Source organism: Pectobacterium hainanensis (assembly GCF_046237015.1).
GTDB lineage: Bacteria > Pseudomonadota > Gammaproteobacteria > Enterobacterales > Enterobacteriaceae > JBJYIN01.
This window is the reverse complement of the sequence record NZ_JBJYIN010000002.1, coordinates 1-57,671: the sequence shown is the minus strand read 5'-3', so window position 1 is coordinate 57,671 and position 57,671 is coordinate 1. Positions and strand designations below refer to the sequence as shown.

The following is a 57,671-nucleotide window of genomic DNA, read 5'->3' as shown; positions in this document are numbered from 1 at the left end:
AATACGGATCGGCGTTCCCATCACCTTCAGCGAACGACGATAGTAGTTCATCAGATAACGCTTATAGGCATCAGGTAAATCTTTCACCTGATTACCGTGGATTACCACTATCGGCGGATTATATCCCCCCGCATGCGCGTATTTCAGCTTCACACGGCGACCACGCACCATCGGTGGTTGATGGTCATCGACAGCCATTTGCATAATACGAGTCAACATCGACGTTCCTACGCGTCGCGTCGCACAGGAATACGCTTCCGTCACCGACTCAAATAAATTCCCCACGCCGCTACCGTGCAGTGCCGAAATAAAGTGAATACGAGCAAAATCAATAAAACCGAGACGCAGATCTAACGTTTCTTTCACTTCGTCGCGTACTTCCTGCGACAATCCATCCCACTTGTTGACCACAATCACAAGTGAACGCCCACTATTGAGGATAAAGCCCAACAGCGAGAGATCCTGATCGGAAATACCTTCACGTGCATCGATCACCAACAGCACAACGTTAGCATCCTCAATCGCTTGCAGCGTCTTGATCACCGAGAACTTTTCAACGGTATCTGTCACTTTCCCGCGTTTACGCACACCGGCGGTATCAATCAGAATATATTCACGTTCGTCACGAACCATTGGAATGTAAATGCTGTCGCGCGTCGTGCCCGGCATATCGTAAACCACCACGCGATCTTCACCCAAAATTCGGTTAGTCAGTGTGGACTTACCTACGTTAGGTCGTCCGACTATCGCCAGTTTTATCGGCAAATCTTCCGGGTTGAAATCATCATCCTCGGCATTTTCATCTTCGTTATACTGTTCATTACCCAGTTGTTCTGCCCAGTAAGCGGCATTCTCTTCTTCTTCGGTTAACTCAACAGGTTCAACCACTTCATCCTGCACAAACGGCAGCAAAACCTTTTCCAATAAAGAGGTCACGCCACGTCCATGAGATGCAGCGATAGGATAGACATCCCCCATGCCAAGCGAATAAAAATCCGCCGTTACCGTATCAGGATCGAGACCATCGGTTTTATTAGCGACCAGAACGGTGGTTTTTTGGCGACTGCGCAAATGCCGGGCAATCCCTTCATCCGCGGGCATTAATCCAGCGCGGGCATCAACCATAAACAGAACAATATCCGCTTCCTCAATTGCTACCAGCGACTGCCCCGCCATGCGTGTCTCAACGCCATCCTCAGTACCATCAATACCGCCAGTATCAACGATAATAAACTCATGCCCTTCCACTTCCGCACGACCATACTTGCGGTCACGAGTCAGCCCAGGGAAATCCGCCACTAACGCATCACGGGTGCGCGTTAAACGATTAAATAGTGTGGATTTTCCCACATTCGGACGTCCGACCAGCGCGACGACAGGTATCATTGTTACAACCTCATTACTTATATTTCAATACGTTACAACGAGATCACTCGCCAACGATAAAAAGACGAAACGGCCCCTGATACTACCAGGAGCCGTTATGAGATCGCCTTTATTCAAAAAAGCGATCCAAATAGCGTGATGTGTTAACTAACGGGTAAAGGCGTATACCTCGCCATTTTTTGCCTGAATAAGCAATTTGTCACTGGCAACCACGGGTTTACTCAGGAAACCGGAACTGTCCACTTTCTGCTGAACAACGAAGCGACCATCCGACGTATTTAACCAATGCAAATACCCTTCCGTATCGCCCACGACCAAATAGCCATTGAACAATACAGGTGCCGTCAGACCACGGTGCAGCAGATCGCTCTGACGCCATAAGTTGACACCACCGTTAGTATTCAACGCCACAATACGATCATCCTGGTCGACCAGATAAATACGATCGCCATCAACGATGAAATCATGTACTGACCCAAGCTCACGTTTCCACAGGATTTGGCCTGAACGCAGATCCAACGCGGTCATGTTGCCATTATAACCCAAGGCATAGACCACCTCACCCGCGACTACCGGCGTGGTATCAACATCATTCAGGCGATCAATTTCCGTTGCACCACTAGGCTGAGAAATACGCTGTTGCCAAATTAATTGGCCCTGATTAATCAGTACCGCATTCACTCGGCCATTATCCCCACCAACAATCGCTGCCCCAAACGCAGCGACAGGTGCCGACTCACCACGCAAGGAAAGCGTTGGCATATCCAAGTTAACGCTCCATTTAATCGCGCCGTCAGCCTCGTTTAATGCCTGTAACATACCGTTGCTGGTGTGAATCAGGACAACGCCATCGCTGATTACTGGACGAGAAAGCGCTTCCCCTGCGACGTTGGTTTGCCATACTGGCGTCCCATCTTCGGCATTAAGGGCAAAAACCTGAGCGCGTTCACTGCCCACATAAACATGATTACCAGAAACAGAAACACCACCGGACAGTAAGGCGGGATTATTACGTGAAAGGAACCCGGCTTTCTCTGACAAATCAGCCTGCCAGATTTCTTTACCATCGTTCAGATCCAGCGCTTTAACGGTGCCTCGACGATCGGCCGCGAATACACGGCTATCCTGCCACGCAGGATGCAAATTAGAATAAAACTCACCAATTCCGCCACCGACAGAACGGCTCCACACTTTAGTGGGGGTGAACTGATTCTCCACCTTCGGCAGTGGAGACATCGTGACTACATCTTCTTCGCTGTTAAACAACGAACATCCGCTCAGCAGGGCAACAGAAACCAGTCCTACTAAAAGTGTTTTACGCAATTGCATGGAATTCCTCTTAGCTGGACAGGTTATTTAATTTCATCGTCAGCAATGCTTTCAATGCCTGCGGAGGGTTAGCAGACAAACCTTTGTTATAAGCGTCACGTGCTGCCTGATGATCTCCTTTACTGACCAACGCATCGCCACGAACATCAGCAGCCAGCGCGACCCAACCATCAAGCTTAATCGCATCCAGCGTCTTCAGTGCATCATCTGTTTTATTCTCTTGTAGTTGTACCCGCGCCAAACGCAGATTCACCAGAGAAAGCAGATCATCGTCTTTGGTATGGGACTGAGCCAGAACAAGCTGCTGCTCAGCTTTCGCAAACGCTTTTTGATCGACGTAATAACGGGACAGCTCCAACGCAGTTAGCACACCATAATTATTCTGATTGGCTGCGCTAAAGGTCTCCGCAGCCGCAATGCCTTCCGCTTTACCATCGGCCAATTGTTCCGTCACTTTCTGATATGACGTAGAAGCCGACATGGCGCTGGTACTCTGGTGATTCTGCCAGAAACGCCAGCCAACCAGCGCCCCCACGCCAAGCACCACGCCCACGACTAACGCCTTCCCATTTTCCGCGAGGAAACGACGCAGTGCATCAACCTGTTCATTCTCTGTGGTATAGACTTCCACGGTGTCTCTCTCCTCAATCCAGTAACGCAGCCAGACGTTCGGCAACGTCAGACTGTGCTAACGTATCTTGCTCGCCATCACGCAGATTCTTGACGACAACCTGACCTGCCGCCACTTCGTTCTCACCTAAAACCAACGCAACACGTGCGCCCCATTTGTCAGCTCTGGTAAATTGCTTCTTGAAATTACCACCGCCATAGTTGGTCATTAATTTCAACTGCGGCAGCGTATCACGTAAAGCTTCAGCCAGTTGCATCGCGGCAACCTGCGTTCCTTCACCCGACGAAATCAGATAAACATCAACGCTTGGGTGCGCTTTAAACTCAGGGTTGACCGACTGAACCAGCAAAACCAGACGTTCCAATCCCATCGCAAAGCCTACTGCTGGCGTGGCATGGCCACCCAATTGCTCAACCATGCCGTCGTATCGTCCACCGGCACAGACCGTACCCTGAGCGCCCAGACTGGTCGTCACCCATTCAAATACAGTGCGGTTATAGTAATCCAACCCACGAACCAGACGCGGATTAACGGTATATGGGATGCCAGACTGCGTTAAAAGTTCACCCAATGCTTCAAAGTGTGCACGCGATTCGTCATCCAGATAATCGGTGAGCACTGGCGCATCGTTCAACAGCACCTGAATCTGCGGATTTTTCGTATCCAGAACGCGCAGCGGGTTGGTGTACATCCGGCGCAGACAATCTTCATCTAGCTGATCTTTATGTTGCTCGAGGAACGCGACCAGCGCTTCACGATAACGGGCACGTGCATCCAATGAACCAATCGAGTTCAGTTCCAATTTCACATGATCGGCAATACCCAGTACCCGCCACCAGCGAGCGGTCATGAGGATCAATTCGGCATCAATATCCGGCCCTTGCAGACCAAAAACTTCACAGCCCAACTGATGAAACTGGCGATAACGCCCTTTCTGCGGACGTTCATAGCGGAACATAGGACCGACATACCACAGCCGTTGTTCCTGATTATAGAGAATACCGTGCTCAATACCGGCGCGGACGCAGCCTGCCGTCCCCTCTGGGCGCAGAGTCAGGCTATCGCCGTTGCGATCATCAAAGGTATACATCTCTTTTTCAACGACATCGGTCACTTCACCGATAGCGCGCTTAAACAGCGGGGTTTGCTCGACAATCGGCAAACGAATTTCATTGTAGCCGTAGCCGCTGAGTACCTGTTTCAGGCTGTTTTCAATACGTTGCCACAATGCCGTTTCGGCTGGCAGGTAATCATTCATACCGCGAATGGCTTGAATATTTTTTGCCACGTCAATTCTCTATGCGTTTTTCAAAAAATAAACCCGATTATAGAGGGATCGACGGCGCATCTTCAATGCGAGGTATCCCCATCGGGTTCTGGAATCATTAATTATGCGGTCGACAACACTTTATGGATGTCACGCCGCCTGCGTTTATTTATCAACCAGATTAACACTAATACGTTGGTTCTCATCCATCATGGATGCTTTTGCCCGAATTTTAGCTTCTAGTTGATCGATCATCTGCTCATTATCGAAGCGTTCTCGTTGACGGATACCGTCTTCATAAAAACCACTTTTATTATGTCCGCCCGTGACGCCAATCGTGGAAACCAGCGCTTCTCCTGGGCCATTGACCACACAACCAATAATCGAAACATCCATCGGCGTAATAATATCTTCCAGACGTTGTTCCAGCGCATTCACGGTTCCTATCACATCAAATTCCTGACGGGAACAGGTCGGACAAGCGATAAAGTTGATGCCACGAGAGCGAATACGCAGTGATTTCAAAATATCGAAACCAACCTTCACCTCTTCGACCGGATCGGCCGCCAGCGAGATCCGCAGCGTATCGCCAATCCCTTCGGATAATAACAAACCCAGGCCGATAGCTGATTTGACCGCACCGCTACGTGCACCGCCAGCTTCCGTGATCCCCAGATGCAACGGTTGATCAATGCGGGCAGCCAACAAACGATAAGATTGTACGGCAAGAAAGACATCTGACGCCTTAACGCTGACTTTAAACTGATCGAAATTGAGACGATCGAGAATATCAACGTGTCGCATTGCGGATTCAAGCAGAGCCTCTGGCGTCGGTTCGCCATATTTTTCCTGCAAGTCCTTTTCCAGCGATCCTCCGTTTACCCCAATACGAATCGGAATATTATTATCGCGGGCACAATCAACCACTGAACGTATACGTTCTTCATTACCAATATTCCCAGGGTTGATTCGCAGACAATCCACCCCGTATTCCGCCACTTTCAGCGCGATACGATAGTCAAAATGAATATCAGCGACAAGCGGGACATTGACACGTTGTTTGATCAGTTTGAAGGCTTCTGCCGCGTCCATAGTAGGCACGGATACTCGCACGATATCAACGCCGACACGCTCCAATGATTTGATTTGATTAACAGTGGCATCAACATCGGTTGTTCGGGTGTTGGTCATGGACTGAACCGCAATCGGCGCACCATCACCAATAGGCACCTTACCGACGTAAATCCGTTTTGATTTTCGACGGGTTATGGGTGCAGCGTTATGCATGACTTCTTCTCCAACATGACAGCATCATCGTCTAAACGTGACGTTATTCCGCAGACAGCGTAAGACGAGCAACCTGATTACTTCTCACAAACCGACTCAGATCGACAGGTTTACCCTGAAATTGGATCTGTACTGCGGCAGGTGCGCCAATCTTAAGTTTATACGGTGCCTGCCCATTCAAGTTTAATGAGCCGCCATTACGTTGCGTACCACTGAACAATTTCTTTCCACTGGCATCGACGACTTCCAACCAGCAATCCGCGCTGAAATTCATAACCAGCGCATGCTCCACCGCTACCGGCGTAGTAGAACGATCGGCAGAAGTTGAATTGGTTACAGGTGCTATAGCATCAACACCGGATGACTCGCTACCGACAGCATGCGGTTGAGAAACGGTAGATTGTGATGCGGAAGGCGACGGTAAAGCTGATGGGGAAGGCGTTGCAGGAGGCGTCGTTGGACTGGCGGCTATCTGAGACGACGAGTCTATCGGTAACTCGACCGACGTCGATGTGGACGGTGCTGAAACCGCAGAGTCCTGCGGTTCACTGCTATCCACCAGCGGTACAGACTGGCCTTCGGTTTGCGCCTGCATTGAGCTGGCGTGGTCAACCATGCTACTAATTTCCTGCTGCTGTGCCTGATGATTCTGCCACCACCATGCACCGGTCAACCCCAAGACCACCAGCACGACCAACCAGGTAAAGGTCATCAACCAGCCATCGCGTTTCTTGCGGCTTTTTCCCAGAGAAAAACTTTGCATGGGGGCAACATTCGACGCTTTCGGTACGACATGCTTATCCAGCATCGGCAACAGTTCATCTTCGGGTAAATGAACCAGCTTTGCATAGGAACGAATGTAACCACGTAAAAACGTCGGGGCTAAATTCGCAGAAGTACTTCCTTCCTCGATTTCACGAACGGTAGAAAGCTTAAGGCATAAACGTTCAGCAACAGCTTGCTGAGTCAAGCCAAGACGCTCACGCGCCTGACGTAAACGTTCGCCGGGAATTTTGAGTTCTGTATTATCTTGAGTGGCTTCAGTATTCATTAGCTAAGAACTGCTGGTACTGTTTAGATTGTGGAAAACTTCGCGCCAGCGATTTGCCATAACGCTCTATATCGCCATCATGACCCGCCAACGCGGCGAAACGAACCTGTAACCATAGACTCTCGGCACTGGCCGGAAGAATATGCTGATAAACATCCAGAAGCAATCTTGCCTGCTCGTGCTTCCCGGAGGAAAATTGCCTATCAGCCTCGACCATTAGCATGACACCTTTGGCCGGATCATACTTGAGTGCCCGACTTAACAAACGGCGCGCATCATCGTTTTGCCCCGCTTTGAAAAAACAATATCCTGCATTTTCCAATGCATCGGCAACCTGACTGTAATCAGGGAGTTGGGCAGCCGCACTAAACTGTCGCTGTGCCGCTACATACTGCCCTAAACTACACAGAAACGCACCGTAATTATTCATTACGCTACCGTTTTCTGGTGCCAGCGTTAACGCGCGCTGATAACGCCATTCGGCAGACTGATTCTCGCCGATTCGTTGCTCGTAAAGCGCCATTCCCAACTGCGTTCGATAGTCCTGAGGAGCGATATCCAACGCTTTTTCTAGATTCTGGCGCGCCGCATCCAAATTATTGCGAGCCAGATACTCCAGCCCCAGTTGCAAACGCGTCTGCGCAACAGCCGGATTCACCGTATCGCGGGGGCTGCTACAGCCTGACAGCCACACCACAACAACAAGCAACAACCAACCTTTTCCTTGTCTTAATCCTTGTGTCATTGTTGACTTCCTTTTCTTGCCGTTCCACTCCACAGACTAAAGAACACGTTATATGGACTTACAAGCGAAAGCGGTAACCATCCGAACAAACTAATCATCCGAACAAATTATCCATCCTGGATCGGTATGATTAGCAACGTGAAAGTATTATCGCTCTCATTAATTGCCGGGACAATCAGGCATTAGACCGTTTTCACGGCAATTGGTTCACCCGCCATCTTTTTCTTCAGCGTACGTTTCGTTCTATCTACGACTTCGCCCGCCAACTGACCACAAGCGGCATCGATGTCATCACCACGCGTTTTACGGACAATCGTGGTGAATCCATATTCCATAAGCACTTTTGAGAAACGGTCAACACGGCTGTTCGAACTGCGACCATAAGGCGCTCCGGGGAACGGGTTCCACGGGATCAGGTTAATCTTGCACGGAGTATTTTTCAGACACGCCGCAAGCTGATGAGCATGCTCAGTACCATCATTGATATGATCCAACATCACATATTCAACCGTGACGCGTCCCTGATTGGCGTTGGATTTCTCCAGATAACGACGAACAGCGCTCAGGAACATTTCGATATCATACTTCTTGTTGATCGGCATGATTTCGTTGCGGATTTCATCATTTGGCGCATGTAGGGAAATGGCGAGAGCAACATCAATCATGTCACCCAGCTTATCCAATGCAGGGACAACGCCTGACGTCGATAACGTGACACGACGTTTTGACAGGCCAAACCCGAAATCGTCCAGCATAATTTCCATCGCGGGCACGACATTGGTCAGATTGAGCAATGGCTCGCCCATTCCCATCATCACTACGTTGGTAATCGGCCGCTGACCGGTAACCTTAAAGGCACCAATAATTTTTGCCGCTCGCCATACCTGACCAATGATTTCAGAGACTCGCAGGTTACGATTAAACCCTTGCTGTGCGGTTGAGCAAAATTTACATTCGAGCGCACAGCCTACCTGTGAAGAAACGCACAGCGTCGCCCGATCTTCCTCTGGAATATAAACCGTCTCGACGCGCTGCCCTCCCACCAAGATCGCCCACTTGATGGTGCCATCGGACGAGCGCTGTTCATCCACTACATCAGGCGCACGAATTTCGGCGACTTCTTGCAATTTATTACGAAAGGCTTTGTTGATATCCGTCATTTGCGTGAAATCATCACAGCAATAGTGATAAATCCACTTCATCACTTGATCGGCACGGAACGGTTTTTCTCCCAAAGAAGCAAAAAACTCCCGCATTTGCTGACGGTTCAGATCCAGCAAATTGATTTTTTCCGCATTAATTTTAGTCGGCTGGGAGATAACACCAGATACTGGTGAGCATTCAGACACGCTTTGTTCAGACTCGTTTTGTACAGACATAGGAACGCTTGGCCTCGTTATTACACGTTATGGCTCGAAAAGGGAAAATGATACGCCCCGAATGAGCGCAGACTCATTCGGGGCGCGGCATTGTACAAAGTTTAAAACAGGTAAGCTACCATCACCGCATTTTTTCTATGCCATCACATCGCAACTCTGGGGCACGATCGCAAAAAGCAGCGATATTTATCATTTACCTGTCATGCTGCACGGGATCAAGCGCGTGGGCAGATCTCATCATCACTGAAAAAATAAGCAATTTCACGCTGTGCCGACTCGATAGAATCAGAGCCATGAACCGCATTCTCGGTGAAACTGTCGGCATAATCGGCACGTAATGTTCCGGCCAGTGCGTTTGCCGGGTTAGTCGCGCCCATGATGTCACGATTACGCTGAACTGCATTTTCACCTTCCAGCACTTGCACCATGATAGGACCAGACATCATGAACTCGACCAGGCCATCAAAGAACGGCTTGCCCTTATGTTCCGCGTAAAAACCTTCCGCTTGCTCACGGCTCAGACGCAGCATTTTTGCCGCAACAATCTTAAAACCGGCACTTTCAAAACGTGCATAAATGGCACCGATGGCATTCTTGGCAACGGCGTTCGGTTTTACGATGGAGAAGGTACGTTCTATCGTCATATTGACCTCATTAACTAACTGTCAGATAACAGCCGGATTATAAGAATTATCTATACCTATATCATTCGAGTTGCAGGCAGACGGCAACCGCTGGAGGAAGCTCAGCTAAGAGCCTGAGCATTGCCAACACACATGCAGCTTGAAGTATGACGGGTACACCCGGCCGGTGAAAGTGGCGCAGATTATAAGAGTAGCGGCCTTCTCTGCCTACCGGTGAAATAACATTTTTTTAAAAAAATGTTATCTTTTATCCTACCTTATTCTCGATTTCCCTCATGCCAGAGCGCTCTCAGAAAATCCAGGTTGCAACAAGCATGCCCTTGTCGGAGCGGAAAAAATCACTGACAATGCTTGAAATATGACGGTTATATATCGGGGCTGAATCCCTTGGCCTCAACGCGGAGGAATTATGACAGTATCTTCTTCTGAGCTACCTGTTTCCAATGAATGGTTCGTCTCTCCAAGCTGGCTTGCGGAACATCTGAACGACATCGTGCTTCTTGACGCCCGTATGCTACCGCCAGGCGAGAAAACCCGCGATATAAATGCAGAATACCGCGCGGAACATTTACCCGGCGCAATCTTTTTTGATATTGAAGCACTATCCGATCACAGTACAGACCTGCCACACATGTTTCCCTCCAGTGAGGTATTTTCCCTCGCCATGGGCAAACTTGGTGTCAGCCATCAGCAACACATTGTTATCTATGATGAAGGGAATCTTTTTTCTGCGCCACGTGCCTGGTGGATGCTACATACGTTTGGCGTTGAAAAGATTTCTATTCTTGCTGGCGGGCTCGCTGGTTGGAAAGCTCAAAATCTTCCGTTGGAACAAGGTATGACTGAACATGCGTCAACCATTTTCAACGCGAAATGGAATCCCACAGCTATTCGTCATCGTGACGACGTATTCGCAATCAGCCGCGATCAATCGGCGCAAATTATTGATGCCCGACCAGCAGCGCGTTTCAATGGTGAAGTTGACGAACCCCGCCCCGGATTGCACCGTGGACATATTCCCGGCAGTTTGAATGTTCCCTGGAATGATTTGGTCAGCCATGGCGCTCTGAAACCCAATGCCGAACTCGCCACTATTTTGCATAAACATGGCGTGGATTTCAGTCGACCTATCGTTGCCAGTTGCGGCTCCGGCGTCACCGCTTGCGTCGTCATTCTGGCACTACATGCGCTAAATGTACCAAACGTCACGCTGTATGATGGGGCATGGAGTGACTGGGGAAGCCGTAATGACGTCCCCATTGCGCTTGATTAGTTTTTCTGCACGATCGTCACGGTGGATTCACACGCCACCGTGACAACCATCTCACCTATCAGGCTCTACCGGTGCTCTTGAAATCCCGTAGGAAACTTCCCCACTTCCGTTCATAAAACGGTGTGGTGTGTTTAATCATGTAGTGGCTGATCCCCGATTCGCCTTCCTTCACCAGACACAGATCGACAGGGCGATCGTTCGGCAAGGTATCACTGGCGACGCTACCCGCTTCACGGATGATCGTTTCTTCGTCCTGATCGACATCAACGCCGATCAGCAAATGCGGTTGATCTTCGCCCGGCTCCTGAATCTGAGCCAGAAATGCCCGTTTCACATGGCGATGCTTGGCAAACAGTTGCGTCAGAGAATCAATCATCTGTGCAGGCATTTCGGCGGGTTGGCTCAGCAAAACCTGCATATCTTCTTCAACGACACGCTGCTGAACAAACCCATGACCTTCACCCGACAACATATGTTCCACTTCCTGCGGCAGAAACTCTTTCCCATACGGCAGTTTCGGATTCAGGAACAGCGTTGCCCCCAATGTCAGCTCGAACAGTGAGCGGGCGGGTAATGACAGGAAGGATTGCTCCTCAGTAATCGCCTGCTGTAATGCTTCCAACGAGGTGAAAAAAGGAATGGCGGAAGAGCCGTCTGCTTTTTCCCAATGCATAATTTGCACATTACTACCGGCATGCAGGATTTTTTCGCCTGGCACGCTATCTTCATCACTACGGCCTAATACAAAGACTGTCGCTTCCATTAACTCACTGAAAAATTCAGGACGATGCGCCGGCTCGGTTGCCGCCAGCACCAGAACCTCTTCCAGCTTATTTTGTGGTGCAAAATCCATACTGCTCTCCAACCATCGTCGTGTTAAAAACCATCGTCATGTTAAAAACTGGATCCCGCCTTGCTCAACAGCAAATTCGCCAGCGTTCTCACGCCCAGCCCCGTCGCGCCCGTTGACCATTGATCCACCGCGCCTTTACGGTAAGTGGCAGAACAGTCAATGTGCAACCAACCTTGCTGGTAATGCTTCACAAAGTGCGACAAAAATGCAGCCGCCGTGCTCGCCCCTGCACTGTGAGCCGCGCTCGCAATATTATTTAAATCCGCAAAGCTGGAAGGCAAGTGGCTGCGGTGAAACTCTTCCAGCGGCAGACGCCAGAACGGCTCGCCTTCCTGCTTCGCACTCGCCTGTAATGCTGCGACCAGTTCATCATCGAAACTGAATAAGGCATGGTAGTCATTACCCAGAGCCATTTTTGCTGCGCCGGTCAGCGTCGCACAATCAATGATTAATTGAGGATGTTGTTCAGACGCATCGATCAGGCCATCGGCCAGCACCAGACGGCCTTCCGCATCCGTATTCATCACCTCAACGCTTTTACCGTTGCGGTAGCGGATGATATCGCCCAGCTTGAACGCATTGCCGCTCACCATGTTGTCGGCACAACACAGGTACATTTTTACACGCTGTTGTAATCCCCGGGATGCCGCCAGAGCAAGGGCCCCGACGACCGTTGCCGCGCCGCCCATATCGGATTTCATCGAATCCATAAAGCCGCTGGTTTTCAAACTATAGCCACCAGTATCAAACGTAATACCTTTGCCAACCAGACAAGCCATCACTGGGGCATCAGGGTTCCCCGTTGGATTATAATCCAGCGCCAGTAATACCGGAGCACGTTCAGAACCACGGCCTACCGTGTAAATTCCGGCGTAGTTTTGTGTCCGTAGATCTTCACCTTTCGTAATCCGATAGCTAACAGCATCGCAGGCAACATCACACAGCAGATCAATAGCCCGAGTAGCAAGCTGCTCTGGTCCTAATTCTTCCGCAGGCAGATTGATCGTATCCCGCACCCAATCGACAATCTTCAGACGATCGTCCAGCTCTTTCTGATCTTTCTCATTCAATTCTGCCCATTCAACCGTACGCTCCCCTTTTGGAGCTCGGTATCCTTGCCAGAATGCCCAGCTGTTTTCCAGATCCCAGCCATCGCCCGACAGTTTGACGTGCCTAATACCCTGAGCATCAATTTTTCGTGCAGCACGTTGGATCGTCGGCAGGGAAGATTTCCCGTTCAGATGATTTCCGTTCAGATGAATAGTAAAACCGTGTTCGTTTACGCTTAATGACGCTTTCTCTCCCCAGCGCGCATCAGCAGGTTGGTTGGAGAGTGAAATCAGCATCGCTTCGCTTGTCATAATTCTGCTCCCTATTCTTTTCATATTTGCCGCTGTACTTATTTGCTTCTGTAGCTACGCACCACGGCACTGAAACAGTATGGGCTGCCAATGGCAGCCCATACTGTTAACGTTTATTCCGCTTCATCTAACCAAACCAGTAGGATCGCTTCCAGAATTTTTTCATTGGAAGCCTCTGGCACATCATCGAACTCATCCAGTTCGCAGATCCACTGATGCATATCAGTAAAACGTACCGTTTTTGGATCAACATCGGGATATTGATCGTAAAGCGCTTCGCCGATCTCACGGCTATCCGTCCATTTCAATCCCATAACAAGGCTCCTGATCGTTGCACCAAACTATTATCGTTGCATCAAGCTATTAATGTTCACGAGCATGATTAATCGTGTAGCGAGGGATCTCTACCACCAAATCTTCATTGGCTATACGTGCCTGACACCCTAGTCGGCTCTCAGGTTCCAGCCCCCAAGCCTTATCCAACATGTCATCCTCATCCTCCGTGCTCTCGGCAAGAGAGTCGAACCCCTCACGAACGATGCAATGACACGTCGTACAAGCGCAGGATTTTTCACAAGCATGTTCAATCTCAATACCGTTACGTAAAGCAACATTCAATATGCTTTCACCGCGTTCTGCTTCCAAAACTGCACCTTCAGGACAAAGATCCTGGTGGGGCAGAAAGACAATTTTAGGCATTATTTACACCTCATCCACAGAATGGCCCGCCAGCGCGCGACGAACAGACGCATCCATACGGCGGGCAGCAAATTCCTGAGTTTGTTGATCTAATATTTTAATTGCAGCTTCAATCGCTGACGCAACCTCTCCCTGAACAGCTTGATTCAGGCGATCGGACGCTACGCCAATGGCAGCTTTTTCATTATCGGTCAGTAAGTCAGCATCTGCTGCTAGCGCGCTCTGCAAACTTTCCAGCACTCTCGCCGCTTCCACTCTCTGCTCAGCCAACATTCTGGCGCTCACATCCTCCTTGGCATTCAGCATAGAGTCCTTAATCATGGTCGCAATTTCCGTGTCGCTTAAGCCATAAGAAGGTTTGACCTGTATAGAGGCTTCTACCCCCGTAGATTTCTCCATTGCGGTCACACTCAATAACCCATCCGCATCCACCTGAAAGGTAACACGAATATGAGCACCACCAGCGGGTAATGGAGGAAGGCCACGTAGAGAAAACCGCCCAAGCGAACGGCAATCCTGAACCATTTCACGCTCACCTTGCAGAACATGAATCATCATGCCGCTCTGGCCATCTTTGAACGTCGTAAATTCCTGCGCTCTGGCAACGGGGATCGTGGTATTGCGCGGGATGATTTTTTCAACCAATCCCCCCATGGTTTCTAGCCCTAATGAAAGCGGGATCACATCTAAGAGCAGCATTTCACTATCAGGCTTATTACCGACCAGAATATCCGCCTGGATCGCCGCACCAACCGCCACGACTTTATCGGGATCGATCGACGTGAGTGGTATTCGATCAAAAAAGTTGCCCACTTGTTCACGTACAAGCGGTACGCGCGTCGATCCCCCCACCATGACAACTTCCTGTACTTCATCTGGCGTGACGCCTGCATCTTTCAACGCACGACGGCAGGCAAGCAACGTGCGCTTGACTAACGGTGCGATGAGCGCATTGAAACACGCACGGGTCAGCGTTCCCTGCCAACCAGCAACATCGATCTCCACCGAATCAGCCGAACTCAATGCGATCTTGGCTTGAATGGCTGCTACGCGTAACGCATGTTGCAATTGATGATCGTCACCGGTTGTGATCCCTGACTGCTCCTGCAACCACTCAACCAGAAGGTGATCGAAATCATCCCCACCCAGCGCAGAATCACCACCGGTAGCCAACACCTCAAAAACGCCACGGCTTAAACGCAGAACGGAGATATCAAACGTTCCACCGCCCAAATCGTAAACCGCGATAATCCCTTCCTGGCCGGAATCAAGGCCATAGGCAATCGCAGCCGCTGTTGGTTCATTCAGCAAACGCAGCACATGCAAACCAGATAACCGAGCGGCATCCTTGGTGCCCTGACGTTGGGCATCATCAAAATAAGCAGGTACCGTAATCACAACACCATCTGGCATACCGCCTAATGCATCCTGTGCACGCTGGGACAGCTCAGATAAAATATCGGCCGAAACCTGTACGGGATTTAACTCGCCAGCATGAGTTTGGATGAGCGGCAGGCCGTTATCGCTCGTGCGATATTGATAAGGTAAATGCGGGTAACGCTGTTGAATATCTGCCAATGAACGTCCCATCATACGCTTAACGGAACTGACGGTATTCATGGGATCAGAGGCTGCGAGTTCCCGAGCCTCCCAACCGACAACGTGTCCTTTAGCATGATAGTGAACGACAGAAGGCAACAGATCGCGCCCCGCTGAATCCGCGAGAGTTTGCGCTTCACCGCTACGTACGGTAGCAACCAGAGAATGGGTGGTGCCTAAATCAATGCCTACAGCCAAACGCCGCTGATGCGGCGCGGCACTCAGGCCGGGTTCGCTAATTTGTAATAAGGCCATATTGAGCTTCCATCAATTGGCCGGCGGGAAACGCCCCGTGTCTGACACATTGTGATTCCCAACCGAATTAAACAGTTATCTATCCAGCAATCGTTCTTCGAGTTGTTCAACCTGCTGCTGGAGTTTGTCTAAAAAGCGCAGCTTGCGCACGGTATCCGCAGCATCGATCCACGACTCGTGATCCAATTCGCTACGCATTTTTGTACTACGTTTAACCAGCATGACCTGCAATCGCTCAGCAAATTCAGCCAGTGCCGTTTCGGCATCAGAACGATGCTCAATCGCATCCAGCTCTTCACGCAGCTCAAGCTGTTCCATCAGAAAAGCCGTATCTTGTAGCGTATGCTGCTCGTTGCTTAAATCAAAACCGTGCAAAGATAACATATACTCCGCACGTTTCAGCGGATGTTTCAATGCCTGATAAGCACTATTGATAGTAGCGGCCTGCTGCATCGCCAACAGGCGCTCCCTTTCCGGCTGAGTGGCATAACGATCCGGATGGAACTGACGTTGCAGTTCCTGGAAACGGGAAGCAAGCAGGCTGCCATCCACATCATAGCGAATAGGCAGCCCGAATAACGTAAAGTAATCCATAGCGTACTCTGGTGGTTTTGGGTCATTGCGATTATTTGCCGCTGCTACTTCCGCTTACTCAGCGAAAGTAGCAGGGAAAGCATGGTCACATCAGACGTTAAAACTTTCGCCACAACCGCATTCACTTGAAACGTTAGGGTTATTAAATTTAAAACCTTCGTTCAACCCTTCTTTGACGAAATCCAATTCTGTGCCATCCAGATAAACCAGGCTTTTACCGTCAATAATGACTTTGACGCCTTTGTCTTCGAATATCACATCATCTTCATTTACGTCGTCGACGAACTCCAGCACATACGCCATACCAGAACAGCCAGATGTCCTTACACCAAGGCGAAGGCCAAGTCCTTTACCCCGGTTGGTCATAAACGCGCTAACTCGTTGTGCTGCGCTGTCGCTTAGGGAAATCGACATAATAACCTCGGCATTCGTTACTTAGCTTCACGCTTGCTTTTATAGTCCGCAATCGCCGCTTTGATGGCGTCTTCTGCCAGAATGGAGCAGTGAATTTTCACCGGTGGCAGTTCAAGCTCTTCAGCAATCTGCGTATTTTTAATCGCTTCTGCTTCGTTGAGCGATTTGCCTTTTACCCACTCGGTAACCAGCGAGCTAGACGCGATGGCAGAACCACAGCCATAGGTCTTGAAGCGCGCATCTTCGATAATGCCGTCATTATTCACTTTGATCTGTAGCTTCATCACATCGCCACAGGCAGGTGCACCCACCATGCCGCTACCAATGCTAGGATCGGCGTTATCAAATGAACCCACGTTGCGTGGATTTTCGTAGTGATCAATTACTTTTTCGCTGTAAGCCATAATAGTCGTCCCCGATCTGATGAATTAATGATGTGCCCATTCGATGCTACTGATATCCACGCCCTGCTTGAACATTTCCCACAGAGGAGAAAGATCGCGCAAGCGGCCAATGGATTTACGCACCAATTCGATGGTGTAGTCGATCTCTTCTTCCGTGGTAAAACGCCCCAACGAGAAACGGATCGAACTATGCGCCAGCTCATCATTCATTCCCAACGCACGCAGCACGTAAGAGGGTTCAAGACTGGCAGACGTACAGGCAGAACCCGACGAAACCGCCAGATCTTTCAACGCCATAATCAGCGATTCACCTTCAACATAGTTAAAGCTGACATTCAGGATATTTGGCGCGCCCTGAGCAATATCACCATTCAGGTAGACTTCTTCGATATCATTAATGCCATTCCAGAGACGATCGCGTAATGCACGCAGGCGTACAACTTCTGCATCCATCTCTTCTTTAGCAATACGATAAGCTTCACCCATACCGACAATCTGATGAACCGGTAACGTGCCAGAACGCATACCCCGTTCGTGCCCCCCACCGTGCATCTGCGCTTCAATACGGATACGGGGTTTACGGCGAACGTAGAGCGCACCGATCCCTTTCGGACCATAAATTTTATGGCCGGAGAAAGACATCAGATCGACTTTCAATTGACTCAGGTCAATCGGTAATTTTCCCACGCTCTGAGTGGCATCGACATGGAAAACAATTCCGCGACTACGGCACATTTCGCCGATGGTCGCGATATCCTGAACCACACCGATCTCATTATTCACATGCATGATGGAAACGAGAATGGTGTCATCACGCATCGCGGATTCAAGTTCTTTAAGATCAATAATGCCGTTACGCTGAGGCGCGAGATAAGTGACGTCAAACCCTTCACGCTCAAGCTGGCGGCAAGTGTCCAAAACGGCCTTGTGTTCAGTTTTGCTGGTGATAATGTGCTTGCCTTTCTTCTGATAGAAATTAGCGGCACCTTTGATTGCGAGGTTATCGGCTTCGGTTGCACCCGAGGTGAATACAATTTCACGCGGATCGGCGCCAACGAGCTCAGCGATTTGATTACGGGCGATATCAACAGCCTCTTCTGCCTGCCAGCCAAAACGGTGGGAACGGGAAGCAGGGTTGCCAAACGTACCGTCCAGGGTCAGAAACTGCATCATTTTTTCAGCCACGCGCGGATCAACCGGCGTCGTCGCTGAATAATCAAGATAAATCGGTAACTTCATTGCTCATAAACTCCGTACATCACTTCGAAACGTGCAAAGCGCCTTGTTTTATCTATGGGCTATATTGCCCTTACCCCGTGGGGCAGACGCTATACGTTGTTAATATTGACGTTGAAAAAACCATGTGGGTGCTTGCCATCGCAAACACCCTCTATACCCGTCATACTTCAAGTTGCCTGTGCGTTGACTGCGCTCACTCACCCGAATCACTTACTCAAGTAAGCTCATCGGGATTCCCTCACTTGCCGCCTTCATGCAACTCGAATTATTTAGTGTATATACCCGCAAAACGACTTCAGGCACGTAGATTAACGTTGATAGTATCTTGAATACGACCATTGGCGGTTGTGCGGCGAGCATCTGCATCCTGCCGGTCTGCCACATCCAGCACTTCTTTATTATTGACAAGTTCATCCAACGTAATGTTGTTCAGAAAGTCAGTAATACGATCGCTCAGGTCGCGCCATAACGTATGGGTCAGGCAGCGATCGCCACCCTGACACCCTTCACGTCCTTGGCAACGCGTTGCGTCAACCGATTCGTCTACGGCAGAAATCACCATGCCAACCGCAATTTCATTCGCACCTTTACCCAAAAGATAACCACCACCCGGGCCGCGCACGCTGGCAACCAGACCATTTTTACGAAGGCGTGAAAACAACTGCTCCAGATAGGAAAGGGAAATACCCTGACGTTCAGAAATGTCGGCCAACGGAACGGGGCCTTCCTGAGAATGCAGAGCCACATCGAGCATGGCGGTAACGGCATAGCGGCCTTTAGATGTCAGTCTCATGATAGTGGTACCTGTAGATAAAACATGTATTATGAAAACATGTATTGGCAAAACGTAGACCGAGTCTGACATTCCCGAGTAATTTAGTCAACTATTTAACCAAGTAATTTACTCAAGTATTATTCATCTATTACGCATCGGTATTTTTCTGAATTGAACTTAATATGCCGCGTAGAATATTCAGTTCCTGACTTTCCGGTCGAGCACGCGTAAACAGACGACGCAACTTATTCATCACCTGCCCCTGATGGGCCTGGCGAATAAAGCCGGTTTCCTGCAAAGTCTGCTCAAGATGCTGATAAAAACGTTCCAGATCATCCACCAGCGGATAAGGCGTTTCGCCGTGAATGTCTTTACCCGACTGAAGATAATCCAAGTGGGCAACGCGCACTTCATAAGCCAAAATCTGTACCGCCATCGCCAGATTTAACGAGCTATATTCAGGATTGGCTGGGATAGCGACATGATAGTGACATTTCTGCAACTCATCATTGGTTAAACCAACACGCTCACGGCCAAAAACCAGCGCAACAGGCGCGTGCTCAGCTTCCTGCACCGCACGTACCCCACATTCTCGCGGTTCAAGCATCGGCCAGGGTAACGTGCGTGAACGAGCGCTGGTTCCTACCACCAGACTACAACCTTCAAGCGCCTGATCTAATGACGTCACCAGGGTAGCATGACCAATCACATCACTTGCGCCAGCGGCCAGCGCAATAGCCTGAGAGTCAGGTTTAACTAACGGATTGACCAGATATAACTGACTCAATCCCATTGTTTTCATTGCTCTGGCAACAGAACCCATATTACCCGTGTGAGACGTTTCAACCAGCACAATGCGAATATTATGTAACATGCAAACTCTATCATGCGAAAAGGAAATCGGGATATCTTAACACAAACTTAGGTATTTTCATTTTCCCCTGCTATAATGCGCCCCGCTTTCCTGTTCTTTAACATTCTAGTGGACGATACCATGCACCCGATGCTCAATATCGCGATACGCGCTGCGCGTAAAGGCGGTAATTTAATTGCTAAAAATTATGAAACGCCTGACGCTGTAGAAGCCAGTCAAAAAGGCAGTAATGATTTTGTTACCAATGTCGATCGGGATGCTGAGCGTCTGATCATTGAAGTCATCCGTAAATCTTATCCGCAGCACACCATCATTGGTGAAGAGTGCGGTGAATTGGTTGGCGAAGATCATGATGTACAATGGGTTATCGATCCACTGGATGGCACCACCAACTTTATCAAGCGTTTCCCCCACTTTGCTGTTTCTATCGCGGTACGTATCAAAGGCCGCACCGAAGTCGCCGTTGTTTACGATCCAATGCGCAATGAACTTTTCACGGCTACCCGCGGTCAGGGTGCGCAGTTGAATGGTTATCGTCTGCGCAGCAGCAGCGCTCGCGATCTGGATGGAACCGTTCTGGCAACAGGTTTCCCGTTCAAATTGAAACAGCACACTAAAAGCTATATGAAAATGGTTGAAGCGTTATTTGCGCAATGTGCCGATTTTCGTCGTACAGGCTCCGCAGCACTTGATCTGGCTTATGTGGCGGCGGGTCGGGTCGATGGCTTTTTTGAGATAGGTCTGAAACCTTGGGACTTCGCGGGTGGTGAGTTGTTGGTACGTGAAGCTGGCGGCATTGTAACCGACTTTGTTGGCGGACATAACTATCTTGCTTCTGGTAATCTGGTCGCGGGTAATCCGCGCGTAGTGAAATCCATTCTGGGTACCATCCGTGACGAACTGAGTGATGCGCTAAAGCGTTAATCGATCGCACTTTCTTTCTGGTCGTGTGCTCTATCGGGTGCACGACTGCCTCAGATGCCCTTCTTTTTGGTTTGATCGTTGCGTTCTGCTATAACCTCAGAACAAAATCACCCTACAGTGGGACACCGTTACTTCAGAAAATATTGATACCGCGACAAGATCAACCAGAAAACGGACGAATGCCGCCCATCATGCTTGGTTCCGCACTCAGGTAAAACAAGACGCCAGTGCCGAATAGCATCACCCCACCAGCCAGCGACAATAGAGGCCAAACCACACGCTGCCAGGTTGAAGAAGTACCACTACGGCTTAAACGCTCAATCAAGCGGCGGCAGTAAAACACTAGCATTGCCAGCATAGAAATAGTTAATGCCGTCCCTAACGCCATCACCAACGCCGATGCAATCCCCCAAAAATAGACGCCAATCACTTTAGAGAACAGCAAGACTAATATCGCACCAGAGCAAGGTCTCATCCCCATAGCGAATACAATCATCAGGCGGGTGCGCCAGTGTGTATCCCGGTTGAGTTCTTCGTTACTGGGAAGATGACGATGACCACATCCGCAATGTTCATCATGCTGGTGATCAGAGACAAATGTTTTGCTTACGCGAGGGATGTTATTAAAACCTGACGGACTAATGGAACGCACACTCAGAATCGTGATAGGTTTTGGTTTATCCAGCCAAACGCGGGAACACAACTGTTTTATCGCCCGATAACAAAGTAAGCCCCCCACACCGGCAACTAAAATAAAGCTCCCTTTTTCCAGCCAGAAACTACTGATATGCAGTGTCTTGCTGGAAAGCTGCAACATTCCCAAGACCACAGAAACCAGCAGCACCGCCATCAACCCTTGCACCAACGACGCAGAGAATGTCAGGCGAAGGCTACTTTTCAACCGGGAAGGATGGGTAGCCAGATAGGTCATAATCACGACCTTACCATGCCCCGGCCCGACGGCATGCAGCACACCATAGGCCAGACTAAATGCCATCAGGCTCAGGCCTGCCTGATGAGGCTGCGCTTCTACCATTTGTAACAGCGATGACATCTGCTGATGCAATGATTTTTGCCAGATAGTGCTCTGTAGTAATATCTGCGGCCAATAGACCACGGCCCATCGGATCCCCAGCCCTAGCAGAAAGAGAAACGACCACAGCGGCCACAACCTGAATATTCGCGTTAACACTGACACACGGTGCCGTGCGACATTCAGATTCATCGACACTGTAACGTTACTCGCTGGGCAAATTGTTTACCCAGTTCCATATCTTCCCCTGGCGAATCATCTTTATCCAGCGAGAGCGCGTATGACTGCAAGTCTTGACTAGGTTTGGGAGTGACCAGCGTAGTTTTGCAACGAGATGCGACTACCGTCGCCAACTTGATCGCATTTTCGCTCTGATAGGACATATCGACATAGTAGCTGGGATCATAAGTCAAGATTTGCAATGGCTCGCCAATCAGCGATTGAGGATGCGCCAACGGCAAAACAAACTCCAATACAGCCTGGTTTCCACTGCGGGAAAGATGATATTCCGTGGGCATTGATGCGTATTTTATTGGCTGCTTATCACGGTATATTTCGGTGAAGTAATGCTGCCCAATGACGTTAGCCATCACTTCGGCCGCCAGTTTTTTCCATACTTCAGAACCTTTGGCAGCATCACCAGCGTCATAAAGCAGATCGGCAGAAGTGAGCGGATCCATCGTCCACTGCATACGTAAACCAGTAATCTGCTCGTCGTGACTTTCAACAGTTGTTTGCATATCAATAAAACTATGTGGATGGGCAAAAACAGGCAAACTCAATAACATACCGAATGCTGTTAATGCTATCTGCCTGTGCCAATATTTTAAAGCGTTATAATGTAACATAACTTTCTCATAGTCCTACATTCTGCTCACACCCACGACAAAACGCCATCTATCAGGTTGCTTTATGATCCACGGCAGGACGGATAAATAATACGGGGACAGCCAACAATGCCATGACCAAAAACGTACCCTGTTGAAAATATTCAAACAGAAAACCAGAAACCATCGTCATTATCGCGATACCGCCCCCCATCGCCAACGCCGAGTATACCGCTTGCAGGCGTAACACTTCCCCTCCAGTATGCGCCGCAATAAAACGCATCCCCGCAAGGTGGCAAACGGCAAACGTACCACAATGCAGTATCTGTATCACAACCAGCCAGGGCAAGGCCACTGTTGACCCCATCAACGTCCAGCGCACTATGCCACACACGGCAGAAAGCAACAGAAGTTGACGGGCGCTCCAGCGCTTAAACAAGGATTGACTAAAGGTAAAAATGATAATTTCAGCAACCACGCCTAATGACCAAAGGTAACCAATAACCGATGCGGAATAGCCTTCGCTTTGCCAATAAATAACGCTAAAACCGTAGTAGGCTGCATGAGCGCCCTGCAACAGAGAAACACAAAGTAGAAAGCGCCACACCGTTGGTGTCTTTAACAATGTTGCCCATGGAGTAACCGCGTCAGGACGAGCCGAAGAGGCAACAGCCATCGGCATGATGCTTGGCTGAAACAACATCCCCAATAGCATAGTCACTAACCCAACACTCAAGATAGCCAGAATAGCGGAATGTCCCCAAACAGCGACCAATTCCCCCGTGACAGCTGAGCCAATCACAAATGCAATCGATCCCCACACTCGCACCTTACCGTAATCCATGACAATTTGACGTTGCCAGGTGGCCGCAAGTGCATCCGTCAACGGGACAAGCGGGGCAAAAAACAAATTGAAGCCAATCATCACAAACATCAGCCAAAGCCAGGCATTTCCAAACCAGAACCCCACCGACAAAAGTAACGCCAATAACGCCAGCACACGGAGTACACTAATCAGTCTGGAAGGATCTTTAATACTCGGCGTAATAATCAGACTCCCAACAAATCGGGCAACCAAGCCGGCACCAAGCAACATCCCGATCGATTCAGCGGAGAGCCCTTCTCCTTTCAACCACCCGCCCCAAAACGGCAGGAAAATGCCGTAACAAAAAAAGTATGTGAAATAGCTTAACGCCAGCCAACGCATTGATTGTAAAACCATAACCTCTCCCTTTGATAGCGAAGTTCGCTACCGACGAACCACCGAAAATGCGCCAACTTTTTTTGCTGGTGACTCTTTTTTGCCAATTACTGTGTCAGAGAGCATCCAACGGCGCAACGCGTTATTCGCCATTAAACAGGGATGAATGTATCAGCCATGATCGACAAGTCTAAAAAATGTCTGGGAGAAATTTTTAACGTTGTGTCGGCAACGGCCCGCTGGGTAGTGGCCAAAGATGGTACGCCATAAAAAAACGTGGGGAACGTTTTTCAACGTCGCTTGCGACGGCCCGCAGGGTGGCGGCCAGGGATGGCCGCCATAAAAAACGCCAGCACACAGGCTGGCGTTGAGGATATGTTCCGACAGTGATGTCAGAAAAATGCTGAATTATGCGTAAACAGGGAAGCGAACGCAGATATCCAGAACTTTCTGTTTCACGCGTTCAATCGTCGCTTCGTCGTTGATATTGTCCAACACATCGCAGATCCAGCCAGCCAGCTCACGAACTTCTGCTTCTTTGAAGCCACGACGCGTTGCCGCAGGCGTACCGATACGCACACCAGAAGTCACGAACGGGCTCTTAGGATCGTTCGGCACGCTGTTCTTGTTAACAGTGATATTCGCACGACCCAGCGCAGCATCCGCGTCTTTACCAGTAATATTCTTACTCACCAGATCCAGGAGGAACAAGTGGTTGCTGGTGCCGCCGGAAACCACGTTATAGCCACGAGACAAGAAGACTTCTACCATCGCTTTGGCATTTTTCGCGACCTGCTGCTGGTAAACCTTGAATTCGGGTTCCATCGCTTCTTTCAGCGCAACCGCTTTACCTGCGATAACGTGCATCAATGGGCCACCCTGACCACCAGGGAATACTGCAGAATTCAGTTTCTTATACAGATCTTCGTCGCCGCCTTTCGCCAGGATCAAACCACCACGCGGACCCGCCAGCGTTTTGTGGGTCGTCGTCGTCACGATGTGAGCATGAGGAACCGGGCTCGGATAGACATCCGCTGCAACCAGACCCGCAACGTGCGCCATATCGACAAACAGATAAGCACCGATGCTGTCAGCAATTTCACGCATTTTCGCCCAGTCAACCACGCCAGAATAGGCAGAGAAGCCGCCAACGATCATCTTAGGTTTATGGGTACGCGCCAATTCGGCCATTTCGTCATAGTCGATTTTACCGCTTTCGTCGATGCCATAAGGAATGACGTTATACAGTTTACCAGACAGGTTAACCGGAGAACCGTGTGTCAAGTGACCACCGTGCGCCAAGTTCATCCCCAGGATGGTGTCACCCGGTTGCAGCAGCGCGGTATAAACTGCAAAGTTCGCCTGCGAGCCGGAGTGTGGTTGCACGTTGGCATAATCTGCGCCAAACAGCGCTTTCGCACGATCGATAGCCAGTTGCTCGACGACATCGACATGCTCACAGCCGCCGTAGTAACGTTTGCCCGGATAACCTTCAGCATACTTGTTTGTCAGTTGAGAGCCCTGAGCCTGCATAACACGTGGGCTGGTATAGTTTTCTGACGCAATCAGTTCAATGTGCTCTTCCTGACGCACCACTTCCTGCTCCATTGCTTGCCACAGTTCTGCATCATAATCGGCAATGTTCATTTCACGCTTTAACATCCGGCATCTCCTGACTCAGCTAACGTAAATATACTGGAAAAAATCACCCACTCGGGCACTGGCCTATAGTGTAAACCGTTTATCCCTAATGAAGATAGGTCTTGACAGAGGTTTTTACGCAAACGATTAGCTCCAGACAGCACAAGGCCTGTAAGGATTTAAGATAAACAATGCAAAGCAGAGTTTTCTTCATTTTCAACCTGTTCTTTCTTCATGTTGATAACGCTAGCATCAAAAAACGCAGGCGCATTTTTCAACGCTGTATAACAAACGTTGTGTAGCAGGAGCCCGAAACATGAGGATTAAAACAACCCCTACCACTAACGGGGTAATTTACAGCGATCGGCAACATCTATAAGATGCATTTAAAATACAACTTATAAGCACCTAATACGTAAGGAGCCACCATGCTGGATCACCAAACTATCGCAACGATTAAATCCACTATCCCGTTATTATCTGAGACAGGTCCAAAGCTGACTGCGCATTTTTATGAACGCATGTTTACTCATAACCCAGAATTGAAAGATATTTTCAATATGAGCAATCAGCGCAACGGCGATCAGCGTGAAGCGTTATTCAATGCGATTTGCGCTTATGCGGCCAATATCGACAACCTCTCAGCATTACTGCCCGCTGTAGAGCGTATCGCACAAAAGCATGCCAGTTTTAATATTCACCCGGACCAATATCAGATTGTCGGCGGGCATTTACTGGCAACGCTGGATGAGCTCTTTAACCCCGGTCAGGACGTTTTGGATGCCTGGGGTAAAGCCTATGGCGTACTGGCAAATGTTTTTATCCAACGAGAAAGCGATATCTACAAGGATGCCGAAACCAAAATCGGTGGCTGGTCTGGCGTACGGCCTTTCCGCATTATTGCTAAACAGCCACAAAGCACCGTCATCACCAGCTTCATGCTGGCTCCAACTGATGAACAACCCATAGCAGATTTCCAGCCGGGACAATATCTGGCGGTCTATATCAGGCATGACGGCTTTGAGAATCAAGAGATCAGACAATATTCCCTGACCCACGAACCCAACGGAAAATATTATCGTATCGCGGTAAAACGTGAAGAAAGAGGTGCAGTATCGAGTTACCTTCATAACGTTGCACGCGAAGGCGATGTTATCCATCTGGCCGCACCACACGGCGATTTCTTCCTCGACCAACCGACCTCGACGCCTATTGCGTTAATCTCTGCTGGTGTCGGCCAAACACCAATGTTAAGCATGTTGCATTTCCTGAAGCAACGACAACATCAGGCCAATGTCCTGTGGCTACACGCCGCAGAAAATGGCACGACGCATGCTTTTGCCAATGAAATCGCTCAAATTGGCGCAGAGTTACCGATGTTTCAGCAGCAAATTTGGTACCGGGAACCACAACCTGAAGATCGTGCCAATAAGGATTTTCACTCTCAGGGTCTGATGCAACTCAATGTGCTTTCTGATGAGTTAACCATTCCTAATATGCACTATTACCTATGCGGCCCCGTCTTATTCATGCAGTTTGCCGCCCAACAATTGCTGGAGATGGGGATTTCACCCGATCGCCTGCATTACGAATGTTTTGGTCCACACAAAGTCGTCTAACCCTCATTGGTGACGGATCAAACTCCCCGGGCCGCTTTTGCGGCCTTTTTTATTGACAACACATGCCGATAAGCTGGATAAGGAGATGCGACACCTTAACGATATCGATCACAATTTGCTAAGTTCGCCGACCTACTGCATCGATAAAAAGATCTTGGTCACACAATGAATAACGCTCATTAAAATAATATTTCATTTTTCATGAATGGTCATTTCACACACTTCCACTACAGATTAGGTAAAAATAAAAAAACAGCATTTTCCAATCCATTGAATTATAAAATTACGCTCTGTCTCACGACATGCAAATTCCGATCAATACGCTCTTTGACTCATGCAACAAGGAATATGTCCAACCATGCCAAAATGTTTTTCCAAGAGTGTGGCCTGCGCCATTCTGTTTTCTGTTCCCTCAATGATGGCGTATGCCGTGACATCCAATACTGCGCACCATACAAAACAACAAAGCATTATTGAGATAATGACTGGCACTAAACTGGCCGAACACACAACGCTGACAGGCCAGCTAACCCACAGGGAAATACATCTTCCTGCCACCATTATTATCAAAGATCAGCAAGGTCAACGCAGGCAGGCTCAAACGGATGAACAAGGTAAATATCATATTGATGTTGCAGAATTGACCACACCGTTGCGTCTCTCGGCGATTGAATCCGGCGGTAATAATTGCCTGATCAATAATATTCCCAGGGCTATCTGCCTGACGGCACTGGCACCTACGTTACAATCGGGCAAAGATAATATCGTTAATATCAATCCGCTCACTGACCGTATCGTTTCTGACGTCGCCGTAGCAGCAGGCTATATCGGGCCGCAACAATTAGCGGACGATGCTACCTCGCCAAAGCTTGATATCCATGCGTGGAAAAAGGCTAATGCTGCTTTTCATGCGGGTTTTAACGCCGCATTAAGACAAGTGGGGGTTTCAGCCCCAACACATTTCGATCCGCTGACATACCCAGATTCGCAGCAGGAAGCTGTCACAAATATTGTTAACGTTATTAACCATAATCGAAACTACTACAATGATACCGGTTACTCGGGGCACACCGTGCTAACCGACAGTAATTTTCGACCTATTGTCGGCCTGAATAACCAAGGGGACTATGAACCACTGGATTACCATTACGCTCGCCAACACCTGGATGAGATCAAAAAAGCAAACGTCCGTATTTTTCTGGTTGGCGACTCCACTGCCGCAACCTATGAAAAAGCACGCTTTCCTCGCATGGGATGGGGGCAGGTTTTTGAGCAACAGTTTACAAAAGAAAGCGGCATAAAAGTGGTCAATGGCGCTCGCGCCGGTCGAAGTTCACGTGATTACTTTTACGAGGGGTGGTTCCGTCAGATGCAACCACTAATGAGAGAGGGAGATTACCTGTTCATTCAAATGGGTCATAACGACCAAAACTGCAACAACGCCAGACCCGTTCGAGGCGTTGCCGATGTAGCCAACCTATGTACATATCCTAACGATACCTCGGGTAAACGTCAGGCCCCTCAAGGCAAGGCTGATATGTCATTTCAAACAACGTTGGAACGTTATATCAGTTTTGCCCGTCTGCATAAAATGACGCCTGTGTTACTGACCCCCACTACGCGTGTCCGCACTGCCGAAGGGAAAGAAGGGACGCCGACCGTGCACCGCCACTTTACCCAACAGAATCAGGAAGGCGGGTATGCCTTTGTCGGTGATTACAGCCAGACGATCAAAGACACCGCCAAAGTGAACAAAACGATCCTACTGGATATTGAGCCTGCGACCATTGCGCTCGCTAATCAGGGAAATAGTCACCACTGGAAACAATACTGGCTGGCCGTTGATCCGGCAAAATACCCCTTCTACCGTAATCAGGCAGGAAGCCTGACCAACCCGGATACCACACATTTCCAGAAGAAAGGCGCTATCGCCGTCTCGGAAATTGTCGCCGAGGCCATAAAGCAGACGCCAGAATTAAAAACATTAACGGATAAAATAGTGAAGACGGGTCATCGCTCATAATGACATGTGGAAGCCAACCTCATCGGGTTGGCTTCCACAAGAAAACCGATGATCAATGCTGCTCAGTGATTAAATCGCTTCTTCGTCTTCTTCGCCAGTACGGATACGCACGACACGCGCGACATCAAAAACAAAGATTTTCCCATCACCAATTTTTCCGGTCTGCGCCGTCTGCATGATGGTTTCCACACAAGTATCAACAATATCGTCCGAAACAACGATTTCGATTTTTACTTTAGGTAAAAAATCGACCATGTATTCAGCACCACGGTACAGTTCTGTATGCCCCTTCTGGCGACCAAAACCCTTAACTTCCGTTACCGTCATCCCGGTGATACCCACTTCAGCTAACGCCTCACGAACATCGTCCAGTTTGAACGGCTTAATAATCGCATCAATTTTTTTCATTGAAGAACCTTAGTATTACCTATGTTGCGGCCGAAGCCGGGCATCAGTAAACAATAAGATTGCCAGCATCCAAGCCCACAATCTATCGACATTATTCTTTAAAATCGTTGGCGTCCAACCCATGGCGACCCAACAGTTTATAAAACTCGGTTCGGTTACGCCCCGCCATGCGAGCAGCTTGCGTCACATTGCCTTTGGCTATCTGCAACAATTTACGCAAATAGTTCAGCTCAAACTGATGGCGAGCTTCAACGAATGTCGGCAATGCTGTGCTTTCCCCTTCCAGAGCCTGTTCCACCAGCGCTTCACTAATGACAGGCGCGCTGGTCAAAGCCACGCACTGCTCAATGACGTTAACCAATTGCCGCACATTACCCGGCCAACTCGCCGTCATCAACCGTTTCATCGCATCGGTTGAGAAGGTGCGCACAAACGGTTTATGCCGGGCCGCCGACTCACGCAGTAAATGGTTAGCCAACAGAGGGATGTCTTCCGACCGTTCATTCAACGTCGGCAGTTTCATATTGACCACATTCAGGCGGTAATACAGATCTTCACGAAACTCGCCTTTTTCCATCGCTTTTGGCAAATCGCGGTGAGTCGCGGAAATAATCCTGACATCTATCTCTAAATCTCGGTTGCTGCCCAGCGGACGAACTTTGCGCTCTTGTAAAACACGCAACAATTTTACCTGTAACGATAGCGGCATATCCCCGATTTCATCCAGGAATAACGTCCCGCCTTCTGCCGCCTGAAATAGCCCCTCACGGCTGCTGACGGCACCGGTAAAAGCGCCTTTTGCATGACCAAACAGCTCTGATTCCAACAGAGGTTCAGGCAATGCGCCGCAGTTAATCGCGATAAACGCTTTCTTAGCTCGTGGGCTGGCCGCGTGAATAGCTTGTGCCAGCACTTCTTTTCCTGTTCCGCTCTGGCCATTGATTAATACGCTAACGTCCGACTGCGCCACCATTTTGACCTGATCCAACAGACGTAACATCAACGGACTGCGTGTAACTATGCTCTCACGCCAGTGTTCATCCCCTACAGGGGCAGACAGAGCCAATGCTTCATCAATGGCCTTATACAGCGCATCACGATCGACAGGCTTGGTGAGAAAGCTGAAAACACCTTGCTGAGTTGCCGCCACCGCATCAGGAATCGAGCCGTGGGCCGTCAGGATAATCACCGGCATGCCGGGTTGATGACGCTGAATTTCCGAAAACAGCGCCATACCATCCATTTCATCCATACGCAGATCGCTGATAACCAGATCAATCTGATCTCTGCTTAATAATTTCAGCGCATCCTGACCGCTTTCCGCCGTCGTGACGCTAAAACCCTCACTCGTCAGGCGCATTCCCAACAACTTTAATAAACTGGGATCGTCATCCACCAGAAGTAAGTTTGCCGATTTACGCGCAGTCATTGATTTTTGAGATCCTTGTTTGTCGCCGTTTTACTTGTACCTGACGTCATAGGCGGAGTGTAGGTGTCTTCTGCTTTGATCGCATCTGACGCCGCTTTTGGTGACTCACTGATACGGGTGCTCTCACGGCTTCCTCCCGTATTCGCACGATGTTCGGTATCGTTCTCTGGCAACTCACCCGATAGTTGTTTACGGGAGGATAGCTGGCGTTCGATATCCGTCAGATTTTCCAGTTTCCGAGTCGTGGTTTCGAGTTGATATTGCAGGTGATTTTGTTGAATACGCAGCGTATCGAGCTGCTTATCGCTCGCATCTTGCAAACGTTTATAGCGTAAACGTTCATCAGATAACGCTAAAAACAGCGTCTGTCGATCGCGCCAGGTTTGTACCAATGGTCTCAGCGCCGCCGGAAAAGCCAACCGGTATCGTTTGAGCTGCTCCAACACCTGGTGCCGCTCAGCTTGGGTAATACCTGCGTTATCTAACAGGATTCCCTGCTTAAAAGCATTCTCCCAACTCTCGTCCTCCAGACGTAACGCTTCTTCACGCGCCTGAAATTGAGTTAAACGCCCAGCACAATCCATCGCACGCAACCAATAGAGCGCATTATTCATCGCGTCACGATCGTCCACCTGCCACAGGTGCTCACATTGCGCGATACGATAATCGGTAACCTGTTCTTTTGGCGTAGGGTTTTCTGTATCCGGCGATAAGATGCTGTTGTTCACCGGATGATGACAAGCAGACAATAACAAAGGGGATAATATCACCACAGCCTTAAGCACTCGGCGCAAAGAGGCATGAGATAGCGTGCGCTGTGGGCAAGAATGGGCAAGCCAAGCATTCATTATTTATTCATTCTCAGAGGTTAAAGGCAGTTCAATACGAAAACAAACATCAGCATAATCAACCGTTATCAGGAACATCTCACCTCGCATGCGGCGAATACAATCCCGGGCGATGCTCAACCCCAGACCGCTGCCTTTTACCGCGCCTTTACGCTGATGGCTCCCTTGATAAAAAGGCTCAAAAATCATACTGCGTTCCGCATCAGGAATGGGCGTCCCATTATTTGCTACATCAATTTGTACCCGATTGCCAATCTGACGGCTATAGATCCAAATGTTACCGGATTCCTTACCGTAGTGCACCGCATTGGAATAGAGATTATCAATGACGCGCATCAGGAGCGTGGTCTCTGCCCAGCACGATTTAACATCCAGTTCGATATCGGTATGCAGCATCTTTGTCCGGGCCGGTAAGCTGTGGGATGACACCACAATATCGACAATTTCCTCAATCTCGACTCGTTCCATCTCAGTCGGCGTATCGGCCAGCTTACGATTATAGTCCAACAGTTGATCGATTAACTGGAGTAAGTGTCGGCTGCTGCTATCCAGAATATCCACAACCTCTTTTTGATCGGCGGTCAATGGCCCTACGACTTCATCAGCTAATAATTCCGTCCCTTCGCGTAAACTTGCCAGCGGTGTTTTTAGCTCATGAGAGATGTGCCGCAAAAATTCATGCCGTTGAGATTCCAGCCAGGACAGTCGCTCGCTTAACCAGATAATACGTTGTGCCAGAGAACGAATCTCACGGGGGCCTTTAAAAGTGCTGGTATTACCCAGTGAACGCCCCTCGCCTAATCGATTGATCATACGTTCGACACCGTTGACCGGCCCGATGATCATCCGAGTAAACAAAGCCACCAGCAATACGCTGACGAGAAAAAGTAACAACGCCTGCCAGCCAAAAAACTGGCCGCGCTCGGCAATAGCCTGCTGTAACTGTTGTCCACGTGAAAAGACAACATCGCGCGTCATTTGTACCATTTGCTCATTTGCGCGGGAAAAATTCTCCAACAGACTGGCTGCGTCGCGATCGGGGCCGCTCTGATGACAACGTAATTCTGCAAGCTGAGTTAAATACTGACGCAACGTTTGATAGTAACGTTGATCGGGCAAAATAGGCGCATGCGCATCAAGCATTTGAGAATACTGTTTACGTTGATTTTGATACAACGTGGAGAGAGTCTGATCGTCCAGAACGCAATACTGGCGGTAGCTACGCTCCATTGCTAATGCCACACTGGTCATCGCCTCACTGCGACGAGCATCGGTTAATGTGGTTCTATTAATATCAGCCGCTTGTTCGCTCAGCGTATTCAAGCTTTGATAAGCCTGATAAGCCAATACCAATAAAGGCAGCAATACCAGCAAGAAAGCCATGATTACCAGTTGCCGCAGAGAACGCGGAAACAAACGCCATCGTTTCAAAGAAATCATCCTGTTACCTATCAACCCGCACTGATGCTAACCGAATTTAATCAAAACGTCAGGCGCGTTTTTGATCGTCGAAAACAACCAAAAAGAAAGCACCAGGGAACAAACCGCTAATTTATCGACAAGAAAGGAGAGTAAAACGAATTAATGATGACGTTACGTGGTCAACATACACTTGCTGACCACGTAACTGAATAGGCGGTGCCTCACTCAACGTGTCGCCCGATGCTTGATAACGTTGCTTTCACAAACGGTTATCGGTCTGGTGGACGATAGGCACCCTTTCTTTTGGCGTCATTCAGGGTGTTATGAGCAAAAATACCTGCTAACCAGCAGCGCAATCATAACCAGTCGAATGAGCAACGCTGCATATTATGCACACACTATGCCAACATTCAAATAAAAACATAACCAATTAATTTATAATCATTTATTATTTTCAGCTTACCGTTGAATCAGTTTATTTGCGATCCATATCAACAAAACCAATGTTTCATGTCGTCAAAAACAGACAGCTTTACTGAAATATCACTCTGACTATATAAATCATCATGTTAAATGTCTCCATATGGAGACATCGAAAACCAACATTGTCGTAAAAACACGACATCAAGAAAAAAGGAGCCGAAGCTCCTTTCCTTTGATGACGATAATTAACGCACTATCATCCCAGTTGCCTACGCGCATTGCGGAACATACGCATCCACGGGCTATCTTCGCCCCATTCTTCCGGATGCCAGGAATGACTGACCGTACGGAATACACGTTCAGGGTGAGGCATCATGACGGTAGCACGGCCATTGGTACTGGTTACCGCCGTAATCCCATTCGGCGAACCATTCGGGTTGGCCGGATAGTTCTCAGTCATCTGGCCGTAGTTATTCACGTAGCGTAAAGCCGTCAGGTGATGCTGTTCCAACGCACTCAGATGGGCATCATCACGTACTTCAACCCGTCCTTCGCCGTGAGAAACCACGATAGGCATTCGTGAGCCAGCCATATCATTCATAAATAAAGATGGGCTTTTCACTACTTCAACCAGACTGAAACGTGCTTCAAAACGATCGGATTTATTGCGAACAAAGCGCGGCCATAAATCAGCTCCGGGGATGAGCTCACGCAGATTTGACATCATCTGGCAGCCGTTACATACCCCTAGCGCCAACGTTTGTGGCCGTTGGAAAAATTCCGCAAACTCATCACGAACACGGGAATTAAACAGAATCGATTTCGCCCAGCCTTCCCCCGCGCCTAAAACATCACCGTAAGAGAATCCGCCACAGGCGACCAACGCCTGGAAGTCTTGCAGATCACGACGTCCCGCCAGCAGATCGCTCATATGAATATCGATCGCGTCAAAACCAGCACGATGGAATGCTGCCGCCATTTCGATATGAGAATTGACGCCTTGCTCACGCAACACCGCGACTTTAGGCCGAATCTGCTTAGCAATATAAGGTGCGGCAATATCTTCCTGCGGTTCAAAGGTCAACACCACGTTCAAACCGGGATCGTTGTCATCTTGCTTGGCGGTATGTTCCTGATCGGCACACTGTGGATTATCACGCAGTCGCTGCATCTGCCACGTTGTTTCTGCCCACCAGTTGCGCAGAGTGATACGGTTTTCGTGATACACCACCGCATCGCCACGATGAATAATAAAGCGTGAACCGTCTTCTGCCTGACCCAAATGGTGAACACATTCAGCCAGACCGTGTAATGCTAATACGCTTTCAACCTCTGCACGACGTGATGCCGCAATCTGAATCACCGCCCCCAGTTCTTCATTAAACAGCGTTGCCAGTACATCATCACCTTGCGAGGCAATATCAATATTCACACCGCAATGACCGGCAAAGGCCATCTCAGCCAGTGTAACCAATAAACCACCATCGGAACGATCGTGGTACGCCAACAACGCCTTATCAGCCACCAACTGCTGCATGGCATTAAAGAACCCGGCGAGCTGCGTCGCATTATGCACATCCGCCGTGTCGCTCCCCAACTGACGGTAAACCTGCGCCAGCGCGGTTGCCCCCAATGCTTTACGCCCAGCCCCCAGATCAATGAGCAACAGCACATTATCCTGATCGGTACGTAACTGTGGCGTCACCGTATGACGGACATCCTCTACACGGGCAAAAGCGGAAATCACCAACGACATCGGCGATGTCATGGTGCGTTCTTCCTCGCCTTCCTGCCAGCGCGTTTTCATTGACATAGAGTCTTTGCCTACGGGAATCGTCAGGCCCAGTGTCGGGCACAGCTCTTCCCCGATGGCCTTCACTGCTTCATACAGCCCCGCATCTTCCCCCGGATGTCCTGCTGCCGCCATCCAGTTTGCCGAAAGTTTGACTCGGTTCAGGGAACCAATATGGGTAGCCGCGATATTGGTTAGCGCTTCGCCCACGGCCAGACGGGCAGACGCGGCAAAGTTGCGCAGCGCGACAGGCGCTCGCTCACCAATCGACATGGCTTCGCCGTAGTAGCTATCCAAACTGGCGGTGGTCACCGCACAATCCGCCACCGGAACCTGCCACGGCCCAACCATTTGATCTCGCGCCACCATGCCGGTAACAGAACGATCGCCAATCGTAATCAGAAACGTTTTTTCCGCCACGACCGGTAAATGCAGCACACGTTCCACGGCTTCAGCCAGATAAATACCATCACGCTGTAAAGGTGCCCCTTCTACCCGCTTACGTTCAACATCACGCAGCATTTTTGGCGTTTTCCCTAACAGCACATCCAACGGCAAATCAATCGGTTGATTATTGAAATGACGATCGTTAAGCGTCAGGTGCAATTCTTCGGTGGCCTCACCGATTACCGCATAGGGTGCGCGTTCACGGCGGCAAATCTCATCGAATTGGGTCAGTTGCTCGGGTGCCACCGCTAACACATAGCGCTCTTGTGATTCATTACACCAAACTTCCAACGGGCTCATGCCCGGTTCGTCGTTGAGAATATCACGCAGCTCGAAACGCCCACCACGACCACCGTCACTCACCAGCTCAGGCATCGCGTTAGATAACCCACCCGCCCCCACATCGTGAATAAACAGGATTGGATTGGCTTCACCTAACTGCCAGCAGCGATCGATCACTTCCTGACAGCGGCGCTCCATTTCCGGGTTATCACGCTGAACGGAGGCAAAATCCAGATCAGCATCAGATTGACCCGATGCCATTGACGACGCCGCCCCACCGCCCAGACCGATATTCATGGAGGGTCCACCCAAGACAATCAGCTTGGCACCGACGCTAATTTCACCTTTTTTGACATGATCGGCCCGAATATTACCAATGCCGCCTGCCAGCATGATCGGCTTATGATAACCACGCAGTTCCATACCGTTATGGCTATCAACACGTTCTTCATAAGTACGAAAATAGCCGGTTAACGCAGGACGACCAAACTCATTATTGAACGCCGCACCACCCAATGGGCCTTCCGTCATGATATCCAGTGCACTGACAATGCGGTCAGGCTTGCCGAATGATTCCTTTTCCCACGGCTGAATAAATCCGGGAATGCGCAAGTTGGAAACCGAAAAACCCACCAATCCGGCTTTAGGTTTAGAACCACGTCCCGTTGCACCTTCATCACGGATCTCACCGCCCGATCCTGTCGCCGCACCCGGCCATGGAGAAATTGCAGTAGGATGGTTATGCGTTTCAACTTTCATCAGGATATGCGCCTCTTCCTGATGATAATCGTATTTTCCGTGAGTATCGGTATAGAAACGCCCGACGGCAGACCCTTCCATCACCGCCGCATTATCTTTATAAGCCGACAGCACGAAGTCAGGCGTATGCTCAAAGGTGTTTTTGATCATCTTGAACAGTGATTTAGGTTGTTCAACACCATCAATTACCCAGTCTGCGTTAAAAATTTTGTGGCGACAGTGCTCAGAATTAGCCTGCGCGAACATATAAAGTTCAATATCCGTCGGGTTGCGGCCCAGCTTACTGAACGCATCCAGCAGATAATCAATTTCATCTTCCGCCAGCGCGAGCCCTAGGCGAATATTTGCGTCTTCCAGTGCCTGACGCCCCTGTAGCAAAATTTCAACACGCTTTAACGGCGCAGGCTGGTGATGAGAAAATAACTTTTCAGCCTGTTGCATATCATCAAATACGCTTTCCATCATACGGTCATGCAACAGCGCCCCCAGTTGCTGCCACTGTTCGTCAGTCAACGTTGGCGCATGAATATAGAATGCCAGACCGCGTTCAAGACGCAGTACCTTGTCTAAACCACAGTTGCGTGCAATATCCGTTGCTTTGGAAGACCAGGGGGAAATGGTGCCGGGACGCGGCGTTACCAGCAACAGACGACCTTGCGGCTCATGTTCAGCGAGGGAAGGACCGTACTTCAATAACCGAGTCAGTTTAGCCTGCTCGTCGTCATTCAGCGGTGCGCTAACATCGGCAAAGTGTACGTATTCAGCATAGATATCACTCACCGGCAAAACGTGCTCTTTGCAGCGAACCAGTAATTTATTAATACGAAAAGCCGACAAAGCAGGTGAACCACGCAGTATTTCCATAATCTAAAGTTCTCTCGTCTTCGATGCACTGACTGTGATGCAGCCATTGGGCGCAGCAGGGGGGAAACGCGCGTATTATAGAGAATCCTTCCCCCAGACGAAACCGTTTGCGTAGCTATTATTAAACATCTTATTCAGATAGTGGTTACACATTAACCAAATCAATAAAAGTTGCACACTGGCGGTTTGTTAAGCAAAATGCCCCCACTCTGGGAAATGACGTATAAAAAAGCTGCTGTTACCGACAGACAGGTCCCCCGGTCACCGAGAGATAACTATTTGAAGCCTTTAAAATTAAATTATTTTTTCATCGGGATTATCACGTTACTGCTGGCGCTGGCCTTGTGGCCTTCTATCCCTTGGCGAAGTAGCCAGGATGCGCAGATCCGGCAGATTCTTTCAAGCGGAGAGTTACGTATCAGCACGGTCAACTCGCCGCTGACTTACTATACCAGTAACGGTAACCCCGCAGGTCTGGACTATGAACTGGCAAAACGATTCGCCGATTATCTCGGCGTCAAGCTAGTGGTATCGTCACGTAAAAATCTCGATGACCTGTTTGACGATCTGGATGACAACAATGCCGATTTACTGGCAGCGGGTCTGATATATAACCATGAGCGGCTGGGTCGTTTCCGCGCAGGGCCGACCTATTACTCCGTGTCACAACAACTGGTTTATCGGCTGGGCACCTCTCGCCCACAAAAGCTGGACAAACTCTCAGGACGTTTGGGTGTTACCTCGGGTTCAGCTCACGTCGCAACATTGCGCGATTTGAAGGCCGAAAAATACCCCCAACTTAACTGGGAATCCGCCTCTGATCTGACGACACAAGATCTGTTGAAACACGTTGCAGAAGGCAAATTGGACTATACCATTGCGGATTCTGTCACCATTGGGCTCATGCAGCGTATCCATCCTCAGTTAGCCGTCGCCTTTGATCTGAGCGATGAGGAACCCGTAACCTGGTATATGCGGCGTTCGACTGATGACAGCCTTTCAGCGGCGCTGCTAGATTTTTTCAGTCAAATGGTTGAAGACGGTACGCTCGCACGCCTGGAAGAAAAGTATCTCGGTCACGTAGGGGAATTTGATTACGTCGATACCACGACGTTCCTGAGTGCGATTGATGGCACACTGCCCGACCTTCGCCCCTTATTTGAAAAATACGCCACTGATATCGACTGGAAGTTGCTCGCCGCGATTTCCTATCAGGAATCCCATTGGAATCCATTGGCGACCTCACCAACCGGTGTTCGAGGTCTGATGATGCTGACAAGGAATACGGCGGAAAGCCTCGATGTGACCGATCGCCTCGATCCCGAACAAAGTATCCGAGGCGGCGCACAATATATGTCCCATATGATGCAAAAAATGCCGGATACCATTCCCGAGGATGAAAAAATTTGGTTCGCGCTGGCATCCTACAATATGGGATACGCACATTTATTGGATGCCAGAAAATTAACCGAAAAACAAAAGGGGAATCCCGATAGTTGGGTTGATGTGAAGATGCGATTGCCGATGCTAAGCCAGAAACGCTACTACACACAAACCACTTATGGCTACGCACGAGGACATGAAGCATATAACTATGTCGAGAACATTCGCCGCTATATGGTAAGTCTGGAAGGCTACCTAACGGAGAAAGAAAACAAAGCGAAGCAACAACAGCTATCCGCTCAGGCTTACCCCGTGGTACCGCCGGGTAAAGTGCTGGAGTCAATTCATTAAGGCGTATGAAGGAAAACGACGTTTATCCCGCCGCCTTTTTTTCAGCATCACGACGAGCCTTATGCTGTTCTCGACGCATACGAAAAAAAGCGCTGAGAGCGGCAGAACACGCCTCTGATAATATGCCTGAATCAACCGTAATCTGATGATTCATTCCCGGATGATGCAGAATATCCACCAGCGATCCGGCAGCGCCGGTCTTCTCATCAGTCGCGCCGTAGACCAACCGACCAATACGACTGTGGATCATGGCACCAGCGCACATAATACAGGGCTCAAGCGTCACATAGAGCGTCGTATTCAACAGACGATAGTTTTGCAACACCAGCCCCCCTTGCCGTAAGGCCATAATCTCAGCATGAGCCGTGGGATCGTGATGACCAATCGGACGATTCCACCCTTCACCAATCACGAGATTATCCAAAACCAATACGGCACCGACAGGCACTTCACCTTCATCCTGAGCACGCTGAGCGAGCGTCAGGGCATGGCGCATCCAATATTCATCATCTGATTCCTGACTCACAGTGCCTCTTTATTTTCCCGGTAACATTTTGCGGCGGTATTATAGCGATGGGTTGCGCCAGTACAAATTATACCGGGTTCGTATCATTCCAACTGCTGTAAGCCACCGTCGGATGTCACTCGCCAGCGGTGCTCACAAAAATAGAGTAACGGATTGTCCTGTTTGCTATCGCTGTACCCACTGTAAAGTTTCAGCGGCACACCAAGCTTCTGCTCCATCTGGATCACTTTTTCCCGCCCCAGACAACGTAAAGTCAGCACCCAGCCCCCATAGCGTCGGCTCATTTGGCTTCCCACCAGACGAACCGCTGGCAAGAAAGGCGAATCATGGTAGACCTGTTCAACCAGACGCTGCGGCGATCCCGTGACCAGCCAGACCTGAGCCTGTTCATCGTGTAAATACGTTTTAAGCCGTTCCTGTACCTGCGGAAAAGGCGTCACACGACGTCGAAAATCACGAACAAATTGTTTTTCCAACCGAATCAATTTGGACTCACAACGACCAAAAGTCATCGCCCATAGCAACCAACTAACAGGCCAACGCGCCGCTCGCCCTTGTAACAGCAACCCGATGGCAATAACCGGTAATAATGGGCTAACTAAAACAAGGTTGAGTGGCAGTCGCCGGATCAAAAACCGCAGGAAGCTGCCGAACAGATCCTCCTGGTGCAACGTACCGTCCAAATCAAAGAAAACGACGCGCGAACGTTGCTTATCACTCAAAATATGTCCCCCACATCACCATTAGAAAAAGACGCACCCCGTATGACCAATAGACCTCTCCCATCAGAACGATACCTTACCGACCTATATCCTAAATAATTCGAAGCAAAGGAAGGCAGCCAACACCTGATAACTTGGAGTATGACGAATATATCAGCCGATTAATGCCTCACGCAGATAACCATCATGCTGTCTCAATCGTTCCTGAGCATGTTCCGCGTCCAGCCCACTCAAAATCATTAAAATCGCCGGCTTCACTTCATTTTTCGTTTGTTGTAATGCCAGCCGGGCAACATCCGGTTGTGCCCCGGTAGCTTCAATAACAATGCTGCAAGCGCGATCCAACAATTTGACGTTAGTCGCCCTGACATCCACCATCAGATTCTGATACACCTTGCCCAACTTCACCATCACGCCAGTAGAAATCATATTCAGCACCAGCTTTTGCGCCGTTCCCGATTTCAACCGGGTCGATCCCGTTAATGCTTCCGGGCCGACAACCGGTGAGATAGCAACCTGCGCTTCCTGCGCGATAGGCGAGTGAGGATTACAGGATATCGCTGCCGTTCGACAACCAAGACGGTGAGCATAGCGTAGCGCACCAATAACATAGGGCGTTCGGCCTGAAGCCGCCAACCCCACCACCATATCATCAGATGTCAGGTTTAAGGCCACCAGATCCGCTTCACCCAGTTGCGGATCATCCTCTGCACCTTCAACCGCTTTAAGTAACGCCCCCGGCCCACCGGCGATCAGACCAATCACAAGCCCATGCGGTACACCAAATGTCGGCGGACACTCAGATGCATCCAATACGCCAAGACGCCCGCTCGTCCCAGCCCCCAGATAGATCAATCGACCGCCAGACTTCAATGCCTCCGTCGCCAGATCGACGGCATCAGCAATTTCCGGCAACACCCGTCGAATCGCCTCCGGCACCTTTTGATCTTCCTGATTAAAGACTTTCATCATGTCCAGTGTAGACAACGTATCTAAATCCATGGTGGCAGGGTTACGTGTTTCCGATACTAATGTGCCTAAATTCATCTTGTTACCTCATTCTTCTGGCCCGCGCCGATCCGGGATTATCTGGCTGTCATAGTAATCGCTTTTTGCCACTATAAAAGTACGATATTCTGCAACGGCCTGTACCACTTAATTTATTCAGCCAGTAGGCAAACAGAGAAACGTTAGTGCGATATCGCGGGTTTAAAACATCCCATTACAACCTGTTTTTTATTTGCTGTCTGTTGTTTCTGCTGGCGGGTTCCCTACGTGCCGACTGGGACTTTGTTAACATCCTTAAACGGACCGAACAACTTTATGGTCCGGCGGCTCCAGAGGCTCGCCGTCGCATTGAGGAATGGCAGTCATTATTGGTTTCTCAGCGTCAAACGGAAGAAAAAAAACAGCTAGATACCGTAAACCGTTTTTTTAACGATCGTCTGCAATTCCGGGATGATATTGTCATCTGGAATCAGGAAGATTATTGGGCCAGCCCGATCGAAGCGCTACGTAAAGGCGCGGCTGATTGTGAAGACTACGCTATCGCTAAATACTTCACGCTTCGCCATTTAGGCGTATCGAGTGAAAAATTACGTATTACTTACGTTAAAGCGTTACGCTTAAATAAAGCCCACATGGTGCTGACCTATTATCCAACACCAACATCTATTCCGCTGGTTCTGGATAACCTGACAGATAAGATTCAACCTGCGACCCAACGCAATGATTTGCTGCCGGTTTATTCTTTTAACGGCGAAGGATTATGGTTACCCGGTGCAAACGGCAATAAACGAGTGGGTGACAGTAAACGACTTTCACGCTGGCAGGATCTATTAACCAAAATGCGTGCTGAAGGATTTTCAATTGAGGATTAGGCTATGTCTTTATATAAACAATTATTGATAGCCATCTGCCTGTTCGTGCTGATTATTTTCAGCGGGAGTTTTTTTGTCAGTCTGGAAAACTCGCGTGAACAATATAATAACCAGCTTCACTCACACGCACAGGATGCGGCAACGGCGCTTGGCCTGTCCTTGACGCCGAATATTGACGACCCGGCGATGGTCGAACTCATGGTCAGTTCAATTTTTGACAGCGGTTATTTCTCCAGCATTCGTATCCAGGATTTAAAAACCAACAACATCACGCTGGAACGCACCGCCTCACCGGAAGTCCCTAATGTGCCAGCCTGGTTTGTTCGTCTGGTGAATCTTCAGCCGGGTGCTGGCGAAGCCATCATCATGCGTGGATGGGAACAGGCCGCCAAGGTTGAGGTTATCAGCCATCCTATGTTCTCCATTACCCGGCTGTGGAAGAGTAGCTTAGCGACATTACTCTGGTTGCTCGGCTGTGCAACGTTGGGCGTACTCATTAGTGCTTTACTGCTGCGTCGTCAATTACGACCACTGGATTACATTGTTGAGCAATCGCTGGCAATTACGCGCCGGGAATTTCTCAGCCAGCCTGATTTACCGAACACCCCTGAATTCCGCCGTGTCGCACAAGCAATGAATCTGATGGTCAGCAAGCTCAAAACCTTATTTGGCGAGGAAGCGGAACGAAGCGAACGCTTACGTCAGGAGGCCTATCAGGACCCGCTGACTGGGCTGGCAAATCGTCGCTCATTCGACATGCAGCTCAATAATAAACTCGCAGATGAAGAAACTGCGCCGGGTTTCCTGCTTTTACTTCGTGTACAAGATCTTTCCGGGATGAACCAACGTCTGGGTGGCCAACGAACAGATGCCTTGTTGACCTCAATTAGCGATATGATGCGTAAAACCCAAAAACAGCATACGAAAGCCGAAAGTATTCTCGCCCGCATTCGCGGAGGTGAATTTGCCATGCTGTGTCCTGGTTTGGTGGATAAAGAGGCTTATGCCCTCATCGATGAACTGACACGCAGCATCGAAACGCTACATTTAACGGGCGAAACGGACGTATCGCCCGTCGCCAAATTCGGTATGGTTCCCTTCCGTCCGGGTGATTCCGCCCAGTCATTATTAGTCCAGGGCGATCAGGCACTCACTAAGGCCGAAAGCCATTCCGATACCACAATCATTTCTCATGAATCACCCGTTAATGGCTCTCAGGTTGAGAGCGATCGACACAGGTGGTTTAACCGGTTGGATCACATATTGGAACAAGGGCATCTGCAACTGTTCCTACAGCCCGTTGTGGACTGTCTTGAGCCTGAGCGAGTTCTGCACCACAAAGTGTTGGCAAGGATCGAAGATGAACAGGGGAACAGCATTGCTGCTGGACGTTTCCTGCCCTGGATTCAACGCTTTGACTGGAGCACTCGGTTAGATCAAGCCATGATGAAGCAGGTGCTGGATTATTTACGTCTCCACCCCGGTAACCTTGCTTTCAGTTTATCCGGTAGCACGGTGCTTGATCTGAAACTCGTCGCGCGATTGCTAGCACCACTCAAACAGCAACCTGCATTAGCAAAACGTCTAATTTTAGAACTGGACGAAAACCAGTTACCGGACACCGCGCAAATAGAGGCATTAATCAAGCTACTCAATGAACATGGTTGTACGTTGGGGCTTCAGCATTTTGGCGGTCGATTCAGTATGATTGGCAATCTATCCCAATGGGGATTGGCCTACCTGAAAGTTGATGGCAGCTATATTCGCAATATCGATCAGGAAGAAGATAAAAAAATGTTTATCGAAGCTCTGTATCGCGCGACCAACAGTATCGCACTACCGCTTATCGCTGAACGTGTTGAAACAACGGGTGAGTTTGCCGTTCTTCAGGAAATGGGATTATATGGCGCAATGGGCCGCTTATTGGGCGAACCCGCTCCTGCAGTTCAATAGGATAAAGCGCGGCCTGTTATTGGCAGGCCGTTTCACCGCGATTTGTGCCACATCAAAACATCTTATCTTCATCGTCACCAATGAGTTTGTTTAAACTGCCATTCAATGCTTCACGTGCTTGCGCACGACCAATCAGTTTGAGTTGTGCTGCTTGCGGAAAATCGGTGATATTAATTAAGCCTTTCTGCATTAACACCTGGATTAAATCCTCAAGCACACGAACCATCTCCAGATCGCTTTGACGCAGCTGTTGTAAACTTTTTTGCCATGCGATGACTTCAGGAGCATCTCGAGACAACTCCTCAGTCATCTCAGGAAAAGGCGCGTCCTCGGCCCGAATTAAATGGCCATCACTATTGCGCTGGATGTAAAGCATCGCTGAAACCTCCTAAAAAATCGCCGGACGCCAAAAAACGTCAGGAACGTCTTTTAACACCGCTTGCAGTGGCCAGTAAGGCGGCGGGCAGGACGCTCGCCATAATTTTTAACGTCACTTGCGACGGCTTGTAAAGTAACGAGCAAGGGCGCCCCGTCATAAAAAACTGGCGCCAGATCGCGATCAATCACCTATCTGGACGCCAGTCAAACAGAGGCACGTTACGAATGGGTCTCCGGTTTGGCAATCAGATTATCCATCACGTTACCAGAATACCCTTCTAACGTAATCGACACGTCAACGGTGCCGCCTTTCACTGCGTGATCCCCGGTAAACTCACCTTTCGTACTGACTTCAATCACTTGAGAACCATTCACCATACTGGTCCGGATATAATGACTAATATCAGCCGTTCCATTCAGTTCATTGAGCAAACCACTCAGGTCAAGCTTATCACCCTCTTTCGGGTTAAAATCTTTGACAATGTCGTGTCCGAAATCACCTTCTTGCCACTTGAAGATATCCGCACCTTTACCCCCTATCAGCACATCATTTCCTTTGCCGCCGATCAGGATATCGTCACCGTCCCCGCCGATTAACGTGTCGTTGCCATCACCGCCATAAAGCTTATCGTTTCCTGCTCCGCCGTTCAGGGTATCATTACCGCCTTGTCCATAAAGGATGTCATTCCCCGCACCACCATTCAGGATATCATTGCCACCATTCGCTGATGAGATATCAAACTTGTCGCTATGCTCGGTGATGTACTCATGTACCTGCTTCGCCGTCACTGAAGAGGCATCCAGCTTCAATTGTCCCGCTACGTAAGATTGCAGCGCGGTATAACCGTTACCGTTAATCCCCCCCAATGTCACCACGTCGCCGAACAGAATGTCATCCCCGGCACCGCCATCGACGTTATCATTACCGGCTGGCAACAAGGTATTTTTGCCCAGAATAGCTTCATTCAGGTTGTCAGGGTTGATATTAGACTGAACCTGGCCATCACTATCGTAATTTTTCAGATCGTTGGCATTAAGCGCACCACCAAGACCGATAGCTTCCACGGTGGATAAACCTTTGAGTAAGGCAAACGCCTGACCCGCATTGGAGTGGCTGGCATTTGCGTTAGTGGAACCACTTACCCACGACCAACCATTCCAGTAGTTATCATTATTACCACGCCCGTCAAGAGTAGAAATCTCATAGGTGCCATCGCCTTGAGGCATAAGACGCGAACTGCTCCCCGTAATTTCGGATGACGACCACCGGGTTCCGCTACCACTGGAGGTTTCGGTCCATTTATAAACCCGACCATTTGCATCGACGACAATACGGTCACTCCCGCCAAGGCTAACTTTGACGATATCCCCCGGACGATAGTTATTGACGTTTAGCAATGCATCCAACGCCACATCGCTAGCCTGTCGATAATCGATAACAACAGGATTGGTATTCTCGCCACTTTGATAGTACGTCGGCTGACCATCCGTAATGAAGTACGTCAGATTCTTACCCGGGTTGCTCGTTACCGTCTGGCTCTGGAACCAGTTGGCCGTCGTTTTGAACACGTCCTCATAGTTAGTACCGCCGCCGCTGCTCAACGAATTAAGAACACCGGTTAACTTATTCAGGGCATTCGTATCCGACAAATCAACCGAGATCGATTTTCCTACCTGGGTATCGAAATCAGCCAGGAATACGTTAACTTTTCCTGAATGATCGCCGTTAGCACTTGCAATTAACGAGTTAAATACCTTAGTAAGCGATGTGACCGTTTTACTGATATCGGACTCCGACATACTGCCCGACGAATCGACCATAAAGGCAATGTTGTAGTTTGTTCCAGAGACGATTTGCAGACCGGTAACATCAGCAATAATGACATCATTACCGTGAGTTCCAGTAATGTCATCGTTGCCAGTAGAGCCAACCGCCACACCAAACTGTTCAACAACCTGCGAGGATGTCCCCTTCGCATGATCGCCATTACTGGTTTCAGTCGAGGTGGCATCCGCCACCACGGTAAATTTACCTGCATCGACCGGGACATTAATCGTGAGCTTACTGGATAAGGTTTGATCACCATGAGCGTTAGGGATCTTATAGATCCCATCATCACCAATGGTCGCGATCACCTTACCACCACTCAGTATCTGCGTGCCTTTTGGCAACCCTGACAGGGTAATATCAGATAACGCTTCGCTGCCGTCGGTATCCGTCAGCGTAGCCGATACATCAATGGTATGTTCCTGATAGCCAGGGTTTCCGGGTACGGTTTCAATGATAGTGCGGCTATCATTCCCTACCGTCTTGGTTCCATCGCCGTAGATGATACCTTCAAGTTTATTGCCACTATTAATCAGCCCCTTGCCATTATAAGAAACGGATACAGTGTCATACCCGTTGACCTTATCGTGATAATTTTCTGCAACATCCTTATAACCGTCAGCTTTTGTTCCTTCAATAAAGATATAGTCAGATTTTGTCGCTGAATCGTCGCCTGTTACCGCATTCAAATCGTTCCATCGAGGATTGCTACCATCCGCATTGCTTGTCTGATAGCCGCTCCCCTTATGCACCACATAAATATCGGTATAAGCCTTATCACCACTGGTATTGCCCTGAGTATAATATTTAATCTGAGCGGAGGAATTTGCAGATGAAGGGACCTTATCCCCCTCAGTTAGCCATACACGAACTCCATCACCAATGGCGATGATCTTGCCGTCCTGGACATCAAAGCCACCAGGTTTACCGCTACCGCCATTCACTCTGATGATTTCGGTCGTTGTCGGGGTGGTATTGCCACTGGTGATACTTAGGGTGACGGTTGGCGCATCAGCGACTGGCGTTACGGTAATCGTCCCTTTAGCTGCATCAGAAATCAACCCGGCATTATCCGTCGCTTTATAGGTAAAGTCGGTATTGCCGCTCCAATCTGCATTCGGTTTAAAATAAATCGTCGCGCCATTATTACTCGCGCTGATCGCCGCATTCGGTGCCAATGCCTGCGTTGCCGCTGCATCGCTGTAGAACGCGCCATGTGCCGGTTGCCCGGTAATATGGAAGCTGGTTACGGTTCCATCCTCATCGGTGCCGCTTAAATGCACCGCAATGATTGAATCTTCCGTACCGTTGGCCGCCACCGCATCAGCATCAGGTGCACTTGGCAACGTCACGCTCACACGCCCCGTTGCGCCATCACCATCGGCATCAGTGAGTTTGTACTCGAACGAAATATTTTTGCTATTCGGCAATTCCTGATACTGGAAGAGCTCCCATTTTCCTGTTGATGGGGTCAACTGCACCTGGAAAGCCATTTGGTTGCCATTCCAGCCAATCAGGCTGTTACCATTGTTGGTAACTTCAACCCGAATACCGTCAATGCCCTGACCATTAGTCAGCCCGGTTAGCACCAATGCGTTTTCGCTGGCAGGGCCATCCGCGCCATACTGCGCATCAATGGATCCCGTCGCATAGCCAATCGCTTCTTGAGTATCCGACCCGGTAAACGTAATCGACTTAACGGTAAAGTCACTATTATCCTTGTGTGAAAAAGGCTGCCCATTATCCGTCGCTTTCAGAATGATGGTATCGAAACCGCCATCTTTAACATTAAAACCAGCAGCATAATCACCACTGTTTGCATTCGAAGAGAATGATTGCGTCGAAATCAACTTACCGTCTCGGTAGAACTCAGCGACACCCGTTTCAAGTTCCCCACCAAACATCGCGGAAAACTCAATCTGAGCACCAAAAGCGACCTTACCATCTTGCAGTTTGATGACTAACTCTTCTGATGCACCTTTTCCGTCCGATGTTTTACGATAATCAATTTCGTTGGCAATGTTATGGTAAGGCGACTGACTACTGGAAACGCCCAGACCATTACCACTTTTATTGACATTGGCATCGACTAAATGCAGATCGGTCGTGCTTTCAAAACCTTTTGCGGTCACATTAATGGCGCCATCCGAAGAGCGATAAATGTCTTTCGCACCACCGCTCCCTTTCACAATGCTTCCATCACTCGTGCTACCAAAATTAATCTTCCCGGTGTAAATATCGGGAATATCATTGAGCGTGATCGCTTCCTTATAGGACTGTGCGTCTGGAGAGTCATCCTCAACCGTGACCTTGATGATCGAGTTAACGGTTGAAGACTCGTCAGAAACCTTCACACCAATATCAAAACTCAAGGTATCTTCCTGTCCTTTGACCGGATGATCGATAGGCGCCTTGAGCTCTACGGTGTATTTACCGTTGTTATCGATACTGGCATTGATAACTTCCGTATTCCCGGCTTTACCTACTAAGGTGTGACCATCACCAGACAGCGTCCACTTAACCTCAACACCATCAGAGGTGATCTTGTCGGCAGGTGCCACTAACTTCACCGTCACCGTACTACTGTCCGGATCATGGATTGTCAGTTTGCCAGTTACCACCGTCTTATCCGTGGTATCCGAAGTACCAACATTATCTTTAATACCGCCGGGTAACCCTTCTTCAGATACAACAGCCGTGCCAGCACTAACCGTTGGCGGTGTATTTATATCGACAATGGTCGCGTTACCGCTGTCGGTAATGCCTGCCGGCAGCGGGGTGCCGCTGGCGGTCTGTCCGCTCAGGGTGGCGTTCAGGCTAAAGTTCTCCCGGCCCTCGAACACGCCGTCATCCACGGTCGGCACGCTCACCACCAGTCCGCCGGTGGTGCCCGCCGGTACCGTCAGGCTGTAGCTGCCGTCTGCATGGGCCGTCACTACCACCGGCTGCCCATTCAGGGTGGCCGTCGGGGTGCCAATATCCCCCGCGTCAATCTGTCCGCCCAGGGTAAAGCTCAGCGTGGTAGCGTTGTTCACCGACTGACTCAGCGCTATGTCAAAGCTTGCCGTGCCGCCTTCATTCACCTCGCCCGCATCGCCCACCGTCAGCACCGGCACATCGGCGCCGGGGTTCGGCTGGGTTGGATCGGTGCTGTCCAGATCGACAATGGTCGCGCTGCCGCTGTCGGTAATGCCCGCCGGCAGCGGGGTGCCGCTGGCGGTCTGTCCGCTCAGGGTGGCGTTCAGGCTAAAGTTCTCCCGGCCCTCGAACACGCCGTCGTCCACGGTCGGCACACTCACCACGATGCCACCGGTGGTGCCCGCCGGCACCGTCAGGCTGTAGCTGCCGTCCGCATGCACGGTGACTGGCAGCGGCTGCCCATTCAGGGTCGCCGTCGGGGTACCGATATCCCCCGCATCAATCTGCCCGCCCAGGGTAAAGCTCAGCGTGGTGGCATTGTTCACCGGCTGGCTCAGCGCTATGTCAAAGCTCGCCGTGCCGCCTTCATTCACCTCGCCCGCGTCGCCCACCGTCAGCACCGGCACATCGGCACCGGGGTTCGGCTGGGTCGGATCGGTGCTGTCCAGATCGACAATGGTCGCGCTGCCGCTGTCGGTAATGCCCGCCGGCAGCGGGGTGCCGCTGGCGGTCTGTCCGCTCAGGGTGGCGTTCAGGCTAAAGTTCTCCCGGCCCTCGAACACGCCGTCATCCACGGTCGGCACGCTCACCACCAGTCCGCCGGTGGTGCCCGCCGGTACCGTCAGGCTGTAGCTGCCGTCCGCATGCACAGTGACCTCCACCGGCTGACCATTCAGGGTGGCCGTCGGCGTACCAATATCCCCCGCATCAATCTGCCCGCCCAGGGTAAAGCTCAGCGTGGTGGCGTTATTCACCGGCTGGCTCAGCGCTATGTCAAAGCTCGCCGTGCCGCCTTCATTCACCTCGCCCGCGTCGCCCACCGTCAGCACCGGCACGTCCGCGCCCGGGTTCGGCTGGGTCGGATCGGTGCTGTCCAGATCGACAATGGTCGCGTTACCGCTGTCGCTGATCCCCGCCGGCAGCGGGGTGCCGCTGGCGGTCTGTCCGCTCAGGGTGGCGTTCAGGCTAAAGTTCTCCCGGCCCTCGAACACGCCGTCGTCCACGGTCGGCACACTCACCACGATGCCACCGGTGGTGCCCGCCGGTACCGTCAGGCTGTAGCTGCCGTCCGCATGCACGGTGACCTGAACAGGCTGCCCATTCAGGGTGGCCGTCGGGGTGCCGATATCGGCGGCGTCAATCTGCCCACCCAGGGTAAAGCTCAGCGTGGTAGCGTTATTGACCGGCTGGCTCAGCGCAATGTCAAAGCTCGCCGTGCCGCCTTCATTCACCTCGCCCGCGTCCCCCACCGTCAGCACCGGCACATCGGCACCGGGGTTCGGCTGGGTCGGATCGGTGCTGTCCAGATCGACAATGGTCGCGCTGCCGCTGTCGCTGATCCCCGCCGGCAGCGGGGTGCCGCTGGCGGTCTGTCCGCTCAGGGTGGCGTTCAGGCTAAAGTTCTCCCGGCCCTCGAACACGCCGTCGTCCACGGTCGGCACACTCACCACGATGCCACCGGTGGTGCCCGCCGGCACCGTCAGGCTGTAGCTGCCGTCCGCATGCACGGTGACCTGAACAGGCTGCCCGTTCAGGGTCGCCGTTGGCGTACCGATATCCCCCGCCTCAATCTGTCCGCCCAGGGTAAAGCTCAGCGTGGTGGCGTTATTGACCGGCTGGCTCAGCGCAATCTCAAAGCTCGCCGTGCCGCCTTCATTCACCTCGCCCGCGTCGCCCACCGTCAGCACCGGCACATCGGCACCCGGATTTGGGTTAGTCGGATCGGTGCTGTCCAGATCGACAATGGTGGCGCTGCCGCTGTCGGTAATGCCCGCCGGCAGCGGGGTGCCGCTGGCGGTCTGTCCGCTCAGGGTGGCGTTCAGGCTAAAGTTCTCCCGGCCCTCGAACACGCCGTCATCCACGGTCGGCACGCTCACCACCAGTCCGCCGGTGGTGCCCGCCGGTACCGTCAGGCTGTAGCTGCCGTCCGCATGCACGGTGACCTCCACCGGCTGACCATTCAGGGTGGCCGTCGGCGTACCGATATCCCCCGCATCAATCTGCCCGCCCAGGGTAAAGCTCAGCGTGGTGGCGTTATTCACCGGCTGGCTCAGCGCAATCTCAAAGCTCGCCGTGCCGCCTTCGTTGACCTCACCCGCGTCGCCCACCGTCAGCACCGGCACATCGGCACCCGGATTTGGGTTAGTCGGATCGGTGCTGTCCAGATCGACAATGGTCGCGCTGCCGCTGTCGGTAATGCCCGCCGGCAGCGGGGTGCCGCTGGCGGTCTGTCCGCTCAGGGTGGCGTTCAGGCTAAAGTTCTCCCGGCCCTCGAACACGCCGTCATCCACGGTCGGCACGCTCACCACCAGTCCGCCGGTGGTGCCCGCCGGTACCGTCAGGCTGTAGCTGCCGTCCGCATGCACGGTGACCTCCACCGGCTGACCATTCAGGGTGGCCGTCGGGGTGCCAATATCCCCCGCGTCAATCTGTCCGCCCAGGGTAAAGCTCAGCGTGGTAGCGTTGTTCACCGACTGACTCAGCGCTATGTCAAAGCTTGCCGTGCCGCCTTCATTCACCTCGCCCGCATCGCCCACCGTCAGCACCGGCACATCGGCGCCGGGGTTCGGCTGGGTTGGATCGGTGCTGTCCAGATCGACAATGGTCGCGCTGCCGCTGTCGGTAATGCCCGCCGGCAGCGGGGTGCCGCTGGCGGTCTGTCCGCTCAGGGTGGCGTTCAGGCTAAAGTTCTCCCGGCCCTCGAACACGCCGTCGTCCACGGTCGGCACACTCACCACGATGCCACCGGTGGTGCCCGCCGGCACCGTCAGGCTGTAGCTGCCGTCCGCATGCACGGTGACTGGCAGCGGCTGCCCATTCAGGGTCGCCGTCGGGGTACCGATATCCCCCGCATCAATCTGCCCGCCCAGGGTAAAGCTCAGCGTGGTGGCATTGTTCACCGGCTGGCTCAGCGCTATGTCAAAGCTCGCCGTGCCGCCTTCATTCACCTCGCCCGCGTCGCCCACCGTCAGCACCGGCACATCGGCGCCGGGGTTCGGCTGGGTTGGATCGGTGCTGTCCAGATCGACAATGGTCGCGCTGCCGCTGTCGGTAATGCCCGCCGGCAGCGGGGTGCCGCTGGCGGTCTGTCCGCTCAGGGTGGCGTTCAGGCTAAAGTTCTCCCGGCCCTCGAACACGCCGTCATCCACGGTCGGCACGCTCACCACCAGTCCGCCGGTGGTGCCCGCCGGTACCGTCAGGCTGTAGCTGCCGTCCGCATGGGCCGTCACCTCCACCGGCTGACCATTCAGGGTGGCCGTCGGGGTGCCGATATCGGCGGCGTCAATCTGCCCGCCCAGGGTAAAGCTCAGCGTGGTGGCGTTATTGACCGGCTGGCTCAGCGCAATCTCAAAGCTCGCCGTGCCGCCTTCATTCACCTCGCCCGCGTCGCCCACCGTCAGCACCGGCACATCGGCACCGGGGTTCGGCTGGGTCGGATCGGTGCTGTCCAGATCGACAATGGTCGCGTTACCGCTGTCGCTGATCCCCGCCGGCAGCGGGGTGCCGCTGGCGGTCTGTCCGCTCAGGGTGGCGTTCAGGCTAAAGTTCTCCCGGCCCTCGAACACGCCGTCATCCACGGTCGGCACGCTCACCACCAGTCCGCCGGTGGTGCCCGCCGGTACCGTCAGGCTGTAGCTGCCGTCCGCATGGGCCGTCACTTCCACCGGCTGACCATTCAGGGTCGCCGTCGGGGTACCGATATCGCCCGCCTCAATCTGTCCGCCGAGGGTAAACGTCAGCGTGGTGGAGTTATTCACCGGCTGGCTCAGCGCAATGTCAAAGCTCGCCGTGCCGCCTTCGTTGACCTCACCCGCGTCGCCCACCGTCAGCACCGGCACATCGGCACCCGGATTTGGGTTAGTCGGATCGGTGCTGTCCAGATCGACAATGGTCGCGCTGCCGCTGTCGGTAATGCCCGCCGGCAGCGGGGTGCCGCTGGCGGTCTGTCCGCTCAGGGTGGCGTTCAGGCTAAAGTTCTCCCGGCCCTCGAACACGCCGTCATCCACGGTCGGCACGCTCACCACCAGTCCGCCGGTGGTGCCCGCCGGTACCGTCAGGCTGTAGCTGCCGTCCGCATGCACAGTGACCTCCACCGGCTGACCATTCAGGGTCGCCGTCGGGGTACCAATATCCCCCGCATCAATCTGCCCGCCTAGGGTAAAGCTCAGCGTGGTGGCGTTATTCACCGGCTGGCTCAGCGCAATGTCAAAGCTCGCCGTGCCGCCTTCATTCACCTCGCCCGCATCGCCCACCGTCAGCACCGGCACGTCCGCCCCCGGGTTCGGCTGGGTCGGATCGGTGCTGTCCAGATCGACAATGGTCGCGCTGCCGCTGTCGGTAATGCCCGCCGGCAGCGGGGTGCCGCTGGCGGTATTGCCACTCAGGGTGGCGTTCAGGCTAAAGTTTTCCCGGCCCTCGAACACGCCGTCGTCCACGGTCGGCACGCTGACCACGATACCACCGGTGATGCCCGCCGGTACCGTCAGGCTGTAGCTGCCGTCCGCATGCACGGTGACCTGAACAGGCTGCCCGTTCAGGGTCGCCGTTGGCGTACCGATATCCCCCGCCTCAATCTGTCCGCCCAGGGTAAAGCTCAGCGTGGTGGCGTTATTGACCGGCTGGCTCAGCGCAATCTCAAAGCTCGCCGTGCCGCCTTCATTCACCTCGCCCGCGTCGCCCACCGTCAGCACCGGCACATCGGCACCCGGATTTGGGTTAGTCGGATCGGTGCTGTCCAGATCGACAATGGTGGCGCTGCCGCTGTCGGTAATGCCCGCCGGCAGCGGGGTGCCGCTGGCGGTATTGCCACTCAGGGTGGCATTCAGGCTAAAGCTCTCGCGGCCCTCGAACACCCCGTCATCCACCGTCGGTACGCTCACCACGATGCCACCGGTGGTCCCGGCCGGTACTGTCAGGCTGTAGCTGCCGTCCGCATGCACGGTGACCTGAACAGGCTGCCCATTCAGGGTCGCCGTCGGGGTACCGATATCGCCCGCGTCAATCTGCCCGCCCAGGGTAAAGCTCAGCGTGGTGGCATTGTTCACCGGCTGGCTCAGCGCTATGTCAAAGCTCGCGGTGCCGCCTTCATTCACCTCGCCCGCGTCCCCCACCGTCAGCACCGGCACATCGGCACCCGGGTTCGGGTTGCTCGGATCGGTGCTGTCCAGATCGACAATGGTCGCCGAGCCGCTGTCGGTAATGCCCGCCGGCAGCGGGGTGCCGCTGGCGGTCTGTCCGCTCAGGGTGGCGTTCAGGCTAAAGTTCTCCCGGCCCTCGAACACGCCGTCATCCACGGTCGGCACGCTCACCACCAGTCCGCCGGTGGTGCCCGCCGGTACCGTCAGGCTGTAGCTGCCGTCCGCATGGGCCGTCACCTCCACCGGCTGACCATTCAGGGTGGCCGTCGGGGTGCCGATATCGGCGGCGTCAATCTGCCCACCCAGGGTAAAGCTCAGCGTGGTGGCATTGTTCACCGGCTGGCTCAGCGCAATCTCAAAGCTCGCCGTGCCGCCTTCATTCACCTCGCCCGCGTCGCCCACCGTCAGCACCGGCACATCGGCGCCCGGGTTCGGCTGGGTCGGATCGGTGCTGTCCAGATCGACAATGGTCGCGCTGCCGCTGTCGGTAATGCCCGCCGGCAGCGGGGTGCCGCTGGCGGTCTGTCCGCTCAGGGTGGCGTTCAGGCTAAAGTTCTCCCGGCCCTCGAACACGCCGTCATCCACGGTCGGCACGCTCACCACCAGTCCGCCGGTGGTGCCCGCCGGTACCGTCAGGCTGTAGCTGCCGTCTGCATGGGCCGTCACTACCACCGGCTGCCCGTTCAGGGTGGCCGTCGGCGTACCAATATCCCCCGCATCAATCTGCCCGCCCAGGGTAAAGCTCAGCGTGGTGGCGTTATTCACCGGCTGGCTCAGCGCTATGTCAAAGCTCGCCGTGCCGCCTTCATTCACCTCGCCCGCGTCGCCCACCGTCAGCACCGGCACATCGGCGCCGGGGTTCGGCTGGGTTGGATCGGTGCTGTCCAGATCGACAATGGTCGCGCTGCCGCTGTCGGTAATGCCCGCCGGCAGCGGGGTGCCGCTGGCGGTCTGTCCGCTCAGGGTGGCGTTCAGGCTAAAGTTCTCCCGGCCCTCGAACACGCCGTCATCCACGGTCGGCACGCTCACCACCAGTCCGCCGGTGGTGCCCGCCGGTACCGTCAGGCTGTAGCTGCCGTCCGCATGGGCCGTCACCTCCACCGGCTGACCATTCAGGGTGGCCGTCGGGGTGCCGATATCGGCGGCGTCAATCTGCCCACCCAGGGTAAAGCTCAGCGTGGTGGCATTGTTCACCGGCTGGCTCAGCGCAATCTCAAAGCTCGCCGTGCCGCCTTCATTCACCTCGCCCGCGTCGCCCACCGTCAGCATCGGCACATCGGCACCCGGGTTCGGGTTGCTCGGATCGGTGCTGTCCAGATCGACAATGGTCGCACTGCCGCTGTCGGTAATGCCCGCCGGCAGCGGGGTGCCGCTGGCGGTATTGCCACTCAGGGTGGCGTTCAGGCTAAAGTTCTCCCGGCCCTCGAACACGCCGTCATCCACGGTCGGCACGCTCACCACCAGTCCGCCGGTGGTGCCCGCCGGTACCGTCAGGCTGTAGCTGCCGTCCGCATGGGCCGTCACCTCCACCGGCTGACCATTCAGGGTGGCCGTCGGGGTGCCGATATCGGCGGCGTCAATCTGCCCGCCCAGGGTAAAGCTCAGCGTGGTGGCGTTATTGACCGGCTGGCTCAGCGCAATCTCAAAGCTCGCCGTGCCGCCTTCATTCACCTCGCCCGCGTCGCCCACCGTCAGCACCGGCACGTCCGCGCCCGGGTTCGGCTGGGTCGGATCGGTGCTGTCCAGATCGACAATGGTCGCCGAGCCGCTGTCGGTAATGCCCGCCGGCAGCGGGGTGCCGCTGGCGGTACTGCCACTCAGGGTGGCGTTCAGGCTAAAGTTCTCCCGGCCTTCAAACACGCCGTCGTCCACGGTTGGCACGCTCACCACCAGTCCGCCGGTGGTCCCGGCCGGTACCGTAATGCTATAGCTGCCGTTGTCGTTCCTGGTCACGCTCACGGTTTCACCGTTGATCGTCGCCGTCGGGGTACCGATATCATCCGCGTCAATCTGTCCGCCCAGCGTAAACGTCAGCGTGGTGGCGTTGTTCACCGGCTGGCTCAGCGCAATCTCAAAGCTCGCCGTGCCGCCTTCGTTGACCTCACCCGCGTCGCCCACCGTCAGCACCGGCACATCGGCACCCGGATTTGGGTTAGTCGGATCGGTGCTGTCCAGATCGACAATGGTCGCCGAGCCGCTGTCGGTAATGCCCGCCGGCAGCGGGGTGCCGCTGGCGGTATTGCCACTCAGGGTGGCGTTCAGGCTAAAGTTCTCCCGGCCCTCGAACACGCCGTCATCCACGGTCGGCACGCTCACCACCAGTCCGCCGGTGGTGCCCGCCGGTACCGTCAGGCTGTAGCTGCCGTCCGCATG

General features: G+C 51.7%; 43 protein-coding genes (1 of these 43 running past the window's edge). 9 read left to right on the top strand and 34 right to left on the bottom strand.

Translation table 11 applies throughout. The features are described 5' to 3' along the window. From der to ndk, 9 genes are all read right to left on the bottom strand, one after another. Window positions 1-1,386, bottom strand: the 5' portion of a protein-coding gene (gene der, locus ACKPVM_RS02340) for a ribosome biogenesis GTPase Der (RefSeq protein WP_409306563.1). It extends 108 nt beyond the left edge of the window; only the first 1,386 of its 1,494 coding nucleotides appear in the window; it begins with the start codon at window positions 1,384-1,386; its stop codon lies off the left edge, out of view. Window positions 1,387-1,533: 147 nt separating this feature from the next. Beyond that, entirely contained in the window at window positions 1,534-2,715 is a 1,182-nt protein-coding gene (gene bamB / locus ACKPVM_RS02335) for an outer membrane protein assembly factor BamB (RefSeq protein ID WP_409306561.1), read from the bottom strand. Between the two features lie 10 nt (window positions 2,716-2,725). Then, complete coding sequence (locus tag ACKPVM_RS02330; RefSeq protein WP_409306559.1) at window positions 2,726-3,346, bottom strand: YfgM family protein; 621 nt, start codon at window positions 3,344-3,346, stop codon at window positions 2,726-2,728. A 13-nt stretch (window positions 3,347-3,359) separates the two neighbouring features. After that, window positions 3,360-4,634 (bottom strand): histidine--tRNA ligase, encoded by a 1,275-nt coding sequence (hisS, locus tag ACKPVM_RS02325; RefSeq protein WP_409306558.1) that lies wholly within the window; start codon window positions 4,632-4,634, stop codon window positions 3,360-3,362. Between the two features lie 144 nt (window positions 4,635-4,778). Next, entirely contained in the window at window positions 4,779-5,900 is a 1,122-nt protein-coding gene (gene ispG, locus ACKPVM_RS02320) for a flavodoxin-dependent (E)-4-hydroxy-3-methylbut-2-enyl-diphosphate synthase (RefSeq protein WP_409306556.1), read from the bottom strand. A gap of 43 nt (window positions 5,901-5,943) precedes the next feature. Then, window positions 5,944-6,951 carry a cytoskeleton protein RodZ gene (gene rodZ / locus ACKPVM_RS02315; RefSeq protein ID WP_409306555.1) on the bottom strand — a complete coding sequence of 336 codons (1,008 nt, stop codon included), beginning with the start codon at window positions 6,949-6,951 and terminating at the stop codon, window positions 5,944-5,946. Beyond that, entirely contained in the window at window positions 6,941-7,696 is a 756-nt protein-coding gene (gene pilW, locus ACKPVM_RS02310; RefSeq protein WP_409306554.1) for a type IV pilus biogenesis/stability protein PilW, read from the bottom strand. The genes rodZ and pilW overlap by 11 nt, the downstream gene beginning before the upstream one ends. 182 nt (window positions 7,697-7,878) lie before the next feature. Further along, on the bottom strand, window positions 7,879-9,075 hold the full coding sequence (rlmN, locus tag ACKPVM_RS02305; protein WP_409306553.1) for a dual-specificity RNA methyltransferase RlmN: 1,197 nt from the start codon (window positions 9,073-9,075) through the stop codon (window positions 7,879-7,881). Window positions 9,076-9,290: 215 nt separating this feature from the next. Beyond that, window positions 9,291-9,719, bottom strand: a complete 429-nt coding sequence (gene ndk, locus ACKPVM_RS02300) for a nucleoside-diphosphate kinase (protein WP_409306552.1) — start codon at window positions 9,717-9,719, stop codon at window positions 9,291-9,293. Between the two features lie 409 nt (window positions 9,720-10,128). Here ndk and sseA point away from each other — a divergent pair, with 409 nt between their 5' ends. Then, window positions 10,129-10,992, top strand: a complete 864-nt coding sequence (sseA, locus tag ACKPVM_RS02295) for a 3-mercaptopyruvate sulfurtransferase (protein ID WP_409306550.1) — start codon at window positions 10,129-10,131, stop codon at window positions 10,990-10,992. 58 nt (window positions 10,993-11,050) lie between these two features. Here the strand turns inward: sseA and sseB are convergent, their stop codons facing one another. The 11 genes from sseB to trmJ all read right to left on the bottom strand — a co-directional run bounded on the left by sseB (window position 11,051) and on the right by trmJ (window position 20,059). Beyond that, complete coding sequence (gene sseB / locus ACKPVM_RS02290) at window positions 11,051-11,845, bottom strand: enhanced serine sensitivity protein SseB (RefSeq protein WP_409306549.1); 795 nt, start codon at window positions 11,843-11,845, stop codon at window positions 11,051-11,053. Between the two features lie 41 nt (window positions 11,846-11,886). After that, window positions 11,887-13,206, bottom strand: a complete 1,320-nt coding sequence (gene pepB, locus ACKPVM_RS02285) for an aminopeptidase PepB (RefSeq protein WP_409306547.1) — start codon at window positions 13,204-13,206, stop codon at window positions 11,887-11,889. Window positions 13,207-13,319: 113 nt separating this feature from the next. Continuing rightward, complete coding sequence (gene iscX / locus ACKPVM_RS02280) at window positions 13,320-13,520, bottom strand: Fe-S cluster assembly protein IscX (RefSeq protein WP_409306545.1); 201 nt, start codon at window positions 13,518-13,520, stop codon at window positions 13,320-13,322. Between the two features lie 49 nt (window positions 13,521-13,569). Beyond that, window positions 13,570-13,905, bottom strand: a complete 336-nt coding sequence (gene fdx / locus ACKPVM_RS02275; protein ID WP_136154580.1) for an ISC system 2Fe-2S type ferredoxin — start codon at window positions 13,903-13,905, stop codon at window positions 13,570-13,572. A 3-nt stretch (window positions 13,906-13,908) separates the two neighbouring features. Continuing rightward, entirely contained in the window at window positions 13,909-15,759 is a 1,851-nt protein-coding gene (gene hscA, locus ACKPVM_RS02270; RefSeq protein WP_409306542.1) for a Fe-S protein assembly chaperone HscA, read from the bottom strand. 75 nt (window positions 15,760-15,834) lie between these two features. Then, the gene (gene hscB / locus ACKPVM_RS02265; protein WP_409306540.1) at window positions 15,835-16,353 is read right to left on the bottom strand and encodes a co-chaperone HscB; all 519 of its coding nucleotides are present in this window, start codon (window positions 16,351-16,353) and stop codon (window positions 15,835-15,837) included. A 90-nt stretch (window positions 16,354-16,443) separates the two neighbouring features. Then, the gene (gene iscA / locus ACKPVM_RS02260) at window positions 16,444-16,767 is read right to left on the bottom strand and encodes an iron-sulfur cluster assembly protein IscA (RefSeq protein ID WP_409306539.1); all 324 of its coding nucleotides are present in this window, start codon (window positions 16,765-16,767) and stop codon (window positions 16,444-16,446) included. 17 nt (window positions 16,768-16,784) lie between these two features. Further along, window positions 16,785-17,171, bottom strand: coding sequence for a Fe-S cluster assembly scaffold IscU (gene iscU / locus ACKPVM_RS02255; RefSeq protein ID WP_136164859.1), 387 nt, complete (start codon window positions 17,169-17,171; stop codon window positions 16,785-16,787). Window positions 17,172-17,195: 24 nt separating this feature from the next. Beyond that, on the bottom strand, window positions 17,196-18,410 hold the full coding sequence (locus tag ACKPVM_RS02250; RefSeq protein WP_409306537.1) for an IscS subfamily cysteine desulfurase: 1,215 nt from the start codon (window positions 18,408-18,410) through the stop codon (window positions 17,196-17,198). Window positions 18,411-18,705: 295 nt separating this feature from the next. Then, window positions 18,706-19,203, bottom strand: coding sequence for a Fe-S cluster assembly transcriptional regulator IscR (gene iscR, locus ACKPVM_RS02245; RefSeq protein WP_409306535.1), 498 nt, complete (start codon window positions 19,201-19,203; stop codon window positions 18,706-18,708). Window positions 19,204-19,333: 130 nt separating this feature from the next. Further along, complete coding sequence (gene trmJ, locus ACKPVM_RS02240; RefSeq protein WP_409306533.1) at window positions 19,334-20,059, bottom strand: tRNA (cytosine(32)/uridine(32)-2'-O)-methyltransferase TrmJ; 726 nt, start codon at window positions 20,057-20,059, stop codon at window positions 19,334-19,336. Between the two features lie 120 nt (window positions 20,060-20,179). Here trmJ and suhB point away from each other — a divergent pair, with 120 nt between their 5' ends. Beyond that, window positions 20,180-20,983 (top strand): inositol-1-monophosphatase, encoded by an 804-nt coding sequence (gene suhB / locus ACKPVM_RS02235; RefSeq protein ID WP_409306531.1) that lies wholly within the window; start codon window positions 20,180-20,182, stop codon window positions 20,981-20,983. Between the two features lie 160 nt (window positions 20,984-21,143). On the opposite strand, the gene ACKPVM_RS02230 is transcribed toward suhB, so the two are convergent. The 4 genes from ACKPVM_RS02230 to glyA form a co-directional block, all read right to left on the bottom strand. Continuing rightward, a complete protein-coding gene (locus tag ACKPVM_RS02230; protein WP_409306943.1) occupies window positions 21,144-22,208 on the bottom strand; it encodes a nickel/cobalt transporter in 1,065 nt (354 codons plus the stop codon). Continuing rightward, window positions 22,205-22,864, bottom strand: coding sequence for a DUF1007 family protein (locus ACKPVM_RS02225; RefSeq protein WP_409306529.1), 660 nt, complete (start codon window positions 22,862-22,864; stop codon window positions 22,205-22,207). Before ACKPVM_RS02225 ends, ACKPVM_RS02230 begins: the two co-directional genes overlap by 4 nt. 52 nt (window positions 22,865-22,916) lie before the next feature. Then, window positions 22,917-24,065: a 3-phenylpropionate MFS transporter gene (locus tag ACKPVM_RS02220; RefSeq protein ID WP_409306528.1), complete on the bottom strand. Its 1,149-nt coding sequence runs from the start codon at window positions 24,063-24,065 to the stop codon at window positions 22,917-22,919. A gap of 387 nt (window positions 24,066-24,452) precedes the next feature. Next, on the bottom strand, window positions 24,453-25,706 hold the full coding sequence (gene glyA, locus ACKPVM_RS02215) for a serine hydroxymethyltransferase (protein ID WP_409306526.1): 1,254 nt from the start codon (window positions 25,704-25,706) through the stop codon (window positions 24,453-24,455). 407 nt (window positions 25,707-26,113) lie between these two features. Here glyA and hmpA point away from each other — a divergent pair, with 407 nt between their 5' ends. Then, entirely contained in the window at window positions 26,114-27,304 is a 1,191-nt protein-coding gene (gene hmpA, locus ACKPVM_RS02210; RefSeq protein WP_409306525.1) for an NO-inducible flavohemoprotein, read from the top strand. 358 nt (window positions 27,305-27,662) lie between these two features. Continuing rightward, on the top strand, window positions 27,663-29,327 hold the full coding sequence (gene paeY, locus ACKPVM_RS02205) for a pectin acetylesterase PaeY (RefSeq protein ID WP_409306523.1): 1,665 nt from the start codon (window positions 27,663-27,665) through the stop codon (window positions 29,325-29,327). Between the two features lie 69 nt (window positions 29,328-29,396). On the opposite strand, the gene glnB is transcribed toward paeY, so the two are convergent. The 5 genes from glnB to purL all read right to left on the bottom strand — a co-directional run bounded on the left by glnB (window position 29,397) and on the right by purL (window position 38,001). After that, entirely contained in the window at window positions 29,397-29,735 is a 339-nt protein-coding gene (gene glnB, locus ACKPVM_RS02200) for a nitrogen regulatory protein P-II (protein ID WP_132458028.1), read from the bottom strand. 91 nt (window positions 29,736-29,826) lie between these two features. After that, window positions 29,827-31,164, bottom strand: a complete 1,338-nt coding sequence (gene glrR, locus ACKPVM_RS02195; RefSeq protein WP_409306521.1) for a two-component system response regulator GlrR — start codon at window positions 31,162-31,164, stop codon at window positions 29,827-29,829. Beyond that, a complete protein-coding gene (qseG, locus tag ACKPVM_RS02190) occupies window positions 31,161-32,012 on the bottom strand; it encodes a two-component system QseEF-associated lipoprotein QseG (RefSeq protein ID WP_409306519.1) in 852 nt (283 codons plus the stop codon). The genes glrR and qseG overlap by 4 nt, the downstream gene beginning before the upstream one ends. A 3-nt stretch (window positions 32,013-32,015) precedes the next feature. Beyond that, the gene (locus tag ACKPVM_RS02185) at window positions 32,016-33,452 is read right to left on the bottom strand and encodes a sensor histidine kinase (RefSeq protein WP_409306517.1); all 1,437 of its coding nucleotides are present in this window, start codon (window positions 33,450-33,452) and stop codon (window positions 32,016-32,018) included. Between the two features lie 661 nt (window positions 33,453-34,113). Continuing rightward, window positions 34,114-38,001, bottom strand: a complete 3,888-nt coding sequence (gene purL / locus ACKPVM_RS02180; protein ID WP_409306516.1) for a phosphoribosylformylglycinamidine synthase — start codon at window positions 37,999-38,001, stop codon at window positions 34,114-34,116. Between the two features lie 198 nt (window positions 38,002-38,199). On the opposite strand from purL, the gene mltF reads away from it, so the two are divergent. Further along, on the top strand, window positions 38,200-39,735 hold the full coding sequence (gene mltF, locus ACKPVM_RS02175; RefSeq protein WP_409306514.1) for a membrane-bound lytic murein transglycosylase MltF: 1,536 nt from the start codon (window positions 38,200-38,202) through the stop codon (window positions 39,733-39,735). 22 nt (window positions 39,736-39,757) lie between these two features. Here the strand turns inward: mltF and tadA are convergent, their stop codons facing one another. The 3 genes from tadA to murQ all read right to left on the bottom strand — a co-directional run bounded on the left by tadA (window position 39,758) and on the right by murQ (window position 42,030). Next, window positions 39,758-40,261 carry a tRNA adenosine(34) deaminase TadA gene (gene tadA, locus ACKPVM_RS02170; RefSeq protein ID WP_409306512.1) on the bottom strand — a complete coding sequence of 168 codons (504 nt, stop codon included), beginning with the start codon at window positions 40,259-40,261 and terminating at the stop codon, window positions 39,758-39,760. An 83-nt stretch (window positions 40,262-40,344) separates the two neighbouring features. Continuing rightward, complete coding sequence (gene yfhb / locus ACKPVM_RS02165) at window positions 40,345-40,983, bottom strand: phosphatidylglycerophosphatase C (protein WP_409306511.1); 639 nt, start codon at window positions 40,981-40,983, stop codon at window positions 40,345-40,347. 153 nt (window positions 40,984-41,136) lie between these two features. Continuing rightward, window positions 41,137-42,030: an N-acetylmuramic acid 6-phosphate etherase gene (murQ, locus tag ACKPVM_RS02160; RefSeq protein WP_409306510.1), complete on the bottom strand. Its 894-nt coding sequence runs from the start codon at window positions 42,028-42,030 to the stop codon at window positions 41,137-41,139. A gap of 146 nt (window positions 42,031-42,176) precedes the next feature. Here murQ and lapG point away from each other — a divergent pair, with 146 nt between their 5' ends. Together lapG and lapD are read left to right on the top strand one after the other, a co-directional pair. Then, window positions 42,177-42,863, top strand: coding sequence for a cysteine protease LapG (gene lapG / locus ACKPVM_RS02155; RefSeq protein ID WP_409306509.1), 687 nt, complete (start codon window positions 42,177-42,179; stop codon window positions 42,861-42,863). 3 nt (window positions 42,864-42,866) lie between these two features. Further along, a complete protein-coding gene (lapD, locus tag ACKPVM_RS02150; protein ID WP_409306508.1) occupies window positions 42,867-44,816 on the top strand; it encodes a cyclic di-GMP receptor LapD in 1,950 nt (649 codons plus the stop codon). A 52-nt stretch (window positions 44,817-44,868) separates the two neighbouring features. On the opposite strand, the gene ACKPVM_RS02145 is transcribed toward lapD, so the two are convergent. Both ACKPVM_RS02145 and ACKPVM_RS02140 read right to left on the bottom strand, forming a co-directional pair. Then, window positions 44,869-45,192 carry a tryptophan synthase subunit beta gene (locus ACKPVM_RS02145; protein WP_409306507.1) on the bottom strand — a complete coding sequence of 108 codons (324 nt, stop codon included), beginning with the start codon at window positions 45,190-45,192 and terminating at the stop codon, window positions 44,869-44,871. A 221-nt stretch (window positions 45,193-45,413) separates the two neighbouring features. Next, complete coding sequence (locus tag ACKPVM_RS02140; RefSeq protein ID WP_409306506.1) at window positions 45,414-55,100, bottom strand: type I secretion C-terminal target domain-containing protein; 9,687 nt, start codon at window positions 55,098-55,100, stop codon at window positions 45,414-45,416. 121 nt (window positions 55,101-55,221) lie between these two features. On the opposite strand from ACKPVM_RS02140, the gene ACKPVM_RS02135 reads away from it, so the two are divergent. Both ACKPVM_RS02135 and ACKPVM_RS02130 read left to right on the top strand, forming a co-directional pair. Continuing rightward, window positions 55,222-55,512, top strand: coding sequence for a hypothetical protein (locus ACKPVM_RS02135; protein ID WP_409306505.1), 291 nt, complete (start codon window positions 55,222-55,224; stop codon window positions 55,510-55,512). Between the two features lie 11 nt (window positions 55,513-55,523). After that, window positions 55,524-57,671, top strand: a 2,148-nt coding sequence (locus tag ACKPVM_RS02130) for a hypothetical protein (protein WP_409306504.1), incomplete at its 3' end; no start/stop codon positions are given.

Coding starts and splice junctions, on each gene's coding strand:
- lapD (WP_409306508.1), top strand. CDS start 42,867: ATGTCTTTATATAAACAATTATTGATAGCCATCTGCCTGTTCGTGCTG.
- glnB (WP_132458028.1), bottom strand. CDS start 29,735: ATGAAAAAAATTGATGCGATTATTAAGCCGTTCAAACTGGACGATGTT.
- paeY (WP_409306523.1), top strand. CDS start 27,663: ATGCCAAAATGTTTTTCCAAGAGTGTGGCCTGCGCCATTCTGTTTTCT.
- iscA (WP_409306539.1), bottom strand. CDS start 16,767: ATGTCGATTTCCCTAAGCGACAGCGCAGCACAACGAGTTAGCGCGTTT.
- qseG (WP_409306519.1), bottom strand. CDS start 32,012: ATGAATGCTTGGCTTGCCCATTCTTGCCCACAGCGCACGCTATCTCAT.
- purL (WP_409306516.1), bottom strand. CDS start 38,001: ATGGAAATACTGCGTGGTTCACCTGCTTTGTCGGCTTTTCGTATTAAT.
- ACKPVM_RS02135 (WP_409306505.1), top strand. CDS start 55,222: ATGTCAAAGCTCGCGGTGCCGCCTTCATTCACCTCGCCCGCGTCCCCC.
- ACKPVM_RS02230 (WP_409306943.1), bottom strand. CDS start 22,208: ATGAATCTGAATGTCGCACGGCACCGTGTGTCAGTGTTAACGCGAATA.
- fdx (WP_136154580.1), bottom strand. CDS start 13,905: ATGCCTAAAATTGTCTTTCTGCCCCACCAGGATCTTTGTCCTGAAGGT.
- ACKPVM_RS02145 (WP_409306507.1), bottom strand. CDS start 45,192: ATGCTTTACATCCAGCGCAATAGTGATGGCCATTTAATTCGGGCCGAG.
- glyA (WP_409306526.1), bottom strand. CDS start 25,706: ATGTTAAAGCGTGAAATGAACATTGCCGATTATGATGCAGAACTGTGG.
- hscA (WP_409306542.1), bottom strand. CDS start 15,759: ATGGCCTTATTACAAATTAGCGAACCCGGCCTGAGTGCCGCGCCGCAT.
- hmpA (WP_409306525.1), top strand. CDS start 26,114: ATGCTGGATCACCAAACTATCGCAACGATTAAATCCACTATCCCGTTA.
- ACKPVM_RS02220 (WP_409306528.1), bottom strand. CDS start 24,065: ATGGTTTTACAATCAATGCGTTGGCTGGCGTTAAGCTATTTCACATAC.
- iscU (WP_136164859.1), bottom strand. CDS start 17,171: ATGGCTTACAGCGAAAAAGTAATTGATCACTACGAAAATCCACGCAAC.
- murQ (WP_409306510.1), bottom strand. CDS start 42,030: ATGAATTTAGGCACATTAGTATCGGAAACACGTAACCCTGCCACCATG.
- pilW (WP_409306554.1), bottom strand. CDS start 7,696: ATGACACAAGGATTAAGACAAGGAAAAGGTTGGTTGTTGCTTGTTGTT.
- iscX (WP_409306545.1), bottom strand. CDS start 13,520: ATGGGATTGAAATGGACGGATAGCCGTGAGATCGGCGAAGCGCTTTAC.
- glrR (WP_409306521.1), bottom strand. CDS start 31,164: ATGACTGCGCGTAAATCGGCAAACTTACTTCTGGTGGATGACGATCCC.
- trmJ (WP_409306533.1), bottom strand. CDS start 20,059: ATGTTACATAATATTCGCATTGTGCTGGTTGAAACGTCTCACACGGGT.
- sseA (WP_409306550.1), top strand. CDS start 10,129: ATGACAGTATCTTCTTCTGAGCTACCTGTTTCCAATGAATGGTTCGTC.
- ACKPVM_RS02250 (WP_409306537.1), bottom strand. CDS start 18,410: ATGAAGTTACCGATTTATCTTGATTATTCAGCGACGACGCCGGTTGAT.
- rlmN (WP_409306553.1), bottom strand. CDS start 9,075: ATGTCTGTACAAAACGAGTCTGAACAAAGCGTGTCTGAATGCTCACCA.
- ACKPVM_RS02225 (WP_409306529.1), bottom strand. CDS start 22,864: ATGTTACATTATAACGCTTTAAAATATTGGCACAGGCAGATAGCATTA.
- pepB (WP_409306547.1), bottom strand. CDS start 13,206: ATGACAAGCGAAGCGATGCTGATTTCACTCTCCAACCAACCTGCTGAT.
- sseB (WP_409306549.1), bottom strand. CDS start 11,845: ATGGATTTTGCACCACAAAATAAGCTGGAAGAGGTTCTGGTGCTGGCG.
- iscR (WP_409306535.1), bottom strand. CDS start 19,203: ATGAGACTGACATCTAAAGGCCGCTATGCCGTTACCGCCATGCTCGAT.
- ndk (WP_409306552.1), bottom strand. CDS start 9,719: ATGACGATAGAACGTACCTTCTCCATCGTAAAACCGAACGCCGTTGCC.
- hscB (WP_409306540.1), bottom strand. CDS start 16,353: ATGGATTACTTTACGTTATTCGGGCTGCCTATTCGCTATGATGTGGAT.
- mltF (WP_409306514.1), top strand. CDS start 38,200: ATGCCCCCACTCTGGGAAATGACGTATAAAAAAGCTGCTGTTACCGAC.
- ACKPVM_RS02185 (WP_409306517.1), bottom strand. CDS start 33,452: ATGATTTCTTTGAAACGATGGCGTTTGTTTCCGCGTTCTCTGCGGCAA.
- rodZ (WP_409306555.1), bottom strand. CDS start 6,951: ATGAATACTGAAGCCACTCAAGATAATACAGAACTCAAAATTCCCGGC.
- ispG (WP_409306556.1), bottom strand. CDS start 5,900: ATGCATAACGCTGCACCCATAACCCGTCGAAAATCAAAACGGATTTAC.
- bamB (WP_409306561.1), bottom strand. CDS start 2,715: ATGCAATTGCGTAAAACACTTTTAGTAGGACTGGTTTCTGTTGCCCTG.
- suhB (WP_409306531.1), top strand. CDS start 20,180: ATGCACCCGATGCTCAATATCGCGATACGCGCTGCGCGTAAAGGCGGT.